Annotated in this window: 40 protein-coding genes (2 of these 40 cut by a window edge); 16 read left to right on the plus strand and 24 right to left on the minus strand. The window is 58.2% G+C overall.

The features are described from left to right. Window positions 1–291: the 3' portion of an SRPBCC domain-containing protein gene (locus HDF12_RS08040; RefSeq protein WP_179582002.1), read on the plus strand. It extends 219 nt beyond the left edge of the window; the window shows 291 of its 510 coding nt (coding positions 220–510); its start codon lies beyond the left edge, outside the window; its stop codon occupies window positions 289–291. Further along, a complete protein-coding gene (locus HDF12_RS08045) occupies window positions 281–754 on the plus strand; it encodes an SRPBCC family protein (protein ID WP_179582003.1) in 474 nt (157 codons plus the stop codon). Before HDF12_RS08040 ends, HDF12_RS08045 begins: the two co-directional genes overlap by 11 nt. 119 nt (window positions 755–873) lie before the next feature. On the opposite strand, the gene HDF12_RS08050 is transcribed toward HDF12_RS08045, so the two are convergent. Together HDF12_RS08050 and HDF12_RS08055 are read right to left on the minus strand one after the other, a co-directional pair. Continuing rightward, a complete protein-coding gene (locus HDF12_RS08050; RefSeq protein WP_179582004.1) occupies window positions 874–1,215 on the minus strand; it encodes an STAS domain-containing protein in 342 nt (113 codons plus the stop codon). Between the two features lie 102 nt (window positions 1,216–1,317). Further along, window positions 1,318–1,773 carry a GNAT family N-acetyltransferase gene (locus HDF12_RS08055; RefSeq protein ID WP_179582005.1) on the minus strand — a complete coding sequence of 152 codons (456 nt, stop codon included), beginning with the start codon at window positions 1,771–1,773 and terminating at the stop codon, window positions 1,318–1,320. A gap of 238 nt (window positions 1,774–2,011) precedes the next feature. Between HDF12_RS08055 and ftsZ the strand changes: the two genes are divergently transcribed. The 3 genes from ftsZ to HDF12_RS08070 all read left to right on the plus strand — a co-directional run bounded on the left by ftsZ (window position 2,012) and on the right by HDF12_RS08070 (window position 6,928). Continuing rightward, window positions 2,012–3,508: a cell division protein FtsZ gene (gene ftsZ, locus HDF12_RS08060; protein ID WP_179582006.1), complete on the plus strand. Its 1,497-nt coding sequence runs from the start codon at window positions 2,012–2,014 to the stop codon at window positions 3,506–3,508. A 151-nt stretch (window positions 3,509–3,659) separates the two neighbouring features. Continuing rightward, window positions 3,660–4,895: a penicillin-binding transpeptidase domain-containing protein gene (locus HDF12_RS08065; protein ID WP_179582007.1), complete on the plus strand. Its 1,236-nt coding sequence runs from the start codon at window positions 3,660–3,662 to the stop codon at window positions 4,893–4,895. A gap of 419 nt (window positions 4,896–5,314) precedes the next feature. Further along, a complete protein-coding gene (locus HDF12_RS08070; protein WP_179582008.1) occupies window positions 5,315–6,928 on the plus strand; it encodes an NAD(P)H-hydrate dehydratase in 1,614 nt (537 codons plus the stop codon). 157 nt (window positions 6,929–7,085) lie between these two features. Here the strand turns inward: HDF12_RS08070 and HDF12_RS08075 are convergent, their stop codons facing one another. After that, entirely contained in the window at window positions 7,086–8,678 is a 1,593-nt protein-coding gene (locus HDF12_RS08075; RefSeq protein ID WP_179582009.1) for a DHA2 family efflux MFS transporter permease subunit, read from the minus strand. Window positions 8,679–8,784: 106 nt separating this feature from the next. Between HDF12_RS08075 and HDF12_RS08080 the strand changes: the two genes are divergently transcribed. Further along, the gene (locus HDF12_RS08080) at window positions 8,785–9,495 is read left to right on the plus strand and encodes a TetR/AcrR family transcriptional regulator (protein WP_179582010.1); all 711 of its coding nucleotides are present in this window, start codon (window positions 8,785–8,787) and stop codon (window positions 9,493–9,495) included. Window positions 9,496–9,540: 45 nt separating this feature from the next. Here HDF12_RS08080 and HDF12_RS08085 read toward each other — a convergent pair whose 3' ends face one another. The 6 genes from HDF12_RS08085 to HDF12_RS08110 all read right to left on the minus strand — a co-directional run bounded on the left by HDF12_RS08085 (window position 9,541) and on the right by HDF12_RS08110 (window position 20,309). After that, on the minus strand, window positions 9,541–11,004 hold the full coding sequence (locus HDF12_RS08085) for an efflux transporter outer membrane subunit (protein ID WP_179582011.1): 1,464 nt from the start codon (window positions 11,002–11,004) through the stop codon (window positions 9,541–9,543). 9 nt (window positions 11,005–11,013) lie between these two features. Further along, entirely contained in the window at window positions 11,014–12,198 is a 1,185-nt protein-coding gene (locus HDF12_RS08090; protein ID WP_179582012.1) for an efflux RND transporter periplasmic adaptor subunit, read from the minus strand. A 7-nt stretch (window positions 12,199–12,205) separates the two neighbouring features. Then, window positions 12,206–15,385: an efflux RND transporter permease subunit gene (locus HDF12_RS08095; protein ID WP_179582013.1), complete on the minus strand. Its 3,180-nt coding sequence runs from the start codon at window positions 15,383–15,385 to the stop codon at window positions 12,206–12,208. A gap of 145 nt (window positions 15,386–15,530) precedes the next feature. Further along, window positions 15,531–16,163, minus strand: coding sequence for a response regulator (locus HDF12_RS08100; RefSeq protein ID WP_179582014.1), 633 nt, complete (start codon window positions 16,161–16,163; stop codon window positions 15,531–15,533). 12 nt (window positions 16,164–16,175) lie between these two features. Continuing rightward, a complete protein-coding gene (locus tag HDF12_RS08105; protein WP_179582015.1) occupies window positions 16,176–19,031 on the minus strand; it encodes a ligand-binding sensor domain-containing protein in 2,856 nt (951 codons plus the stop codon). A 96-nt stretch (window positions 19,032–19,127) separates the two neighbouring features. Continuing rightward, entirely contained in the window at window positions 19,128–20,309 is a 1,182-nt protein-coding gene (locus HDF12_RS08110; protein WP_179582016.1) for an L-rhamnose/proton symporter RhaT, read from the minus strand. 132 nt (window positions 20,310–20,441) lie between these two features. Here HDF12_RS08110 and HDF12_RS08115 point away from each other — a divergent pair, with 132 nt between their 5' ends. The 4 genes from HDF12_RS08115 (at window position 20,442) to HDF12_RS08130 (ending at window position 24,615) form a co-directional block, all read left to right on the plus strand. Continuing rightward, entirely contained in the window at window positions 20,442–21,182 is a 741-nt protein-coding gene (locus HDF12_RS08115) for a (Fe-S)-binding protein (RefSeq protein WP_179583518.1), read from the plus strand. After that, window positions 21,179–22,636, plus strand: coding sequence for a LutB/LldF family L-lactate oxidation iron-sulfur protein (locus HDF12_RS08120; RefSeq protein WP_179582017.1), 1,458 nt, complete (start codon window positions 21,179–21,181; stop codon window positions 22,634–22,636). The genes HDF12_RS08115 and HDF12_RS08120 overlap by 4 nt, the downstream gene beginning before the upstream one ends. Continuing rightward, a complete protein-coding gene (locus HDF12_RS08125; RefSeq protein ID WP_179583520.1) occupies window positions 22,626–23,297 on the plus strand; it encodes a LutC/YkgG family protein in 672 nt (223 codons plus the stop codon). The genes HDF12_RS08120 and HDF12_RS08125 overlap by 11 nt, the downstream gene beginning before the upstream one ends. A gap of 112 nt (window positions 23,298–23,409) precedes the next feature. After that, window positions 23,410–24,615 carry a sugar isomerase gene (locus tag HDF12_RS08130; RefSeq protein ID WP_179582018.1) on the plus strand — a complete coding sequence of 402 codons (1,206 nt, stop codon included), beginning with the start codon at window positions 23,410–23,412 and terminating at the stop codon, window positions 24,613–24,615. Window positions 24,616–24,649: 34 nt separating this feature from the next. On the opposite strand, the gene HDF12_RS08135 is transcribed toward HDF12_RS08130, so the two are convergent. Continuing rightward, window positions 24,650–27,643, minus strand: a complete 2,994-nt coding sequence (locus HDF12_RS08135) for a ligand-binding sensor domain-containing diguanylate cyclase (protein ID WP_179582019.1) — start codon at window positions 27,641–27,643, stop codon at window positions 24,650–24,652. 193 nt (window positions 27,644–27,836) lie between these two features. Between HDF12_RS08135 and HDF12_RS08140 the strand changes: the two genes are divergently transcribed. The 4 genes from HDF12_RS08140 (at window position 27,837) to HDF12_RS08155 (ending at window position 34,226) form a co-directional block, all read left to right on the plus strand. Beyond that, window positions 27,837–28,937 carry a substrate-binding domain-containing protein gene (locus HDF12_RS08140; RefSeq protein WP_179582020.1) on the plus strand — a complete coding sequence of 367 codons (1,101 nt, stop codon included), beginning with the start codon at window positions 27,837–27,839 and terminating at the stop codon, window positions 28,935–28,937. Window positions 28,938–29,032: 95 nt separating this feature from the next. After that, the gene (locus tag HDF12_RS08145) at window positions 29,033–31,243 is read left to right on the plus strand and encodes a bifunctional rhamnulose-1-phosphate aldolase/short-chain dehydrogenase (RefSeq protein ID WP_179582021.1); all 2,211 of its coding nucleotides are present in this window, start codon (window positions 29,033–29,035) and stop codon (window positions 31,241–31,243) included. A 12-nt stretch (window positions 31,244–31,255) separates the two neighbouring features. Next, on the plus strand, window positions 31,256–32,740 hold the full coding sequence (locus tag HDF12_RS08150) for a rhamnulokinase (protein ID WP_179582022.1): 1,485 nt from the start codon (window positions 31,256–31,258) through the stop codon (window positions 32,738–32,740). A gap of 25 nt (window positions 32,741–32,765) precedes the next feature. Continuing rightward, on the plus strand, window positions 32,766–34,226 hold the full coding sequence (locus HDF12_RS08155; protein ID WP_179582023.1) for an RNB domain-containing ribonuclease: 1,461 nt from the start codon (window positions 32,766–32,768) through the stop codon (window positions 34,224–34,226). 24 nt (window positions 34,227–34,250) lie between these two features. Here HDF12_RS08155 and HDF12_RS08160 read toward each other — a convergent pair whose 3' ends face one another. From HDF12_RS08160 to HDF12_RS08215, 12 genes are all read right to left on the minus strand, one after another. Continuing rightward, window positions 34,251–34,919, minus strand: coding sequence for a class II aldolase/adducin family protein (locus HDF12_RS08160; protein WP_179582024.1), 669 nt, complete (start codon window positions 34,917–34,919; stop codon window positions 34,251–34,253). Window positions 34,920–35,413: 494 nt separating this feature from the next. Beyond that, window positions 35,414–36,937: a GH39 family glycosyl hydrolase gene (locus HDF12_RS08165; RefSeq protein ID WP_179582025.1), complete on the minus strand. Its 1,524-nt coding sequence runs from the start codon at window positions 36,935–36,937 to the stop codon at window positions 35,414–35,416. Window positions 36,938–37,098: 161 nt separating this feature from the next. Next, window positions 37,099–38,676 (minus strand): GH39 family glycosyl hydrolase, encoded by a 1,578-nt coding sequence (locus HDF12_RS08170; protein ID WP_179582026.1) that lies wholly within the window; start codon window positions 38,674–38,676, stop codon window positions 37,099–37,101. A gap of 421 nt (window positions 38,677–39,097) precedes the next feature. Continuing rightward, complete coding sequence (locus HDF12_RS08175; RefSeq protein WP_179582027.1) at window positions 39,098–42,631, minus strand: TonB-dependent receptor; 3,534 nt, start codon at window positions 42,629–42,631, stop codon at window positions 39,098–39,100. A 537-nt stretch (window positions 42,632–43,168) separates the two neighbouring features. Further along, window positions 43,169–43,522: an STAS domain-containing protein gene (locus HDF12_RS08180; protein WP_179582028.1), complete on the minus strand. Its 354-nt coding sequence runs from the start codon at window positions 43,520–43,522 to the stop codon at window positions 43,169–43,171. A 208-nt stretch (window positions 43,523–43,730) separates the two neighbouring features. Further along, window positions 43,731–44,609, minus strand: a complete 879-nt coding sequence (locus HDF12_RS08185) for a sugar phosphate isomerase/epimerase family protein (RefSeq protein WP_179582029.1) — start codon at window positions 44,607–44,609, stop codon at window positions 43,731–43,733. Window positions 44,610–44,764: 155 nt separating this feature from the next. After that, complete coding sequence (locus HDF12_RS08190) at window positions 44,765–46,084, minus strand: Gfo/Idh/MocA family protein (RefSeq protein WP_179582030.1); 1,320 nt, start codon at window positions 46,082–46,084, stop codon at window positions 44,765–44,767. Between the two features lie 68 nt (window positions 46,085–46,152). Continuing rightward, window positions 46,153–47,085 carry a sugar phosphate isomerase/epimerase family protein gene (locus HDF12_RS08195; RefSeq protein ID WP_246373513.1) on the minus strand — a complete coding sequence of 311 codons (933 nt, stop codon included), beginning with the start codon at window positions 47,083–47,085 and terminating at the stop codon, window positions 46,153–46,155. 146 nt (window positions 47,086–47,231) lie between these two features. After that, a complete protein-coding gene (locus HDF12_RS08200) occupies window positions 47,232–50,753 on the minus strand; it encodes an outer membrane beta-barrel protein (RefSeq protein WP_348641567.1) in 3,522 nt (1,173 codons plus the stop codon). A gap of 187 nt (window positions 50,754–50,940) precedes the next feature. Beyond that, a complete protein-coding gene (locus HDF12_RS08205) occupies window positions 50,941–51,408 on the minus strand; it encodes a DoxX family membrane protein (RefSeq protein WP_179582032.1) in 468 nt (155 codons plus the stop codon). Then, entirely contained in the window at window positions 51,405–52,079 is a 675-nt protein-coding gene (locus HDF12_RS08210; RefSeq protein ID WP_179582033.1) for an orotate phosphoribosyltransferase, read from the minus strand. Before HDF12_RS08210 ends, HDF12_RS08205 begins: the two co-directional genes overlap by 4 nt. A gap of 346 nt (window positions 52,080–52,425) precedes the next feature. After that, on the minus strand, window positions 52,426–53,091 hold the full coding sequence (locus HDF12_RS08215) for a TetR/AcrR family transcriptional regulator (RefSeq protein WP_373563873.1): 666 nt from the start codon (window positions 53,089–53,091) through the stop codon (window positions 52,426–52,428). Between the two features lie 58 nt (window positions 53,092–53,149). Here HDF12_RS08215 and HDF12_RS08220 point away from each other — a divergent pair, with 58 nt between their 5' ends. Together HDF12_RS08220 and HDF12_RS08225 are read left to right on the plus strand one after the other, a co-directional pair. Further along, entirely contained in the window at window positions 53,150–53,719 is a 570-nt protein-coding gene (locus HDF12_RS08220) for an ester cyclase (protein ID WP_373563874.1), read from the plus strand. A gap of 55 nt (window positions 53,720–53,774) precedes the next feature. Beyond that, a complete protein-coding gene (locus tag HDF12_RS08225) occupies window positions 53,775–54,389 on the plus strand; it encodes an NAD(P)-dependent oxidoreductase (protein ID WP_179582036.1) in 615 nt (204 codons plus the stop codon). 166 nt (window positions 54,390–54,555) lie between these two features. Here HDF12_RS08225 and HDF12_RS08230 read toward each other — a convergent pair whose 3' ends face one another. Further along, on the minus strand, window positions 54,556–55,599 hold the full coding sequence (locus HDF12_RS08230) for a CPBP family intramembrane glutamic endopeptidase (RefSeq protein WP_179582037.1): 1,044 nt from the start codon (window positions 55,597–55,599) through the stop codon (window positions 54,556–54,558). Next, window positions 55,596–57,671: the 3' portion of an excinuclease ABC subunit UvrA gene (uvrA, locus tag HDF12_RS08235; protein ID WP_246373512.1), read on the minus strand. It continues 1,065 nt past the right edge of the window; only the last 2,076 of its 3,141 coding nucleotides appear in the window; its start codon lies off the right edge, out of view; it ends in the stop codon at window positions 55,596–55,598. Before uvrA ends, HDF12_RS08230 begins: the two co-directional genes overlap by 4 nt.

Consider the following 57,671-nt stretch of genomic DNA (forward strand, 5'->3'; position numbering starts at 1 on the left):
GACAGCAGTGGCGAGTGGCGGACGGCCGACGTGTGGCAGGGTGGCGAATACCTCGAACTGGTTGAGCCGGAACGGCTTGTCTTCACCTTTCACTGGGAAGAGGGCAGCGGGCTTCCGGAGCACGACACTGTGATTACGATCACTTTTGAAGAGCATGCAGGCAAAACGACGATGAACTTTCACCAGGCCTTCTTCGTAACTGAAGAAGATCGAGATGGGCATATGAAGGGCTGGAACAGCAGCTTCGAGAAACTGGACGAGTTTTTGCGCGAGGTGAAGCATGGCCATTGAAGGAGGCGTGATGGAGGCGGGGCTGCTTGAGGTCTGTCTGACGCGGAGAGTCGCAGCCTCGCCAGAGGTGGTGTTTGCGGCGTGGATCGATCGGGAGCAGCTGGCGAAGTGGTGGGGACCGAAGGGCTTCACCACTCGGGTGTACCAAGTGGATGCGCGTGTGGGCGGCGCAATTTTAGTCGATATGCGATCGCCGGATGGTGTGGTGTATCCGATGTCGGGACGGTTTGTGACGATCGATCGGCCGCACAGACTGGTGTTTGTGACGGCTTCGATCGATGAGCACGGCAAGCCTATGTTCGAAGTTATGAATACGGTGATCTTCAACGAAGCGCGTGGCGGAACGGAGATCTCGCTGGTCGCTCGGGTGATCAAGACAACGACTGCTGCGCCGCAATACTTTGCGGGGATGTCGCAGGGTTGGTGCCAGAGCCTAGATCGGCTGACGGAGCTGGTCGCTTAGGTTTAGTTCGGTTTGGTGCGGCTGATGAGCTTCAGGTTTCCCTGGGAACGAGTGTGTTGTTGGTCACGTTCGAAGGGAGGGCTGAGGCTCTCTTTGTTTCTGGTTCAGGGTTCGTGTTTTCAGGCCGCGAGTGCGGCGTCCAGAGTTGGGTCGATGGGAAGGATGGCGTCGGTGCAGGTCATCTTGAGGACCTCGAGGACGCGGTCGGTGGGGGCGACGAGGCGTAGTTCGCCGCTGTGAGTCTTCATCTTGCCGTAGAGGATCATGAGGAGACCGAGACCTGCGCTGTCAAGGAACTCGACGCCGGAGAGCTCGAGGATGAGTTTGGGGACGCCTTTGTCGGTGACGGCGGTGATCCTGGATTCGACCTCGCGCAGGCGCAGGCCGAGGGTCATGCGTCCGGTGAGGCGGAAGATGGCGGTGGTTGCGTTGGCGTGGTCCAGCTCAGCTTCGAGGATCATGAGGTGGGGCTCTCCTAAGTGTTTGCAAGCATACCGCAGGTACGGTTGCAGACTTTTGCGTAGGGATTTCGTTCGTGAATTTTAGATGCGGGGCTATCTGCTTCAGGCGCGATCTTCGTGATCTTCGAAGAACAGAGCGTGGGTTGCGCCTGGGTCGTCGATGGGAGTGAAGCCCATTCTTTCGTAGAGGCGTGCTGCGCCGGCGTTTTCGGCGCGGAGACGCACGCAGCGGAAGCTCTTTCGGGCTTCTTGTACGAGGGTTGAGACCAGAGCCCGGCCGACTCCCTGGTTGCGCCATGCGGAGCGAACGTAGACGCGGCGGATACGGCCTGTTCCCGGTTCGGAAGTGAAGGGGTCGATGGTGAGTCCGCCGACTGCGACGAGTTGGCCGTGGTCGAGGTGGCCGCAGAGAACTTCGCCTGGGGCTTCGAAGCGATTGACTCCGCTGGCCCACTCGTCAACGAGCGTGTCGATGAAGTCGTAGCCGTCTCTCTTTGCCTCGGCGTGGAGTTCTTCTAGTCCTGTGGTCGGCAACTTGATTTGTTGAATCGGGATCATTTGTGATTGTAAGAGCGATGGGTTGGATGCGTGATTGTGCGACTTAGTTCTTGCCCCAATCGAGACGACAGACGCTGACGCGGAATGGTGATGGCACTCTCTGCGTGCCGCACCATATCAAAAGCGGTGCAAATTTGCAGGGTTTGGAACCATGCGTGGTACGGGCGGTGGAAAACGGGGGTCGTGTGTTTGGCAAGGAGGTGGGAGAATTAAACAACTTTCAAGGAGTCCTGCTGCTATGTCGAATCTGCCCAATGATCCTAACGATCCGAACGATCTCCGCATTCACTATCACGATGAGATACCGCATGGAGCGAGGATCAAGGTTATTGGGGTAGGCGGCGGCGGGAACAATGCCGTGAATCGCATGATCGCGGCGAATGTGGTTGGGGTTGAGTTTATTGCGGCGAATACGGATGTGCAGGCGCTGCAGGTTTCGAATGCACCGGTGAAGCTGCAGCTTGGCGTGAAGCTGACGAGTGGACTAGGCGCGGGTGCAAACCCTGATGTGGGTCGGCGTGCGGCGCTGGAGGATTCGGACAAGATCATCGAGGCGCTTGAGGGCGCGGATATGGTGTTTGTGACTGCGGGGCTGGGCGGTGGTACCGGGACTGGAGCTGCTCCCGTGATTGCGAGCCTGGCGAGTGAGATGGGCGCGCTGACGGTGGCGGTGGTGACGAGGCCGTTCGCATTTGAAGGCAAGCGGCGGATGCAGCAGGCTGAGCGTGGAATGCAGGAGCTGCTGGAGTCGGTCGATACCGTGATTGTGATTCCGAATGAGAAGCTGCTGGCGGTGGCGAAGGATGCTGGATTCTTTGAGAGCTTCCGGATTGCGGACGATGTGCTGCGGCAGGGCGTGCAGGGAATCTCGGACATCATCACGATTCCTGGTGTGATCAATCGCGACTTTGCCGATGTGAAGACGACGATGGCGGGGATGGGCTATGCGGTGATGGGAACGGGCGTTCGGTCGGGCGCGAATCGTGCGGTGGAGGCTGCGATGGCCGCGATGGCTTCGCCGCTGCTGGAGGCGGGAGCGATCGATGGGGCGCGTGGGATACTGATCAACATCACGGGCTCGAGCAGCTTGAAGCTGAGTGAGGTGAATGAGGCTTCGAGCATTATTCAGAATGCGGCGCATGAGGATGCGAACATCATCTTCGGTGCGGTGCAGGATGAGTCGATGGGCGATGAGGTGAAGATCACCGTGATTGCCACGGGGTTCAAGCAGCAGGAGATGCCGCAGCGGCGGGAGCGCATGCTGGCGGAGGCGACGCTGCCAACGATGCGGTATGACGTGCCGATTCAGCCGCGTGTGGTGACTCCTCGGCCTGCGTCGACACGGTTTGCGAGTGAGATGGAACCGGCCAGACCGGTGCACGAGGCGAACGAAGTGAAAGAGCCGGTCGGGAAGATGGAGATGAGTGGCCCGGTTGAGCTGGTTCCGGTGCCCGCGTCGGTGTTTGATGACGACTTTTTCCGTGCGCCTGCGGCGCGGGGGGAGAGGGCTGGTGAGGTGAATCGGTCGGAGGGTGGACAGGTAGACCGGGCGAGAGAGGCGACTCACTTTTCTGCGCCGGTGCGCGTCCAACAGGAGAACGTTCGCGGTGGGACGGACGAGGTGGGGGACTCCCAGGTTCGTGTTCCCGCATTTGGGACTGTATCGGTGGCGCCTGCGGATCAAGCGGAGCCGGACGAGCTCGATATTCCTGCGTTTTTGCGACGCGGGAACTGATGGTACAACTGATTTCTGTACGAGTAGCACGGATGGGGAAGGGTGCTGCTCGAGAGATTGTGTTGAATTAGTATTTTATTAGATGAATTGTGGATCGATGGCAGTTCGATTGCAGTCAAATCAATAAGAGGGATCGCCTGTGTCGAGATCAATGAAGGTTTTTGGCGCGCTCCTCTTCGGCCTTGTCCTTGGTGCTGGAGTGGGTGCTAACGCAACGACGAGTACCACTGGGAAGGCCAGGCGGCACTCTGCTGGGACGGCTCGGGTTGCGACTACGGTGAAACCTCATTCGGGGGCTTCGCGCTCAGCCGCGAGGGGTACGACGCACGTCGTTGCAACGCATGGGTTTGTGGGGCATCATCGAGGAGCCCGGCCGACTCTGGCTGTGCGGCGGACACGATATCAGGAACACTTTTCTGCAAGTTCGTTTGCTGACAATCTCACATTGGGCGACATCGTCGATGGAGAAGACCCGTTGGTTCGGGCGGCGGCGATTGAGGCGTTGGGCAATATGAACGGCACTGCGATCGCGATTGATCCTTCTACGGGACGGATTCTGGCGATGGTAAACCAGAAGCTGGCGCTGTCGAGAGGGGCTGAGCCCTGCTCGACGATCAAGCTGACGGTGGCTCTGGCTGCGCTGGAGGAAGGTATCGTTCGCAAAGATACACCGGTGAATCTGGGCGGGCACTATCACCTAACGATGACCGAGGCTTTGGCTCACTCGAATAACCTTTATTTTGAGACTCTTGGGCGGCAGCTCGGATTTGAGCGCGTCAAGCACTACGCCAATGAATTTGGACTTGGCGAGTTGGCTGGATACCACATTCAGGGCGAGCAGCTCGGGACTTATCCGGATGAGGTATTGCCGGCGTCGCTGGGTGGAGTGGGGAGAATGTGCTCGTTTGGCGAGAGCGTTTCGATGACTCCGCTGCAGCTTGGAGCGCTGGTTTCGGCGATTGCGAATGGCGGGACGCTTTATTATCTGCAACATCCCGAAACTGCAGCAGACATGGCCACGTTTGAGCCTAAAGTAAAGCGGGTGCTGGACATAGCCCCGTTGATTCCAGAGATTTCGGTGGGTATGTCGGGAGCGGTGCAGTATGGAACGGCGCGTTCTCTGCGGGCTAACTTCAGCCAATTTCCAGTGATGGGCAAGACGGGTACCTGCTCCAATAATGGCACTCGATTCGGGTGGTTTGGGTCTTTTGCGGATACGCCGAAGGGGCAGATTGTGACCGTATTTTTCCTGGAGGGCGGACGGCCCACCTTTGGTCCAAAAGCGGCTGAGTTGACCGGGGAGTTTTACCGGGCGCTGTGGGATAAGGATTATTTTTTACAGAAGCCAACGGTCGAAACCAGTGGAGTTATGGGCGGTTCTGAGTAGAGTTGTGGCTTGGAGTGGTGAAAAACGCTGGTAAGAGCGTGGTGTTTTGGTGGTGAAGACGTGGTGACTGGCGGCGTCTTTTTGAGTTGCTAAAAAAGTGCCACTTTTTTTGAATTAATTTGCTCTTCATCCCTCCTGAGATTTGAATTTCGACTGGCTCGGCCTCGCGGTGAGGTTGAGCCTTTTCCTTTTGATCGCTTTGTGGCTGCGATGTAGTAGTCGATGTTCCAGCATTCGCGGCACGGTGGCAGCCGGGTGATCATGGAGCCGCCATTCGCTGGGGCGACCGGTGGAGACGGGGCCGGTGTGCCCCACGTACATCTTCTTTGTTGGGGGCGGAATAAACTTCTATTTGGACTCGGTGAAGGTGCGGTGGTCGTCGTCTTGGCTTCGGCGGGGGAATCGCGTAGAAGGGAAAGATGAAGATTCTTACGGCGACAGAGATGCAGGCGGTGGATCGGTGGACTGCGGAGGAGTTTGGGGTATCCCTGGATAAGTTGATGGAGGCGGCTGGCGAGGCGGTGGCTCAGTTCTGTCTGCGGCAGTATCCGGTGGCGATGCGGGTGGTGGTGTTGTGTGGGAAGGGCAACAACGGCGGGGATGGTTTTGTTGCGGCGCGGGTGCTGGCGCAGGCGGGGCGATTGGTGCGGGTAGTTTTGCTGGGACGGGTGGATGAGGTCAGGGGAGAGGCGGCTACGGCGCTGAAGCGGCTGATGAAGGAGTTTTCGTCTGTTGAGGTGGATGAGGTGGGGGATGAGGCCGGGCTGACGGCCTGCGCAAATGCTGTGGGGGAGGCGGAGTTGTTGCTGGATGCGTTGGTTGGGACTGGATTCAAGCCGCCGCTGCGTGGGCTTGCGGTTTTGTTGCGGGAGATGGTGGAGAAGCTGGAGACTCCGGTGGTGGCCGTGGATCTGCCTTCGGGGTGGGATGCGAATTCGGTGGAGCAGACCGCAGAGGGCTCGTTTCGGGCCGACGCTGTGGTGACCTTTACGGCGCCGAAGATAGCGCATGTGTTTGGGCACCTGACGCGGAGTGAAAAGAGCGGCGGGGCGTTTGGGCCGGTAGTGGTTGCGGCGATCGGGTCTCCTGAGGATGCCGTGGTTTCGGCGAGTGGGTTGACGTGGGCGGGTGCTTCGAAGGCGCTGGCAGAGAGGCCGCGGGATGTGAATTCGAATAAAGGCAAGTTCGGGCACGTGTTGGTGGTGGGGGGAAGCTATGGGAAGGCGGGGGCTCCGGCGATGGCGTCGTTGGCGTGTTTGCGGGCGGGGGCAGGGCTGGTGACGGCTGCGGTGCCGAAGAGCATCCTGGATTCTGTGACGCGGATTGCGCCGGAGTTGATGATGGTGCCGCTGGCGGAGGGGACCAAGGGCGCGGTTTCGTTCAAGAATCTGGATGGGGCGAAGCTGGATGCGCTGGTGAAGAGGATTTCGGTTGTGGCAGTGGGTCCTGGGCTGTCGACCGAGGGGGATGCTCCTGCATTTGCGCGACAGATCGTGGAGAAGACCACGGTACCGGTGGTGATCGATGCGGATGCGCTGAATGCTTTTGAGGGAAAGACGGATTTGCTGAATGGGGAGGGACGGGTGATGGTTCTGACGCCGCATCCAGGGGAGATGGCGCGGTTGGCTGGGATGACGGTGAAAGAGGTGGAGGCGGATCGCGTGGGGCTGGCACGGAGGTTTGCGACGAAGCACAAGCTGACGCTGGTGCTGAAGGGGTGGCGAACCCTTATTGCGCATCCGGATGGTTCGATTGCCGTGAACACGAGTGGCAATCCGGCGATGGCGAAGGGCGGGAGTGGGGATATTCTGACGGGGATTGTGGCCGCGATGCTTGCTCAGTTTCCGAATGATGTGGCTCGCGCCGTCGAGACAGCGGTGTACCTGCATGGTCTGGCTGCGGACTATGCAGCGCATGCGATGGATGAGCATACTGTACTTGCAACTGATACTGTTACACATCTGTCGGATGCTTTTCGATATCGAGTGAGGGATGAGGATGGGCTGGTTTGGATTTGCGGGTTGCGAGGATAGAGCTAGAAGTGGATGCGGTTTGCGTCGCTTTTAGATTGTGTGGAACCAGAGTCTGTTTAGCCCGCAACGCACGAGATGCGCCATATCAACTGCCCGTTTGCTATTTGCTCCGCGATTATGTCGTTCCTCTCGCGCAGCAATGCCGACATGTATAGAGCTAGTGAGCGGACGCCTGCATTCCTTTGGGAGGTTTCTGCATCAGCAGTGCCATCGGGATCATGCATGCGCAGAAGACGGCCAACATACTAAGAACATCGATATAGGAGAGCACGCTCGCTTGTGCCTCCAGACTTTGATAGATGCGCAGACAGGCGCCTCTCTGCGCATCGGAGAGCGCGGCCGAGCCATGTTGCAGGCTGGACGTGAGTGCGTGTACGGAACTCATCCATTGCTGGCTGCTGCCGACGACATTCTGTACCAGGTACGTCTGGTGGACCTGCTGATGACGAGCGAGCACGGTGGTGAAGAATGATGTTCCGGCTGAGCCGCCGATATTGCGCGCGAGATTTGATAGCCCGGAGACATCGTTGTTCTTACGAGGATCTATTCCCAGATAGATCATTGAATTGATGGGCACGAATAGAAACGCTAAGCCAATGGATTGATAGAAGCGCAGGACGGCGGCGTAACTAAAGCTCATCTGCAGATCGAGACTGGTCATGTGAAAGAGCGCAACGGCGATGCTGGCGAATCCAAACATAATCAGGTAGCGGCCATCGATGCGAGAGATCAGGATGCCGACGATTGGCATGCAGATGATCGTCGCCAGACCACCCGAGGACATTGCCATCCCAGCGCTCTCGGCGGTGTATCCCATCAACGATTGGAGCAGTTGCGGCAGCAGGACCGTAGTGGCGTAGAGAGTAAAGCCGAGAACGAACATCATCAGGAATGAGACGGAGAAGTTTCTTCGGGTGAAGAGCCGGAGATCGAGAATCGGCTTGCTCTCAACTCGTTCCTGTCGAAGCTCCCAGATCACCAGACAGGCGAGGCCGATTACGGTGACCGCGAGGAAGGAGACGATGAAATGCGATGAGAACCAATCGTCCTGCTGGCCTTTGTCGAGCACGACCTCCAGCGAGCCGAATGTCAGGGCGATCAGACCGAAGCCGACGTAGTCGAGCTTGAATCCTCCTCTGCGCGCCGCCTTTACTTCTTCTTTGATCGCGGGAGGATCTTCAATGAGGCGATGGGTGAGAAAGAGAGACAAGATGGCGACGGGGATGTTGATGAAGAAGATCCAACGCCAGTCATAGTTGTCGGTTATCCAACCTCCCAAGGTCGGGCCGACGATGGGTGCTGTGATGACGGCGAGTCCGTAGACGGCGAAGGCCTGTCCCCGTTTCTCTGGCGGAAACGTGTCGGCAAGGATTGACTGCTCCGACGGCTGCAGACCTCCGCCACCTAGACCCTGGATGACTCGGAAGAACAAGAGGAGAGGAAGCGACGGAGCCAGCCCGCACAGGAATGAGCTAATACCGAAGACGGCGACGCAGGTCATGTAGAAGCGTTTGCGCCCGATGATGGTGCCCAGGTAGGCCCCTACAGGAAGTACGACTGCATTCGCCACAAGGTAGGAAGTAATCACCCAGGTTGACTCGTCCTGGGATGCTCCGAGTGATCCAGCGATATGGGGCAAGGCCACGTTGGCGATGGAGGTATCCAGAACCTCCATGATGGTCGCCAATGTCACGGTCACGGCGATGATCCAGGGGTTGTGTTTTACCTTGTACCCAGCTGTTGCGTTCATATTCAATATTTCCAGCTATCCAAATATTGTACAAGACCGTATGGTATCGTCCAATATTTGGATCGCCTCTCGGCAATAAAGATTCAGGAAAAACTAAAATGGAAGCATGAAGAAGACAGTGGCAAAGGACCCAGCAAACAGCAGGGTGCCGCCCCCAAGATCCCGATCCGATTTGCGTCTTGAAGAGAGCCGTGTCGCAGAACTTCTGGACATTGCGTCCCAGGTCTTTCTCGAGAACGGCTTTGCCGGCGCCAGCATGAACGAAATCGCGAGACTCTCGAACTCTTCAAAGACGACCTTTTACTCTCGTTTCCCCACGAAAGAGAAGCTCTTCATCGCTGTGATGGAACGACGAATGGAGACTGTGCTGGGAGAAGTGACAGCTCCTCTTCCGGCCGAATCGCCGATCGATGTCGCTTTGAAAGAATATGGCACCCGGTTTCTCCGGTTCGCTCTTTCAGACGAGCAGATCACCCTGTTGCGGATCATCTCCATGGAGTCCGTACGCTTCCCTGAGTTGGGTGAGCGCTTTTATGAACTGGGCCCAAAGCGAGGGCAGACATTTCTGGCGGGCTATTTTCAGGAGCAGATCAAGTTGGGACATCTGGTGAGAGATGATCCATGGACCATGGCAGAACATTTGATTAGTCTGCTCTCTGGTGGCCTTGTCCGTTGGCGTATTCTGGGCCTTCAGACTGGAACCCGAACCAAAGACAAACAACAGGAGCATATCGCTGGAGTTTTAAGGGTCTTTCTACGAGCCTATGGAACTCCCACTCTGATGAAGGGCCACCAGGTGACGCGATCGAGAAAATAGGGGAGGCGAGCACTGCCGAATTTGGACTCTTTCCCTGGTACACCGTTAGGGTGTCCTGGATCCGGTCCATCCTCCGCCAAGAGATTTGATGAGGACCACGGAGGCAGTCATTCGCTGCCCGGCAATCTGAGACGAAGTTCGCTCATTCGACAAAACGCTCTGCTGCGCGATGACAACATCAAGATAGCTGACGAGTCCGGCCTTGTAGCGTTGCATCGCAATCTGTTCTGTGCGCTCGGAATCGGCCACTGCCAGCGCCTGCGAACGGGATTGGTTAGAGAGGTACTGGAGCGCCGATAGCTGGTCCTCGACCTCCTGATAAGAGACAAGGACTGTTTTCTCGTATTGGGCGAGTGACTCGCGATAGGCTGCCTGTGCTTGATCGACTCCCGCTCGCAGCCTACCTCCCGTAAATATGGGAGCAGTCGCAGAGGCGGCGAGAGATGCGATGGTGTTTTGCCAATTCAGCAGACTGACGGCGTTGGTGCTTTCGTAGCCGACCAGACCTGTAAGCGAGATCTGGGGAAAGTATGCAGCCTTTGCAACGCCGATGCGGGCAGTCGCAGCAGCAACATTGCGATCCGACTCCGCGATGTCGGGTCGTCTCGTAAGTAGATCAGCCGGCAATCCAACTGGAGTCTCTGGCGGCGTAGGGTTGTCGGGCAGGATCGGAACAGACAGGCTCTCCACTGTGCGCCCCAGCAAGACGGCAAGTGCATGTTCCAGCTGCGCGCGCTGAATCTCGAGCGCTTGCTTCTCGGCGGCTGTCTGATCGAGAAGCGTCTTTGCCTGCGCTACCTCCAGGTCACTGCTCAGACCATGTTGAAAGCGGCTCGTGGTGAGATCGAATCCTTGCTGAAGGTCAGCCAGCGTCCGATCGAGAATCCGGAGCTCCTGATCGCTCTCACGAAGACTGTAGTAATCGATGGCTATGGTTGTCTCGGTCTCCAGGCGAACGAATCTTAGGTCGGCCTCCGATGCCTGTTGTGTCGCACGCGCGGCCTGAAGCGATCGTCTTAAGCGCCCCCACGCGTCGACTTCATAACTTGCAACCAAAGGCAGCACAATATCGTTATAGGTTGCGGCATGACCGTTGGTATTTCCGTTATTCGGACGATTCTGTGCCTCGCGTGTACGAGAGACTCCAGGCGCAGCGCCCACAGTTGGGAACAAATAAGAACGTGCGGAACTGGTGAGGGCTGTCGCTTCATCTACATGCGCGATGGCAATTTTTATGTCTCGATTTGCTGAGTCGCCCTGGATCTCGAAATCATCGAGCACCGGGTCGTGAAAGACCTTCCACCAATCGCTATATGAGATGGCAGCCGGTGGGACGGTCTCAGAGGATGTTCCAGTAGTACTCCCATTGAATGCTGGTGGGACCGGCGCGGACGGCACGTGATAGTTAGGCCCAACCATACATCCGGAGATCATTACGGTCAGCGCTGCTGTCAACGCGAATGAGGTTAAGCGGCTGACATCCATGTGTCGGTGTCTTAGTTTTCGCATGGTCTCCCCTTAGCTCTTCTCGCCGCCAGAGGCTGGTTGGATAGTGACATGCATTCCGTTCACCAGATAATCGGGTGGGCTGGCGACGATCCGATCGCTCTCGGTGATGCCATTGGTGATTTCGATCGTATTGCCGAAGTCGCGTCCCAAAGCGACCTTGCGCAACTCAATCTGATTGCTCCCGTTGGCGACAGCGATCTGCGGTCCTGCGGACTGAAAGAGAATGGCTCCCACTGGCACAACCAAGTGCTTCACGGGGGCACTAAGGTGGATGTGCACCTCTGCGTATGCGCCTGGCAGCAGCTTGCCGGACGGATTGGGCACGTCGATCTCGGTGAGCAGCGTGTGAGAGTCCAGAGCAATGGAGTGGCTGCTCCGGGTGACAGTTCCCTCAAACTGCTGGCCTGGCAGGGCTATCAGCTCCAAAGTCGCTTTCAGACCGTCCGAGATCTGGTCGCTGTAGCTCTCTGGAACAGGCACAAAGACACGCACGATGTTGATCTTGGAGATGCGGAACAGCTCAGCACCCATGCCGCTATTGCCGGCGTTGATCAGGTCACCGACGTCGGTGCGACGCTGGGTGATGACGCCATCGAACGGGGCGACAACCTTTTCGAAGCCCTGCAGCTGCTCCAGGCGATTGACATTGGAGGTCGCTGCCTGAACGCCGGCCTTCTGAGCATCGAGATTTTGATTGTTCTGGTCGACCTCTTGTTGAGCGACGGCGTTTGTGGGGATCAGTTCCTGATACCGCTTGGCGGTGATGCCAGCCAGTACGAGGTTTGCCTGGGTTTGGCTCAGGGCGGCTCGAGCCTGGTTCAGCTCCTGATCGACCTCGGGCGATTCGATTTGTGCCAGCAGTTCGCCCTGGTGAACATGGGTTCCGATATCCGCATACCAGTGGGCGATGTAACCACTGGTGCGAGCGTAGACGGGAGAGTCAGAGTATCCCTGAAGCGTAGAAGGCAGGCTGATCTCACTGTCTGGCGCACCTTGTTGTGCGTGGGTGAGGGTTACCGGTTCGGTATCGAGAGCGTTGGTACCCGCGGTCAGTTTTTTGGCATCCTGAGCGCGCAGGAAGAAGGTGACCGCCCCGAAGAGGCAGAGGACTACAGGGATGAGGAGGAACCACTTGATGCTGTCTCGGCTGGTTTCAGTTGTGGGTGGTGGTGTTGCCTGCGTTTGATTTGTCATAGTTCCCTCATGCCTCATGACTCACCTCGGAGATAGGCAAGCGTGGTTTGGTGTTTCGCCGGAGGACGGCGAAGACGATTGGAACGAAGAAGAGCGTGGCGACGGTGGCGAAGAGCAGGCCGCCGATGACCGCGCGGCCTAGAGGAGCGTTCTGCTCTCCGCCGTCGCCGAGACCGAGGGCCATGGGAATCATGCCGATGATCATGGCCATCGCCGTCATCAAGACTGGACGCAGACGCGTGGCACCTGCCTCAAGCGCGGCGCGGAAGGAATCCCGGTTCTCGGCGAAGTGTTCGTTCGCGAAGGTGATGACAAGCACGCTGTTCGAGGTCGCGACACCGATGCTCATGATCGTTCCCATCAACGCTGGAACACTGAGCGAAGTATGGGTCAGGAAGAGCACCCAACAGATTCCGGCCAGCGCCCCGGGCAAAGCGGTGATGATGATGAAGGCCTCTGACCACGATTGGAAGTTGACGACCAAGAGGAAGTAGACCAAGGCTATGGCGAAGGCAAGGCCGGCGAAGAGGCCCACGAACGACGAGTGCATGGTGGCCACCTGCCCGCGAGTGACGAGGTGACTGCCTCTGGGCAGGTGCTTCTCGGCCTCCGCGGTAATTCGCTGTACGTCCTTTGCGACGCCCCCAAGGTCACGCCCCTGTGTGCTCGCATAGATATCGATGACGGGCTGAACGTCATAGTGGCTCACGACTGCCGGTTCGCTCTTCCGGGTCATGCCAGCCAGATTTTCGAAGAGCTGCGGCGAGGTGACCGTCGGCGAATTCACCGGGATCGTGCGGAGGGTGTCAAGAGAGTTGATCCTGTATTGCGGTGTCTGGACGGCAATATTGTAGGAGACGCCGTTCGCGGTATTGAGCCAGAAGTTAGGCTGCGTTTGAAAGCTTGAACTCAGGGATACGAGTACGTTGCTGGCAACGTCCCGCTCGGTGAGTCCGAGCTGTTGGATCCGTACGCGGTCCACGTCGAATTGCAACCTTGGTTGGTCCAGCAGTTGTTGGATATGGACGTCCACTGCGCCCGGTACGGCACGCATCTGCTCGGCAATCTGCGATGCGATTGCGAAGTTAGCGTTTACGTCATGTCCGACGATTTGAATGTCGAGGGGAGCGGGTATGCCAAAGTTCAATGTCTGCGCGACGATGTCTGCAGGTTCGAAGAAGAACGATGTCCCTGGAAAGCGCTTAGGGAGTTCCTCTCTTAGATGTGCAACGTAGTCGGCGGTAGGGTGATGATTTGGCTGGAGAGAGCCGAGTATCTCCGCGTCCGCGTTTCCGATCGTTCCGCTATTGCTGTAGGAGAGATTGATGCCGCTGGTCGGCAGGCCGATATTGTCGAGGATTCCACCGACTTCATTCGCAGGTATCTGGGTGCGGATGTAACGATCTACCTCATCTACCAGCCGGGCGGTTTCCTCAATGCGTGTGCCGGTCTTGGCCCGAAGGTGCAGGCGAAATTGTCCGGCATCGACAGCGGGAAAGAAGTCCTGACCGAGAAAAGGTATCAACACGAGACTGGACAGGCAGAAAACCAAGAAGAGACTGAGGAAGATTCTGCGGTGGTCGAGGCACTGCTGCAGTAAGCCTGTGTATCGGACCGTGAAGGCCTCAAACGCATGTTCGAAGCGTTGATGGATGCGCGCAAAGCGGCTTGTTCGCTCGCCTGTAATAGGGTGCCGATGCTGTTCGAGTTCCTTAGGCAAAAGAAACATGACGAGCGTGGGAATGATGGTGCGGGAGAAGAAGTAGGAGGCGAATAGAGCGAAGACCACTGCTTCGGCAAGTGGTACGAACAGGTAACGCGCCACGCCGGAGAGGAAGAACATGGGGACGAAGACGATGCTAATGCAGACGGTGGAGACGAACGCGGGGACTGCGATCTCCTGGGCGCCATCGAGGATGGCCTGCCGCAGATCCTTCCCCATGGCGACGTTGCGCTGCATGTTCTCGATCTCTACGGTTGCGTCGTCGACCAGAACGCCGACCGCCAGCGCCAGCCCACCTAGCGTCATAATGTTGATGCTTTCGCCCAGTGCACTCAGTAACAGCAACGACGTGAGGATCGAGAGTGGAATGGAGATGCAGATGATCAGAGTGCTTCTCCAGCTTCCGAGAAACACGAGGATCATGATCGACGTGAGTGAAGCGGCGATGGTTCCTTCACGTACGACTCCATTCAGGGATGCACGCACGAATACCGATTGATCAGAGAGCGGATGCATCTGCAACTCGGGTGGCAGCGTGGACGCGATGCGGGGTAGCGCTGCGCGAATTCCGGCGACAATGGCCAGCGTCGAGGCGCTGCCGGTTTTTTCGATTGTGAGCAGAGCTCCACGCTGCCCGTCCTGGCGGACGATGTTCTGCTGCACGGCGAAGCCGTCTCGCACATGCGCGACGTCGTGCATAAATATGGTGCCGCCATTGATCGTCTTCACGGGGAGGTTATTGAGCTCTTGAACTGTGACCGGTGTGCCGTTGAGACCGACGTTGTATTCCGTCTTGTCGATCTTCGCTGTTCCCGAGGGCAGGATGACATTTTGGTCATTGATCGCGTTGACGATGTCCATCGGGGAGAGTCCCTTGGATTGCAACTGGGACGAGTCGATGTCCACCATGATCTGGCGAACCTTGCCGCCATAGGGAAGCGGAACTGCAGCGCCTGGAATGGTCGACAGTTGAGGGCGGATGAAGTTCGTCCCGAAGTCGTTGAGCTGCTGCTCTGAGAGTCCTCGTCCACTGAGACCGAGTTGAAGAATCGGTACGGTAGATGCGCTGTAACGAATGACAAGAGGTGGAGTAATTCCGGCTGGAAGTTGTTTGAGTGTCGCCTCTGCTTCCGCATTCACCTCGGCGATGGTTCCATCGACGTTGGCCTGCGGTTGTAGAAACACTTTGATGACGGCGACACCGTTGAGAGATTGCGACTCGATGTGGTCGATGTTGCCAACGGTCGTTGTGAGAGCGCGTTCGTAGATGGAGGTAATCCGGGACTCCATCTCGGAGGGCACGAGACCTGTAAATGTCCAGATGATGCTGACCACCGGTATGTTGATCTCGGGAAAGATGTCGACGGGCGTGCGCATCAACATCACGGGTCCGGCGAGAAACAGCAGGAGCGCGAGTACTACGAAGGTGTACGGCCGGTTGAGTGCGAGTCTAACGATCCACATGGCAGTCCTCTAAGAAGCATCTGAGCGGTTGCGCAGATGATTGCGAACCACGCTTTGCTTGAGAACCACTCTATGGATTCTTCGTGTGCCTTCGATACCCCAAACCGGGCGTAGAAAAGGTAACTCTTTCGGGTGTATCGGTGGGCTAGTTCAGGTGGATGATGCCACGGCGCAGAGCGTTCGTAACCGCCTCGGTGCGGTCATTCACGCCGAGCTTCATCAGGATGTTTTTTACGTGCATCTTGACCGTGTCTTCCGCGATGGAGAGCGTTGCGCCGATCTCTTTGTTTCGCTTGCCCCGTGCGACTTCCTTCAGCACATCGAGCTCACGCTGGGTGAGTTTCTCTGAGGCGAGGTGATCGACGAGCTTCGCCGCGACGGCGGAGGGCACGTGCTGCTTGCCGGCATGAACGGCCCTGATCGCATGAAGGAGTTCCTCGCGGACCATGCCCTTCACCACATAGCCTCTTGCGCCCGCAGCGAGGGCGCGCTCAATGTCCACGTCACCTTCGAAAGAGGTGAGAACAATGGTGCGAGCAGAGGGAGAGAGCTCCAGGATGTTGCGAATCAGGTCGAATCCGGTGGTATCACGAAGACGAAGGTCGACCAAGGTTATGTCCGGGTTGATGTCTCGAAACATGCTAAGGCCCTCCGCACCAGAACCTGCCGCGCCGACGATCTCCATGTCCGGCTGCAGGTTCACGATGCTGATCAACCCGTCGCGGACGATAGGATGATCGTCTATGCAGAGGATTCGGATTCGTGGAGTTTTTATCATCTCTGGTGAATTCTATGGTTGACGGTGTGTGCCCGACCAACGTGCCTGGAGTCTGCCCCAGATGCTCGGACTCGCGTTGTGGTCGGGATAAGCCATGCGTCCGGGAACCGTGAGCCGGATCTGTGTGCCGTTGCCGCGCTTTGATTCAATGGTAAGGGTAGCCGCAATCCTGGAGGCACGCTCCCGCATGCCCGTCAGGCCGAAGTGTCCGGGCACGCCCGATTCAAGGATCGGCTGGCTGATGCCTGGCCCTTCATCATGGATATGTAGGGTGAAGACGTTGGGGGTATAGCTGAGTCGCACATCAACGCGGCCGCGCGTGTGCTGCAGGGCATTTCGCAGGGCCTCGCACGCAATCTGGATGATCTCATCGCCGACGCCGGCCCGGAGCGGGAGTTCTGTTCCCTCGGTGATGTAGCGGATCGCCTGGTGCCGGTCTTCCGTGAAGTGCGTCGCGGTAAGTTTGAGGGTCTGGAGCACGTCCTGTGCCGAGACCATAGTTGCTCGCAGAGTTGTGAGTGCGCCACGCCCTTGCGCCAAGGCTGATTCAGAGAGCTGAAGGGCCCGACTGAGTATTGGCTTGCCTGCCGCTCCAGGAGGAGTCAACTCATCGGCGATCTCAAGTTGGAGGCTGATTCCCATGACATCCTGCAGCAGATTGTCATGCAGATCCTGGGCCACGCGTGCGCGTTCGTCCAGCCGCTCTTCGAAACGCAGCCGAAGCCCATCGGCTACGGAACGAATTCTGAACCGGACCAGGAGGAGGATAGCCAGCAATAGCGCTAAGAGGCATAGCGCGATGAACCATTTCGTCTGATAGAAGGCTGGTAACAGGGTGAAGTCCAGGACTGCGGGCTCGGTACTCCACACGCCATCGTCGTTCGCAGCCAGCACTTCAAAGCGGTACTTGCCTGGAGAGAGATTCGTGTATGTCGCGAAGCGGCGAGTGGACTCAATATTCCACTGGGAATCGAAACCGAGGAGCCGATAACGAAACGTTACCTTGCGCGGGTTGGTGAAGCTGAGGCCTGTGTAGTTGATCTCGATGCGGCGGGTTCGCGGAGGGAGAGTGATTGCTTTTGCGACGTCTACGTTCGCATCGTCCACTGTGATCTGGACGATATGTACGGGCGGAGGGACAGGGTTCTTGCGGATGTGCGCAGGATCGATGGTGGCGAGGCCTTCCGATGCCGTAAGCCAGATGCGGCCATCGGGGAGAACCGCAACGGGAGTACTGCCGTGCAGGTCTGGGTTGCTGTGAAGACCATCGCCGTCGTCATAAAAATCATACGGAACAAGGAACTTTGGATCAGTTGCGGCATGCAGAAGATCACTGACAGTCACCGAGGCGACACCAATGTTGTAGCCGAGCCAGAGCCGGCCGCCTGGGCCTGGCACTGCCCAGAGAACTCGGCTGCCAGGCAGCCCGTTCTTTCTGGACCAAGAGGTAAATCTACCTCCGCTGTAGCGCGCTAGGCCGCGTTCTGAAGCGATCCAGACACCGCCGTCGCTGTCGGCGGAGATGGCGTGGGGTGATCCGCCGGGCAGGTGATCCGCGGCGGTGAACTGGTGGAAGGTGACACCGTTATAGAGGACGATCTCGCCGGTACTGAGTCCGAACCACACTTCTCCGTGCGTGCCTGCTGCAATGACCGAAACGGCCTTGCTTTGGAGCGCAGGCGTGGTGACTGCGATGGCAACTTGCCCCGGCTCCCAGCGAAAGAGACCTCCGTGCTGGTCGTAGAACCAGAGTTCGCCAGTGGAAGATTGCGCTATGGATGTGATCTGTGTGACCTGAACGCCGGGCTGGACGACGTGACTGCGGCCATCCTTTACTACGCTTAGCCCGTGGGGCGTACCTGCGAACAAGGTGCCGTCGATGCCCCCCGTAAGGGAGAGGATGCTTTCGCGCAGCACGCTCTTCGCGCCTGTGGCCGTTATCTCGTTGAGGCCGACTGCTGATCCGGCAAAGACCTTGCTCCCGACTACCGCCAGCGAGGTCATGTTGTCGCTCAGAAGGCCTGAGCGGCGGGTCATGGTGGCGAACTTGTCATAGCGAAGTCGATTGAGTCCGTTCTGCGTCCCGATCCAGAGATTGTGTTCGCGGTCCTGAAAGAGGGTCCATACGGAGTCACTCGACAGGCCATCGACGACGGAGAACTGTTCCTTTTCAGCGCGAGCTTCACCCACGGTAGTACTCACGCGGATGACACCGCTCTCTCGGGTTGCCAACCACAGGTTGCCATCGGTATCGGGCAAGATGCTGCGGATCTGATCGGAGGCGAGATGCGTCCTGTCGAGGATGGACGGTGCAATATTGTGGGCGGACTGGAGACCGCATTCCGTTGGGTCGACTTTTGCCAGTGGCATCGACTGAGGTGGATGGGGCGCAGAAACGAGAGCCGAGGCCGACCGTACCTGACATGTTGTTGTAACCTGCATGGTCGCGGGAGAGACGCGGAAGACCTGATTCGAGGCCTCTACCTCGATCAGGGAATCGGGGCGCTCCCGGATCGACGAGATAGGCAGGTTGAGTGTCAGGCTTTTCATCGCGGGGCCATCGATCCGGACGAGTATCCCGGTCTCCGTGCCGACCCACAACGCACCATCTGCGCTTGCTGCAAGCGCTTTCACTTTACCGAAGGCTGTGTCTCCCTTGCCCATGAGCGGGACCTGGAAGAAACGAATGCCGTCAAAACGAATGAGACCGTCGGCTGTTCCCAGCCAGAGGAAGCCGTCGGGGGTCTGGGCGATGGCATAGATGGCGGCGGAGGGCAGGCCATCGCGGTGGCCCCATTGAGTGAGCGAATACTGGCTAATTCCTTGTTTGGCAGCTGGTCCGGCAGCCGTGCATTCGATCGGGCACAAGAAGGCGCAAACACAAACGAATACATGAAGTGACCGGCACGTCGGCATGCCGTCATTTTAGCGATGCCTATTGATTGGTGGTTGAGGTAGTGGCGGCTAACGGGCGGTGATGGTGGTGGGGGCTTCGTTGGCTTTGAGGTAGTTGCCGTAGCCGACGACGATGGTGGAGCTGATGAGAAGGAAGAGGCCTGCGGCTACCAGGGTTTTGGTGCGGCGACTGGTGCCTCGCCACTCTTTGAGGAAGAGACCCCAGAGGGTGGCGAAGATGATGATGCTGGCCATGTGGAGGGTCCAGCTGGAGAAGTCGTACTTGCCCATCTTGGTCTGGCCCATGGAGTAGAAGAAGAACTGGAAGTACCAGATGACGCCGGCGAGCGAGGCGAAGATGTAGTTCAGGACGAGGGTTTTTGGGGCGAGATGGTCGTAGGTGGAGGGGTCGAGTGGGTCGAAGTCGACCAGGGTCTGGCCGGAGGCGTGGGTGGCGCGCATGGGGTTGAGGCCGGGTTGGCCTGTGAACTGTTTGATCGAGCCGTTTTTTAGGATGAGAATGGCCGACCAGACGAAGTTGGTAAGGAACCCTCCCCAGAGGACAACGATTAGGATGGGCAAGTTCTGCCAGAGGTCGAGGCGGTTGTGGGCGAGAAGTTCGGTTTTGGCGAGTGCTCCGATGGGGGCTCCGGCTTTGAGGCCGAAGGCGAAGAAGGAGCTCATGACGCCGGCGAAGATGGCGACGGCGAGGCCTTTGCCGAAGTTGTAGTCGGTCTCACCGGCTTCGGCTTTCTCTTCGAGGGTGACTTCACGCTCTTTTGAGAGGCCGGCGGCGCCGTTGACGGCTACGGCGATGAGACAGAGGAGCACGCCGGCGAGGATGATCTGGCCGGAGGTCTCGTGCAGGATGACGTGGATGGAGCCGTCGTAGATTGGCGGGATGAGGGTGCCGAAGGCGGTGCAGAGGCCGAGGGCGATGGCGTACCCGAGGGCGATGCCGAGGTAGCGGATGGCGAGGCCGAAGGTGAGGCCGCCGGCTCCCCAGAGGATTCCCCAGAAGATGGCGTAGTGGATACTGGATGGGGGCGCGGCGTGGAGGATGCCGAAGAGATTAGGGACGAGGAGGGTAGCGAGGACGACTGGCGCGACGATCCAGGCGGCGAATCCCTGGATGAGCCAGTAGATCTCCCAGGACCAGCGCTTGATGCCGCGGAAGGGGATGAAGTTGGTGGCGGAGGCGAAACCGCCGATCCAGTGATAGATGACGCCGATGAAAGGATTGGGTCCCACGAGGCCTCGTTCTGGTGAATGATGGTGATGCTAGGGTTGAGCGGGTACTATCGTACCTGACGCGAGTTGCGTTAGGGAAATATACTCTCTATTGAATCTAATTCCTGGATCGCTGCTTCGTTGGAGGTTCGTCTGCGAGTTTCACTGTTTATCACCTGTTATAACGACACTCTGTTTCCTGAGACCGGTAAGGCTGTGGTGAGGGTGCTGGAGCGTCTGGGGCATACTGTGGAGTTTCCACGAGGGCAAACATGCTGCGGGCAGATGCACTATAACACTGGCTACCAGGCGGAGGCGATGCCCCTGCTGGAGCGGTTTGTTGCGCAGTTTCGTGGGGCGGAGGCTGTGGTGGTTCCTTCGTCCTCGTGTGTGGCGATGATGCGAGATCACTATCCGAAGATGGCTTTGGCGATCGGCCGGCGGGAGTTGATTGTGGAGGTTGAGGAACTGCTGCCAAAGGTGTTTGAGTTTTCAGAGTTTCTGACGAAGCGGCTGGGGCTGGAGGATGTGGGGGCTTATTATCCGCATCGGGTGACGTATCACGCGAGCTGCCATGGGTTGAGAAATCTGTTGCTGGGTGATGGACCGATGCGGCTGCTGAAGGCGGTGAGAGGGATTGATCTGGTGGAGTTGGAGGGGCTGGAACAGTGCTGCGGATTCGGCGGGACGTTTGCCGTGAAGAACGCTGATGTTTCGAGCGCGATGCTGGCGGAGAAGACGACGGCGGTCTTGAATACAAAGGCGGAGGCTTGTACGGCTTGCGATAACTCTTGCCTGATGCATCTTCAGGGAGCGTTACATCGGCAGAAGACGGGAGTCAGGACAGTGCATCTGGCGGAGATTCTGGCAGGGGAAGACGGGGATAGGCAATGAGTGGGGTTGGGTTGGATCCGAAGACCGCTCCGACGTTTCCGATGGCGGCGAAGGCGATGCTGGGAGATACGCAGCTGCGGAAGAATGTGCGGCATGCTACGGATGTGATCCAGGGCAAGCGGGCTCGTGTTGTCGGCGAGATGCCTGATTGGCAGGAGTTGCGTGAGGCGGGCAGGCAGATTCGCCAGCACACGATGGAGTATCTGGATTTTTATCTCGAGGAGTTTGAGGCCAACTGCACGCGCGCTGGTGGAGTGGTGCATTGGGCTCGGGATGCGGAGGAGGCGCGAGGGATTGTTGTCGGACTGGTGAAGGCCTCGGGATCGGATGAAGTGATCAAGATCAAGTCGATGACGACGGAGGAGATTGAACTGAACACGGCGCTGGAGGCGGCGGGGATTCATGCGTTTGAGACCGATCTGGCGGAGTTGATCATTCAGTTAGGGGAGGATCGGCCTTCGCATATTGTTGTGCCTGCTCTGCATAAGAACAGGCAACAGATTCGTGAGATCTTTCAGCGCAAGATGAATCTGCCGGAGTTGGGCGAGAGGCCGGAGGATCTGGCGGATGCGGCGCGAATGTTTTTGCGGGAGAAGTTTCTGCGGGTGAAGACGGCGGTGAGTGGGGCGAATTTTTTGATTGCGGAGACGGGCGGTGTTTGTGTGGTGGAGAGCGAAGGCAACGGACGGATGTGTCTGACGCTGCCGGAGACGCTGATTACGATTGCGGGGATTGATAAGGTGCTGCCTAGGTTTCAGGACCTTGAGGTGATGCTGCAGTTGCTGCCTCGGTCTGCTACCGGAGAGCGGATGAATCCTTATAACTCGATCTGGACTGGGGTGGATGCTGCGGATGGCCCGCGAGTGTTTCATGTGGTGTTGATGGATAATGCGCGGACGGAGATTCTGGCGGATGAGGAGGCGCGGCAGACGTTGAACTGCATCCGATGCGGGGCGTGCCAGAATGCCTGCCCGGTGTATCGGCAGACGGGTGGGCATGCGTATGGGAGCGTGTATGCGGGGCCGATTGGTGCGATTTTGACGCCGCAGTTGCAGGAGATGCAGCATGCACAGTCGCTGCCCTATGCGTCTTCGCTGTGCGGAGCGTGCTACGAGGTTTGCCCGGTGAAGATCAACATCCCGGAGGTACTGATTCATTTGCGGAATAGGGTGGTGAGGCAGAATACGGCTGGGGTCGCGGGATTCTTTGACGTGGAGGCCGGCGCGATGAAGGCGATGGCGATGATCTTTCGGAGTGAGAGGAGATTCAGGGCGGCGCAGCGGCTGGGGCGGGTGGCGGAGAGGCCGTTGGTTCATAAGGATGTACAGGGTGAGGGATGGATTGGATGGCTGCCGGGCCTGCTGGGTGGTTGGACGCAGGTTAGAGATCTGCGGGAGATGCCGAAGGAGACGTTTCGGGAGTGGTGGGAGAGGCGGGGTGGCAATGGCAACTGATACGGTTACAAATTCGGCGCGGGACGAAGTGTTGCGGCGAATCAGGGCGGCTACAGGTGGAGCGTCGGATGGAACTGCGGCGAAGATTGGGTGGGATCGGATTGTGCGGGAGTATAGGCGGAAGGGAACGGGGGAGCGCGAGGGGGTTCTGAAGCTGCTGGAGGATCGACTGCGGGACTATGATGCGCGGGTGGTTCGTGCTGGGAGTGGGAGAGTAGAGCAGAGTGTGGCGGAGATGCTGGCTGAGCGCGGAGTTCGGCGGATGGTGGTGCCGGTAGGAATGCCTGTTGCGTGGCTGCCGGCTTCAGCGGGTGGGGTGGAGTTTGTGGTGGATGAGGGTTTGTCCTCGGAGGAGTTGGATGGTGTCGATGGGGTGATGACGGGGGCGACGCTGGCGATTGCAGAGACGGGGACGTTCGTGCTGCAGAGTGCCGCGGGGCAAGGGAGACGGGCGGCGACGCTGGTGCCGGATTACCACCTCTGTGTTGTGAGGGCGGAGGATGTGGTGGAGACGGTGCCGGAGTCTATGGCGCAGCTACAACGGACCGCGGGGCTGGCGACTACGTTTGTTTCGGGGCCGTCTGCGACGGCAGATATCGAGATGACGCGGATCAAAGGGGTGCATGGGCCGCGATTTCTGGATGTGATCCTGATTGTTTGAAGCGTGGAAAAAATCTTTTGACAAATGGGAGTAAAAAGGCGCAGTCTGCTGATGTTTCAATAGAGAGTATATTTCTATATCGTAATATATTGGATCTGTGAGGGATTGAGTGATGGGAAACAACGGTGCAGGGATTGCAGAGCGGGATGCACAAAGAGTGTTCAGTGCACTGGATAGTTTTCGAATCGAAGTTCCATCATGGGGATTTGCGAATACTGGTACGCGTTTCGGGAAGTTCGTCCAGAGTGGGGCTGCGACGACGATTGAAGAGAAGTTCAGCGATGCCGCGCAGGTGAATGCATTGACTGGGGCAAGCCCTACGGTGGCGCTGCACGTGCTGTGGGATCTACCAAATGGGACGGCCGATATTCCTGCGATTCAGGCGCTCGAGAACAAGTACGGAATGAAGGCAGGATCGATCAATCCGAATCTGTTTCAGAGCGCTGAGTATAAGTATGGATCGATTGCGAATCCCAGCGCAGAGATTCGTGGGATGGCGTTGAAGCATCTGCTGGACTCTGCGGAGATTGGGCGGGAGCTTGGGTCGAAAGATTTGTCGTTGTGGATTGCGGATGGGTCGAACTATCCCGGGACGCAGAGCATCCGTAAGCGGATTGGATGGATGGAAGAGGTGCTGGGTGCGGTTCATGCTGCGCTGGGTGAAGACCAGCGGATGCTGATTGAGTACAAGCCGTTTGAACCGGCTTTTTATCACACTGACATCGCGGACTGGGGGATGGCGCTGGAGTTGGTGCGACGGTGCGGGCCGAAGGCGAAGGTGCTGGTGGATACGGGGCATCATCCGCCAGGGACAAATATTGAACAGATCGTGACGTGGTTGCTGCATGTGAAGGAGCTTGGTGGATTCCATTTCAACGACCGGAAGTACGCGGACGATGACCTGACGCTGGGCTCGATCGATCCTTACCAGGTGTTTCGCATCTTCCATGAAATTTTGAGTGCGGACGAGAAGGATCGTGCGGATGTCGCGTTTATGATCGACCAGAGCCATAACCTTAAGGGCAAGGTGGAGGCGATGGTGCAGACAGTGGTGACGGCGCAGGAGCTATATGCGAAGGCGGCGCTGATCAATCAGGCGAGGCTTGCGGAGTTGCAGCAGGAGTGTCGGCTGGTGGAGGCGGAGGAGTGCTTTAGAGACACCTTCTGGCACGATGTGCGGCCGGTTGTGAGGGAGTGGCGTGTGGCACGTGGACTACCGGTGGAACCGCTGAAGGCGTTGGCGGAGAGTGGGTATGTGGAGAAGATTACGCGTGAGCGAGCGAGCAGGAATGCACGTAGCGTTTCGAGCTACGTCTGAGAGATGTTGTCGTCATCATGGCGGTCGCGAGTGGTTACGGGTCGCTAGGTTGTCTCGTAGAGAGCGCCTGGCTGTGGGGGCTGGGGTGGAAGACGATGCGGTTGCGGCCAGAGGCCTTGGCGGCGTAGAGAGCTTCGTCGGAGTGGCGGATCATGTCTTCCACGCTGATGGTTTCGAGGTTGATCCAGGCTGCTCCGAAGCTTGAGGTCACGTGGATGGACTCGGCGAGATAGAAAAATGGCGCCTGGGAGATGGCGTGCTGGATCTGGCTGAGGCGCGCAGGGGGATCGCCTTCAGGAAGTCCTGGCAGAACGATGAGGAACTCTTCTCCGCCGTAGCGCCCGATGAAGTCCGAGGGGCGGATGTTTTGTGCCATGCGATGAGCTGCGTCGCGCAGGATGAGATCGCCGGCGAGGTGGCCGAGGGTGTCATTGATTTTTTTGAAGTAGTCGATGTCTGCCAGAACGACGGCTAATTGAGTGCCGTCGCGGCGGGCGTGGTCCAACTCGCGCTGAAGGATGTCGAGGATTGCGGACCGGTTCCACAGGCCTGTCAGTGCATCGTGAGTGGCCTGGTGGTGGAGGGCTTCGCGGGTTGTGAGGAGCTCCCTCTTTTCGGCTTCGAGTTCGCTGGTGCGCTGTGCGACGAGTTTTTCCAATAGCAGCTGTCGCTTGATGAGCCGTCGCTCGCGCAGATGCCAGAAGAGAAGAGAGCAGAGGAAGGAGAAGACCGCGAGGCAGAGATAGAAGGTGCGGGTGCGCCACCAGGGAGGCCGGATGGAGACTGCGAAGGAGACGATGGCGGAGTGTCTTTGCTGATCAGGGTCAATTGCTTCGACTTCGAAGCGGAAGCTGCCGGGTGGCATGGCGGCGTAGTGCAGATGGTGCGAGGCGGTCTGATTCCATGCGGGCTCGAGGCCGAGGAGGCGATATCGAAAGAGCGTGGAGCCCTGACGGTCGTAGTTGAGTGAGGTGAATGCGACGTCGAGTGGAGCGTCGCGCCAACGCCATACATCTTTGTTGGCAGCGAGATTGAGAGGGCGGGTGCCGAGGGTCGCGGACTCGATCATCACCTTGAGAGGCACGTTGGAGAAGAGGTGTTCGGGATGGAGGAGATGAATGGCTCCGCCGTTGACGCCGACCCAGACGGAGCCGTCGGCGTCGGCGAGGAAGGCTCCTTCATTGGTGTCGTTGGAGATGAGACCGTCGCGTTGGGTGAGGAGCTTCCAGACTGTTCCGTTGAAGACGTTGACGCCGAGGTCGGTTCCGACCCAGAGCCAGCCGCGGCGGTCGAAGCGGACGAACTGAACGTCGGTAGAGACAATCTCGGGGCTGGCAAAAGACGCAACGAGATGGCCTTGATTGCTGTCGATGCGGAGATGGAGCAGGGAAGGAAGGCCGCCGCCGATCCAGAGGGTGCCGTCAGCTGCGGCGGCGATGCCACGCATCTGTCCCTGGATGAGGGATTTGTCGAGGGTGATCTCGGTCCATTGATCGGGCTCGTTGAATTGGTTGCGCGAGAGACGGTAGAGATGATGGTCGGAGATGAACCAGAGTGTGCCATTGGCGGCTTCGGTTGCGTTTGCGAAGGCATCGGTGGCGGTGAGGGCGTTGTCGACCTTTTCGGGGTGAGGATCTGAGACCGGATCCTTGATGACGTATAGGCCTTCGCGAGAGAGTAGCCAGATGCGATGGGAGGAGTCGGTGAAGAGCCTGGCGATGGTTGGCAGCTTTGCGATCTGGGTGAATCGCCGGGTGGCGGGATTGGAGTGCAAGAGCTGGCCGTAGATGTTGACGATCCAGAGGGAGCCGTCGGGAGATTGGGTGATGCCGTCTGTCTTTTCGAAGGGAGCTGGCGGAAGAGCCTTTGACGGGAGGATGTGGTTTTGAGCTTCGTCGAGCTGGCTTACCTGAGATTCGTCCCCGAACCAGATGTGTCTTTGACGATCGCGGAAGATGGTCCAGACGATGTCGTTGCTGAGGCCCTGAGAGACTGTCCAGTTTTCTACGTCGTCGTAGCCGAGCCAGCGGCGGAGACCATGTCCGCGGCTGCTGAACCAGAGGGAGCCGTTCTGGTCGGAGAAGATGGTGCTGATGTCGGGGAAATCGAGGCCGTTGGCGCGGTCGAAGAACTGCCAACGATCGCCGCTCCAACGGGCTATGCCGGAGGCGGTCTGCGTCAGGACGCATCCGTTGCGATCTTCGGCGATGGTGAGGATACCTGATCCGCTGAAGGTCCCGAGGGTGTCCGGAGCTATGCTGCGGTCAATGAAGGCGCTGCTTCCGGGGGTGAGAGCGCGGATGTGCTGGCTGTCTCTTATCCAGAGCGCATTCTGGCGATCACGAAAGATAACTCGCCACGGCTCGGCGGAAACTCCTTGTTGAGCGCCCAGTATTTCGATCTGACTTCCGTTGATGTGACAGAGCTGTTGTGCGCAGCCCAGCCAGAGGGTGCCGTCGCGATCTGCGAAGACGTTGTGCAGCTGGGAGAGCGCGGGATGTGTGGCGATCTGCTGAGGATTGAAGTAGGGCGTGACGATCCAGTGTTGCGGCGTGCCGGCGGGCTGAGCGAGCATCAACGCGCCCTTGTTGAGGAAGAGGATGTGGCGGGAGTCGATGGAAGTGAGATGCTGGCCGGGGGTGAACTGTGCGCCGGGTGTGAAGGGAATGGCTTCGAAGCGAGAGCCCGAGAGATAGTAGAGGTGATCGTTGGTCGCTACCCAGATGCGGCCGGAGTCGTCCTGATAGACGTCGATGACCAGGCTTTCGAGGATTCCGTCAGCCGCACCAAAGCGATGAAACTCTGCGCCGTCGTAGCGAAAGAGGCCGTTTTCGGTGGCGGCCCAGAGATATCCTGTCTTGTCCTGTATGAGTTTGAAGACGTCGTGATTTTTGAGGCCTTCGTCCTGATCGAAGCGTTGAAAGGTAAATTGCTGGGCGTTGAGATGGAGCGTTATGGCTAAGAGGATCGCTATGATCGACGGGAGCGGGAAGGTAAAGGGAAAGGCGGGTGTGTTGGGACGGGGCAAGGTATTTCTCTTGTAGCACACCGCAGATTGGAAAACACAGAGGGTTACATTACCGTCTTTCTAGGAACTGTAGGGAGCGAAAGTCGACGGTGCGTACTGTTTGCTTCCGGGCCAGACGGGGAATTCCATTAGCGAAACTAACGCATGTGCCGCATAATGGATCGGCTGAGTGGTTGCTCCTCAGCGGGAGACTATGGCGGTACGAAAGACCTCGAAAAGACTTTATCTGATTCCTGTGTTGTCGAAGGCGCTGGATATTCTGGAGCTGCTGCAGTCGGAAAATCAGCCGATGACGCTGGAATCGATCCATCGACAGACGCGGATCTCGAAGACGACCGTCTACCGGGTGTTGAAGACGTTTGTTCATCGCGGATATCTTTCGCAGTCCCCCGATGGGATGTACCGGCAGGTGACGCGGCCGAAGAAGATGCGTTTCGGGTTTGGCGGGCAGAGCGCGGATATGCCGTTTTCGGTGGAGGTGACCGAGAGTTTGAAGGATGCGGCTGCGGCGGTGGGCGTCGATCTGCTGATTCTGGATAACCGTTATGACTCTGCAACTGCTTTGAGGAACGCAGAAGAGTTTGTCTCAAGCAAAGTGGATCTGGTGATCGAGTTCCAGGTGGAGCAAGAGGTTGCGCCGATGATCGGTGACAAGATTGCGGGAGCGAAGATTCCGCTGATTGCGATCGATATTCCGCATCCTCACGCGACTTATTTTGGAGTGGATAACTACCGGGTTGGAATTGAGGCGGGAGAGACGCTGGGGGCGCATGCGACGACGAGTTGGGAGGGGAAGGTTGATTGGGTGATCGGGCTGGATCTGGCTGAGGCGGGGCAGCTGGTGCAGAGCCGGATTACGGGTGCGTTTGAAGGAGTGAGGAGTGGACATCCGGAGTTACCGGTGGAGGTCTTTGTTCGGATCGACGGGCGGGGGATGCGCGACCGGAGTAAGAAGCTGATCTCGGATTTTCTGCAGCGACATCCCAAGGACAGACACATTCTGATTGCTGCGGCTACGGACTCGAGTGCGCTGGGTGCGGTGGATGCGGTGCGAGAGCAGAAACGCGAGAAGCATGTGGCGATTGTGGGGCAGGATTGCATTGCAGAGGCCATGCAGGAGATGCGGAAGGACAAATCACCGCTGATCGGATCGGTTTCGCATGAGGCGAGCTCGTATGGGCCGAGTTTGATTCATCTTGGACTGTCGCTGCTGCGGGGACAGACGGTTCCTCCTTACAACTATGTGGCCCATAAGATGGTGACCCGGGAGTCACTTAGTGTAGTGCGAGTTTGAGGGTTATTTTCTCATTGGAAATAGTTGCCGTATTGGTGTTGTGTGTGGAATGATAGTCGGGGCCTGGAATTGGCCGAGACGATAGAGGTTGACACATGACGACGGCACAGAGTGGGCTGCGGTTTTTGGAAGATCGTTGGGACGAGGCGGTCGCGGCAAAACTGGATGCACCGGAGCTGCTGAGATATAGATCGAACCTGTTGGGTTCGGATCTGCGGATTACCAACTTCGGCGGTGGAAATACCAGTTCGAAGCTGGAGCAGGTCGATCCGCTGGATGGAGGGACGAAGCAGATTCTTTGGGTGAAGGGGAGCGGAGGAGATCTGGGCAGCATCAAGCGTGCGGGGTTTGCGACGCTTTACATGGAGAAGCTGCTGGCGCTGGAGAAGGCGTATCGCGGGGTCGATCTCGAAGACGAGATGGTGGAGATGTACCCGCTGTGTACGTTCGGGAATAATCCTGTTGCGGCTTCGATTGATACTCCGCTGCATGGCTTTTTGCCGTTTGCCCATGTGGACCATCTGCACCCGGACTGGGGGATCGCGCTGGCGGCCTCGGCGAATGGGAAGATCAAGATGGAGGAGTTCAATAAGGAGTTTGGACACAAGCTGGTGTGGCTGCCTTGGCAGAGGCCCGGGTTTGAGCTGGGCATGATGTTGAAGAAGATCGTGGAGGAGATGCCGGGGTGCGATGGCGTGGTGCTTGGCGGCCATGGGCTGTTTACGTGGGGAGATACGCAGCGCGAGAGCTACCTGAATACGATTACGATCATCGATCAGCTGGGGCAGTTTATTGAACGGCATGGTTCCGTTGCGGGGCATGTGCACTTTGGCGGGCGCGAGGTAAAGATTCGCGAGGACAGGGCGGACGTGGCCTTGCGGGTGATGCCCTATCTGCGTGGGGTTGTGTCGCGTAAGCAGAGGTGGATTGGGAGTTTTAGTGATCTGCCGCAGGTGATGGAGTTTGTGAACTCGGCGCAGGCGGAGAGGCTAGCACATTTGGGGACGAGCTGCCCGGACCACTTTATTCGTACGAAGATTCGGCCGATGTTTATCAAGTGGAACCCGGCGGGTGAGCCAGCGGAGTTGAAGGAGCTGATCGAGACGTCGCTTGAGACGTATCGTGTGGAGTATGCGGAGTACTACAAAAAACACGCGGTGAAGGATTCGCCTGCTGTGCGCGATGCAAGCCCCACGGTGGTTCTGGTGCCGGGTGTGGGAATGTTCAGCTTTGGAAAGAACAAGACGGAGTCGCGGATTACCGGCGAGTTCTATATCAATGCGATTGGCGTGATGCAGGGCGCGGGGGCTCTGGGCGGGGGTGTGGTCTGCAACGATATTCCACAGGCTGGACCGGCGGCTTCCGCGGATCAGTTTACGGTGCATGCGAACTATGTTGCGCTACCGCCGAGTGAGGCGTTTCGGATTGAATACTGGAAGCTGGAAGAGGCGAAGATTCGGAGACAGCCGCCAGAGAAGGAGCTGAGCCGTCGAATCGCTCTGGTGGTTGGCGGAGGTAGTGGGATTGGGCGTGAAGTTGCGCTAATGGCGGCTGCGAGGGGGGCGCATGTTGTGGTTGCTGACCGCGATGTGAAGGGTGCCGAGGCGGTTGCTGAAGAGGTGAAGGCGATTGCCGGGAAAGAGGCTGTCAGCTGGACGAGCATTGATATTCGTGACCGGAAGACGATCAAGGCTGCTCTCGAGTCGACGGTGAAGCAGTTTGGTGGAATCGATATCTTGATCAATACAGCTGCCTTGTTTCCTTCCTCGCCGGATGGTGTGATCAGTGATGCGCAGTGGGCTTTGACGCTCGAAGTTAATGTCACGGCGAACTACCTGCTGACGGATGAGGCGGCGAAGATCTTCGCGGAGCAGGGACTGGACGCGAGCGTGGTGCTGACGAGTTCGGCGAATGCGGTTGTGGCGAAACGTGGCAGCGAGGCGTACGACGTGAGTAAGGCGGCGTTGAGTCACCTGGTTCGGGAGCTGGCGGTTTCGCTTTCGCCTAAGGTGCGGGTGAATGGGATTAGTCCGGCTACGGTAGTGAAGGGCTCGACGATGTTTCCGCGGGATCGCGTGATTGCTTCGTTGAAGAAGTACAAGCTGCCGTTTGAAGAGACCGATACGGATGATGGATTGCGAAATGAGCTGGCGCAGTTTTATGCGACGCGGACTTTGACGCATCAGCCTATTGATCCGAAGGATTGTGCAGAGGCGATTATGTTCCTTGCGGGGCCTCTGGCTCGCTGCACAACGGGGCATTTGATTCCGGTGGACGGCGGTTTGACGGAAGCGTATCTGCGATAGGAGAGGCACGCGATGAGACGGACGCCAGATAGGGCGCTGGTTCCGCACGATACGCGGGCTTTGGTAGCGGTGGACCTGGGAGCGGAGAGTTGCCGGGTTTCGCTGCTGCGCTGGGTGGCGGGACGGCCGGTGATGACGGTGGTGAATCGGTTTGCCAACGCTCCTCGTGAGGCGGATGGTGGACTGCGCTGGGATTTAGGGATGATCGAAGCCGGGTTGAAGCATGGGCTTCGACTCTGCGCGGAGATTGCAGTGGAGGGCGTGCGCTCGATTGCGGTGGATGGTTGGGCAGTGGACTATGTGCGCGTGGATGCAGATGGAAGGGCGCTCGCTGATCCATTTTGTTATCGCGATGAGAGGACGATTGAGGCGGAGCAGAGTCTGCACCTCGAGATTGCGCCTGAGCGACTGCGCGAGTGCACGGGGGTGCAGTTGCTTCGTATTAACACTCTGTATCAGCTGTATGCGGATCGGTTGCAGGGACTGCCTGCGGGTAGTCAGTGGATGAATCTGCCGGAGTATATTTTGTCGCGTTGGGGTGGGGCGCCGGTGGCGGAGTTTACGAACGCGACTCACTCGCAGATGGTGGATCTGAAGACCCGGAGGTGGTGCGAGGAGATCTTTCAGGCGGCGGAGCTGAATGTTGAGCTTGCGCCGAAGCTGGTTCCTTCGGGGACTGAGGTTGGCAGGTTGAGTGGCGAGTTGGCGGAGCTGGCGGCGTTTCGCGATACGGTGCTGATCGCTCCGGCTTGCCATGACACTGCTTCGGCGATTGCGGGAATTCCTGCGGTGGGGGACGACTGGGCTTACATCAGCTCTGGAACGTGGTCGCTTGTGGGGACTGTGCTGGAGGAGCCGAGGAATGATGCGGCTGCGGCGGCGGAGAACTTCACGAACCTCGGCGCGGTGGGAGGAAGAGTCTGCTTTCACAAGAATGTGAACGGCATGTGGCTGATCCGGCAGTGTCTACATCAGTGGGCGGCGGAGGGCCGGGAGTGGAGTGTGCCGGATTTGGTGGCTGCGGCGGAGAAAGTGGCGAAACCCGTTGGGCTGTTGGATGTGGATGACTCTGATCTGCTGCTGGCCGGAGGGATGCCACAGAGGATTAATGCGCAACGGGTGAGGATGGGGTTAGTGGCTTTGGGGGAAGGACCGGAGAATGCTCCGGCTTTTGCGAGTTTGATCTTTCATAGCCTGGCGGCTCGGTATGCGGAGGTGCTGGAGCGCGTGGCGTACCACAGTGGCAAGAGGTTGAAGCGACTGTTTGTGGTGGGTGGTGGGAGTCAAAATGATTTTTTGAATCGGCTGACGCAGGAGGCTACGGGGTTGGAGTTGTTTCGTGGCTCGGCGGAGAGCTCGACGGTTGGGAACTTTGCGGTGCAGCTGGCGGTGCTGGAGGGTAGCCGGGATGATGTGACCGGTGCGGATGCAGAGCAGGTTTCGCGTTGGGCGGGGCGATTGGCATTGGCGCTGGAAGAGGCGGTTACGAAGAGTTAGCACTCGCGTGGTAGGCTTCCCTTGCATGTCTGCTCATCCTTTTGATCTTGTTGCTTCTGCCTCCGCTGAGATGGTTCGCGAAGGTTTTCGTACCGATTTTCCTGACGGCAGCGACGCGCAGGTGGCGGCGATTCGTGCGGCTGAGGGAGCGAAGGCCGATGCGGATGTTCGCGATCTGCGTGGGCTGTCGTGGTCTTCGATCGACAATGACACTTCGCGGGATCTGGACCAGATTGAGGTAGCCGAACGCGTGGAAGGTGGGGTGCGCGTTAGGGTCGGGGTTGCCGATGTTTCGGCTTCGGTGCTGAAGGATACGCCGCTGGATCGTCATGCGGCGGAGCAGACGCAGACGGTGTACACGGCGGTGCGGAACTTTTCCATGCTGCCGACGGAGCTTTCCACGGATCTGACTTCGTTGAATGAAGACGAGGATCGGATGGCGGTGGTTGTCGAGTTTGTGGTGGACGGTCGAGGGAAGGTGCAGGACACTGCCATCTACAGGGCGCAGGTTCGGAACACGGCGCAGCTAGCGTACAGCCACGTCGGGCCGTGGCTTGAAGGGAAAGCGGGGCCGGATGCGAAGGTGGCTGCTTCGGCGGAGTTGCAGGAGCAGTTGCGATTGCAGGATGAGGCGGCGGTGGCGCTGCGGGCTGAGCGAGTGAAGATGGGAGCGCTGGAGTTCAACCGGGCGGAGGCCGATCCGGTGGTTGTGGATGGCAAGGTGGAGTCGATTGGCACGGCGTTTCATAACCGGGCGAGCGATTTGATTGAAGAGTTGATGATTGCTACGAACGAGACGATGGCGCGGACGCTGCGGGCTGCGAAGCGATCTTCAATTCGTAGGGTGGTGAGGTCGCCAGAGCGATGGGCGCGGATTGTGGAGCTTGTGGGGAGGTATGGGACGGTGTTGCCGGGGAATCCAGACTCGGGCGCGCTGAACGCGTTTCTGCAGGCACAGAGGCAGTCAGATGCGGTGCATTATCCGGATCTGTCGCTGGCGATCATCAAGCTGATGGGGCCGGGGGAGTATGTTCTGGCTAAGGGAGATGAGCCGGAGCAACAGGGGCACTTCGGGTTGGCGGCGCAGGATTATTCCCACTCGACGGCGCCGAACCGACGCTTCGTGGACCTGGTGACGCAGCGGGTGGTGAAGGCAATGCTGGCGGGGGAGGCTGCTCCTTATACCGACGATGAGCTTGAGGCGATTGCGAAGCACTGCAATGAGAGGGAGTCGGCTGCGCGTAAGGTGGAACGGGCGATGCTGAAGCGAGTCGCAGCGGTGGCTCTGGCCGGTAGCCTGGGGAAGAGCTTTCATGGAGTGATTACCGGCGCGAACGATAAGGGGACCTATGTTCGGGTATTCGATCCTCCGGTGGAGGGTAAGGTGGTGCGAGGCGCGCAGGGGCTGGACGTGGGGGACATGGTAGATGTGACGCTGCTGCATACTGATCCGCAAAATGCGTTCATCGACTTCGCACATGGGTGAGGCTGGAGGACGTCTATGGGGTTGCTAAGTTGCGTTGCGGAGGTATTTTTGTTTTGCGCGGCGCAGATCGTCCAGTTGATCGTCGCTCAGGGTCTGCGAGGAGCCTAGCTGGTGGGCGACGAGGCGGATGTGGGCGAGGTGCTCGACGGTCTCCATCTTGAGGAAGGCGTCGAGGAGCGTGGGACCATACGCTACGGCACCGTGATTGGCCATGAGGATGGCGGTGTGATGGGGGATAAAGGGTCTGAGGCTGGCCGCGACCTCGTCGGTACCGGTGGTGGCATATTGTGCCAGTGGGACTGAACCGAGGGTCATGACGGCCTCCTGGCAGAGCATCTCGTCGAGGGCGCGGCCGGCGCAGGCGAAGGCGGTTGCGATGGGGGGATGGGAGTGGACGACGGCTTCGATGTCCGTTCTCATCTGGTAGACGGCGAGGTGCATGCTGAGTTCGCTGGTGACCTTTCGTGAGCCCGTGAGCTGACGTCCTTCGAGGTCGACGATGACCATGTCGGAGGGGCGCATGAGGTACTTGCTCATGCCGGTGGGAGTGACCAGCAGGCGCTCCTGATCGAGCCGGACGGAGAGGTTTCCTGAGGTTCCCGGCATAAAGCCGAGCCGCGAGAGCCATCTGCCGAACTGGACGAGTTCGCGCCTCAATTCAACTTCTGGTCGGCCGATACATTCTTCGATCATCGTTCCTCTTTCGTTGCCATGAAGTGTAATCCCATTCCGGTTTTCAAAGTGCATGTTTCCTCACAGGATTTCGAATGGAGATGGTTTTATTTGGATGATCGGTTTTGGCGAAGAGGAGCTTTGCCGGTTTCGCCTATTTTGGCGGAGGCCATGAAGAGGTGAGCGGCGGGAGCGGGCCGATGACGGACGGCGCACGGCTGCCAGTCCGATGGAAGCGATGTAGTCATACTGTCCGCAGTCGGGGTTGCTCCCAAACTGGCGGGGAAATGATTTGGTTGAGAGGTCCGCATAGACGGTCATAGTTGTTCAGCGAAGATACACTCTTCGGGGGTCTTTGGTAGAGGAGAGATTTCTTTTATGACAATATTCGCCAGGTCGAGGGTTCTTGAATCTCTTCCAGTCGGTCGAATGATGCGGAAGACAATGTTGACGCTCTGGGTATGGATGCCCCGAGCCTCGCTCTGAGCAAGTGTGATGGCTTGGGCTGAGCCGATTCAATGTCGTGAGTTTTCGACGTGGATCAGTAGCAGCGCGTTCGGACTGAGACTAAGGTGTAAAGTTCCATTGCTAAGTGCCATCTCTTCTGGGGCGGGGAGTGCGGTCTCGCGGTTTAGCTGCTCGGCCTGTTCCGGTGTCGGGTTTTTGGGCTTACCCATGGCGGCCCACTGCGGCAGAACATTTCCATGGGTCAGGTCGACTCGTTGAATCGCGGCCTTTGCGTTTTGTGGGACGCCGAGCAGATGGAGGGTTAGTTCGCGGGAAGTTCCCTGTTGGCCGGGGTCAACCATATTCCATGCCGCGATCGCCAAATCTCCGTTCGCCGTTCGCGTGACGATAACGTTGTTGGAGACGTTGGCAAGGCGTTGATCGCCGAGTTGGTGTAAGAGCCCGTAGGCGTAGTAGCTGGGCTTGTTGATTCCGTCGAAGGCGCGTAGGCCGAAGTCTCCGCGAAATGGGGTGCTGGTGGGACCGCCTTCTTCGAAGACGTCGGAGAAGGTCCAGAAGGAGAGCATGTCGACGTTGCCGTCGCACTCGCGTACTGTGTTGGCCAGGGCGGGGCCGACGTAGATCGTGTCGCGAGCCTCCATCATGCCCGGAACGTTCCATTCTGTCCAAAACAGCGGCAGGTGAGGTGTGGCGGAGCGGTTGATCTCTCCACGAACCTTTGCGATGGCGCGACCGACTCGGTCGTCCATGGGGATGTCTTCGTTGGTGCCAAACATGTTGTGGACGGTGTCGTCGGCGTATCCATGGGTGGAGACGAAGTCGACGGGGATGTGATTTTCCGCGGTGTGCTGGAGAAACTCGGGGATCCATTGAGCCGCGGCCGTTGCTGGTCCGCCTACACGCAGACGAGGGCTGACGGATTTTAGAGTGCGTGCGGTGTGGTCGTAGAGTTCGAAGTACGATTCTTGCCGGGGGATGCCGTTCCAGAAGTCGATGTTAGGTTCGTTCCATACTTCGAAGTACCACTGGGCGACTTCGTCGATGCCGTATCGCTCGACCAAGTGCTGGGCGAAGTGTTGGATGAGGTCGTCCCAACGCTCCATGCTCTTTGGTGGCGAGACGTTTTGTTTGTACCAGAAGGGGTGGAGAGCGTCGGGGTTGAAGGCAAGCTTCTTGGGCATGAAGCTGATCTCTACGACCGGACGAACACCGTTCTTCAGGAGGCCGTCGTAGATGGAATCGACGTAGGCGAAGTTGTAGACGGGGTTGCCATGCTCGTCCTCGTTGTAGACGCCGACTTCGTCGTGAAGGATCGCGTGAAAGCGTACGTAGCGGAAGTCCGCTACTTTTTTAACAGCGCGCAGGTCTTCTCGGTAGGCTTCGCGCAGGGTGAGGATGGCGCGACCGGAGCCGAACATCTGCTCCCAAAAGTGCGGAAATGGAGTCGTCGTCGCGTGGGGGTCGATGGTGACGACTTCGTCGCCGGACGCCTGAGATTGAGCGAAGGTCGGCCACGCAATGCACAGAAGAATCAGAGAGAGCGGTAGGAACTTGCTTCTGCGGCTAGTCATTGTTACCTCGTTCTGGACGGAGGGAGGCGTTTGGAGAAAATTTTACTTGTGACGCAAAGCATTGTGACGAGTCGTTAGTCTGCGTTTCACTTCACGTCGAGGAGGCACAGGCTTAACTCAAGAGTTCAGGACCGGGCCCGGGTCGCTCAAACAGCGGCTGTTTATTTGACTACAAGAAGAACGAGGCCGTGTGGCGGCACAGTGATCTGCAGATGACCGCCCGAGAGCCGCAGTTGTTCTGCAGGTGCCATTGAACCGGCTGCTTTCAATTGTTTGATCTGGCCCTGCGTGAGGCTGCCACGCGGTCTTCCCATTGTGTCAAATGCTTTTACTGCATTTCCGTGGTCGTCATCCAGTCGCAAGAGCTCAACTTTAGCGTTTGATGGAACGCCGGCGACAGTCACCTGGAAGTTTTTGTCTGTGCCCTTGCTGGTGGGGGGTGGGGTATAGGCGGCGCCCGTTCCGAAGGGTGGGGCATAGTTCCAAAAAGCGACTTCTACGGCGCCATCGTCCGATCTGGTTGCCAATGCATCCTCATTCTCGAGTTTGATTCTGTGGTCTCCAAGGCGATGCAGCATCGCGAAAGCATTGAGGGATGGCTTTGGAATGCTGTCGGCGGCGATGAGGCCAAAGCCACCGTAGAATGGCGTTCGAACGACCCCCTGTTCCTCGAAGACGTCGGAGAACGACCAGTAACTCATCGACTCTGTGAGGCCGTCGCATTGGCGGATGTTATTCGCTAACCAGGGTCCCATGTAGGTGGTGTCCGTTACGTCGGGCTCGTTCGAATAGCTGGCGTTGTACTCACTGAAGAGTAGCGGCATCGTGGGGTAGGGAGAGGAGGCGATCTCGTCGTGCACCTTTTTTACTGCGCGATAGACCATGACGTCTCGCGGAATCTGTTCGTCGGTGTGGAAGACATCTTTGGCGGTGTCGTTTGCGTAGACGTGCGTTGAGGCGAAGTCGACGGGAATGTTGTGGTCTTTGCAGTGCTGGAGGAAGTCCGCGACGTATGCGGCCTGGGCCGTCGATGGTCCGCCTACGCGAATCCTTTGACTCACTTTCTTGAGTGCGAGCGCGGTGTGATCGTAGAGTTCGAAGTAAGTGGGCATGTTGGGTCGGCCGCCCCAGAAGTCGAGGTTCGGCTCATTCCAAACCTCGAAGTTCCAGGTGGCGACTTCGTCGATGCCGTAGCGGTCGATCAAGTGCTGGGCGAAGGCGGCGATCATTGCATCCCAAAGAGCGTAATCCTTTGGTGGAGATACGACTGGTTTATAGAAGAAGGACTGCGTCTGGTTTGGGTCGGCTGCCATCTTGCGGGGCATGAAGCTGAGTTCTACGAAGGGGCGAACGCCGTTTGCGAGAAGGCCGTCGTAGATCTGGTCGATGTAGGAGAAGTTGTAGATGCCGGCGCCCTGGACCTTTTCGGGAGGCAGTCCGGGATTCTGCGTCGTTGCGTCGGGGTCGTAGAGGCCGACCTCGTCGAGAAAGATGCCGTGGAATCGCACTGATTTGAAGTCGGTTACGTTCTTGACGGTGCGGAGATCGTCGCGGTAGCTCTGGCGGAGAGAGAGGATGGCGCGGCCGGAGCCGAAGGTCTGCTCCCAGAAGTGGGGGAAGGGGGTGGTGGGGGCGCCGGCGTCGATGCGGATCTGCTCGGGCTGCTGGGCGGCGAGGGGGAACGAGCTGAAAAGGGAGAGGCTAAGCGCGGCAAGGGCGAGAGTGCGGGATCGAATCATGAGGGATCTCTCCAAGGGTGTGCAGCTTGTGGTGAATTCATGGTGACAACGTGATGTTTCGGTGGTGCGACGTGGTGAACTAACACCATGTTCGCGTGGTGCGGGAGCAGGAATGACGCGGGTTTCGTGGTTTTTGTGTGTAGAAAAATACCTGGATAAAAATGCACTATAAATGAGGCAGCCACTTTTCTTGGGACCTTGCCCTTTGAGTTCAGGGAAGGCAAAGGTAAAGACGAAATACAGGATCCTTCGGCTTCGCTCAGGATGACGACCGAAAGGATCTTGGGTGACGATTCAAAGTGACGACGAAGGGCTCTGGTTGTCCACAAACAACTTAGGTTACGACGAATAACTTTGCAATGACGGTGAAGAACTCCCCGTCTGCACCTGGGTGGATTTGGTGCAGACGGGAAGAGGTTGGCTAGAAGCTGAAACGGGCCTGGATGTTGACGGTTCGTGCACCGAGAGCGGCTTGTGCCTGGCCAAAGTTTTTGGAGGTGATGACGTTGGAGATGCTGGAGGTTTGAAAGTTGAGGTTGTTGAAGAGATTGAAGGCATCGGCGCGGATCTCGAACTGCGCGTTTTCTCCGAGGATGGGCATTTTGGGAAGGCCGAAGGCTTTTGTGATGGTGCCATCGACATCTTTATAGCCGGGGCCGTCGAGGGAGTTACGAGCTACTCCCGGGAGTTGTGGCAGGGCTGCCATTGCGAGTGGACCCGATCCGGTCGGGACGGGTGCGGTCGGTGGGACGTAGTACGCGGTCCCGCTCTCAGTCTTGGCGAGTGGGAAGTTCTGGTTCAGGCCGTTGCCTACACCGGGTCCTGATTTGAAGGCGTCGTTGCTGGTGCTGTGACCTGCTCCGCCGAGATAGGTGGCTGGACGCAACTGGCTGTAGCCGCTGCTGGCGTAGTAGAGGCTTCCGGGTGCATTGAAGACGGGGGTCCATGGGAATCCAGTGTGAATGTTGAAGATGCCGCTGACCGACCATCCGCCGAGAACCTTCTCCATCCAGGCGCTAGAGCCGTGGAAGAAGACGGGCTGCCAGAGGCCGTAGATCTTGAACGCTTTGCCTACGTTGTAGTCTGAGCGGCCGCGAGCTAAGTATGGCGCATAGGGGTAGGGGTCCTGATAGTAAGGGCCGGAGCCGTCATCCATACTCTTGGCCCATTGGAACTGAGCGTCGATTTGGACGTGATGCGACATTTGATGTTTGAGGCCTGCGAGGAAGGCGTTGTTGTTGGACGCTCCATTGTTTCCGAAGAGCTGGAGGCTGTTGACGAGTGGGTTGAGGGGAAGACCCTGAGCGACAGCGGTGACGTATTGGTTGGAGTTGACGATGACGTGGCGGGTGGTGCTGCCCTGATATCCGACCGTTGCGACGAGTTGGTAGGGAAGCTGGAACTGAGTATCGAGCGAGTAGTGCTGGGTATAAATGGTGGGTAGATTGTGAGGGAGAGATACGAGTCCGACGCCGCCGGCGACAGGCAGGTTAGCACTGTTGAAGGTGGTGATGGTGTGCGGGTTTGGGGGATAGCCGAAGAGTGAGTGAGGATCGGACGCTATCCCGTAGACGATGCTCGAGTTGATGTTGGCGGGGCTGGCGCTGGAGAAGTTCGGACTGACGACCGTCGGCGGGTTGCTCGCAACGTTGCCTGCAATGGCAATCTCCTCCTGATTGTAGTTGAGGCCGTAACCGCCGCGTACGACGAACTTCCCATTGAAATGAGGCGGGCTGAAGTTGAAGCCAAACTGCGGTCCGAAGTTACCTTTCTGTGAGTTGTAGAGTGTGCTGCTTGGCCTGATGCTAAGACCGCTGAAGGTGCTGGTGCCGGAGCCCAGGATGACAGCGTTAATGTTATTTTCCTTCGAACCGAAGGGCCCAAAATAGGAGTAACGAAGGCCGAAGTTGAGAGTCAGATTGGGAAGAACCTTCCAATCGTCCTGAGCGAAGAAGCCCCAGAGGTCTTCGCGGGTGTCCTGACGGTTGGTGGCTGGAGTGCCGGTAAACGGATTGAAGCTGCCACTTTCGGAGCTCGGTGCATCGTTCAGGAAGTCCCAGTAGTTATAGAAAACATAGCTGGGACGCGCGGAGTAAGTTGGGTTGTTGAGGTAGTAGAGGCGTGTCAGTTCGCCGCCAAATTTGATGGTGTGGTTCCCTAAGATTTTGGTTGCGATGTCTCGGTAACTATAAGTCCACTGGTTGTAATCGCCGGGGCCGGGTGCGCCGAAGCTGCCGATGGAGGTTGTGGCGATACTGCCGAGTGCTCCGATTGAGTCGGTGGGTAGGCCGAAGGGCGCCTGCGGGTTGGAGCCGATCTCGTTGTAGCGATATCCTGCCGCGTTGGCACGAGCTTCATTCAGGAAGGAAGGCGTGAAGATATGGTTCCAGATGACGGAGAAAGCGTCATTGATCTGTTCGTGATGGAAGAGATTGTAGGCGCGGATGGAGCCGTTGTATTGAGTGACAGTCTGCGGCACCCAGTAAATGGCAAACGCTATGTGATCTTTTTTGGTGACGTCGGAGTCGAGGCGACCGTTGTACTGGCTCTCAGTGATGGAGCTGGGATTTGACAAGGTGTAGTTGGCGATATCGGCTACATTGGAGAGTCCACCGCCGACTCCAGGATTCGCGGTGCTCTGCCATGTGAGGTCCTGGGTGCCGAGACCTGTGGTGATCGGCGAACCGATGTTGAGGCCCTGGCCCGGGATGGTGCGGCAGTTGACGTTTTCGGTTAGTCCTACGTTCGCGCAGGTCTGGTTGATGAGGCCGGCGGAGCTGACGCCAGCCCCCGGGAATGTGAGGAAGGTCTTCGAGATACTGTTAGCGGGTGCAAGGGCCGCGAAGGCTGAGGTTTCATACCAACCTGTGCTGGTGACGGAGGAGCTGTTTCGCTGGGTTTCGTAGGCAAAGAAGGCGAAGAGGCGGTTCTTTAAGATGGGACCGCCGATGCTGCCCCCGTACTGGTTGAATCGTTGAGTGTCTCTAAGGAGACCGCGTTCCGAGGCCGTGCCCGGAGTGAGCGAACCGGGGCCGTTGTACTTCTGGTAGGCGTTCAAGCCGGGACGGCTGGCGCGAAAGAACAGACTGCCATGGAAGTCGTTGGTGCCGGCCTTGGATGTGACCTGGATCTGGGCTCCGCTGAAACGGCCGTTCTCTGCATCGTAGGTGTTGGAGACGATCTTGACGTTACCTACGGAGTCTTCAGTTGGGGTGATGACGGAGGTGCCGCCCCACACTGCGCTAACGGTACTGATTCCGTCGATCGAGATGCCATTGGTTTCGTATTGACCGCCGTTGGAGACGGCCTGGGGCCCGTTTTCGGTAGCGAAGATACCGGCACTGGCGTTGGTGCCGCCTGGACCCTGAGTACCGGGTAGATTGTTCGTGCCACCGGCGCCCCCCTGCGAGCCGTCGCCGAAGACTCCGGGCGCGAGTTGGACAAGTTGGAAGACGTCGCGGCCGGCGGATGGGAGATGCTCGATCTGGTTGCTGTCGACGGTTCCGCTGGTTGAGGCGGTCTCGGTTTCAAGAGCGGAGATCTGATCACCATTGACGGTGACCGAGAGAGAGGTATCGCCGAGCGCCATGGTTATGTTGATGGCGTTTGACTGCTCGGGAATGATATGCACGTCTTTGATGATTTGCTGCTTGAATCCCTTCGCGTCTGCGGTGAGGGTGAAGTGGTCCGAGGGAAGAGCGTTGAAGTTATAAACGCCGCTGTCGTTGGAGGTTGCGGTGAGTGCGCGGCCGGTGTCATTGTCGGTGAGGGTGAGGGTTGCACTTGGAATGACGGCGCCTTCGGGGTCGGCTACGGTTCCCTGGATGGACGCGCGGAATTGAGCGTGAGCGGTGACGGCGCACAGGCTGAATATGATCGCGACAACGGCCGGGCCCAGCACAGAATGCAGGAACCTCGTGAGATGAGTGGTGTTGCTGGAATGAAAGTGTTGCATTATGCCTCCTGATTGGAAACGTTTGAGGAAATCTTCGCCATGGCTGAACTCTCTTTGGAGACAGGGTGTGATTTAGGCAAACGTTTGACCGGTAGAGACTATGCACGTCCCGACAAATGACTGTCAAGGTTGGGCTTTGAGGCTTACAGGCTCATGAAAAGATCTGGAACCTCTCCTCGCGAATATTGGTCATAGTGCCCGGAACGGCCCTGCGGAGGGCCCAGTACATATGATTGCTCTTCTATGCGTCCCAACGTGGATTTCGAATGGCAGCGTCTCCCTCCACGGGACTAAGCGGCGAGGGTCTATGACCATTGGCTCGCTGTCTCACAGACGCGACGGTTGGAATTTGGACCTGAGTTGGAATTTGGACTCGAGAGGATTAGTGCAAGGATCTCTGCAGGCGGGTTATGCTTCTTCCGCAACAATCTCTATCGCGACAGGGGGGAAGGAACGATACAGAACACTGTTGCCTAAGGCGATCGTGTGCGTGGACCCTGGAGCCAGCGTTTGAGAGGCGCGGTGTTGTGTGGTCACTCAGGATTTAGAGAAAGAGGATATAGCTTCCTGTTCCTCGGAAAACACCTCAAAGAGCGGTAAAAGGTTGCACATCTTCAAGGTCTGCGTTACTTGCTTCGATGGATTTACGAGTTTCAAGGCCCCGCCCGCCTCTTTCGTTGAACTCATGATCATCACCAGGAGTCCGATGCCGCTCGAGTCCATGCGGCTGATGCCGGTGAGATTGAAGACGAACCGGGTCGCTCCATGAGCAGTCAGACTGTCTATTTTTTGTCGCAGGTTATTGACCGGAACGCCGAGGACGAGTGCACCGCTCAGTTCAACGGCTTCTATTCCCTCGTGGTTCCTGATGTTTATCTCAAGTGTGTTCAATGCTGCTCCTTCATCTCGACGACCGCCCCTCTGGATTAGCCCATCGTCATTGCTTGTGTCGACTGTCAAATCCGTCGGCAGCAGAGAACTCAGCCGCGCCAGCCAGCGGCAGGATAACATTCTCGCGCTAACAATGACATCGGACGACGAGATTCATATCGGGGCGTGACTCGGATTTAGGGTTGCTTGTAGTGGAGATCTGGCGGGATCAGCCGTGGGTTAGATATCCCATTCCGGCCAGGACGCCTCGCATGTAGGAGAAGCTGGCGATGACACCTGGCATTGGGTCGTCGGCGTGGACCTCGTATTCCAGGTCGACGAAACCTTTGTATTTGGTTTTGATAAGAGCCTCGAAGATTCCTCTCACCGGCATAATTCCGTCTCCCACGGCAACTTGGCTTTCTTTGCTTTCGAAGTTGGTGAGGTCCTTCATGTGGACGTTGAACAGGCGTGGACCGACCTCGTGAATGGCTTGAACTACATCTGTGCCCGCACGGACGGTGTGGCCGACGTCGATGCAGCAGCCGATGCGTGGGTCCATGTTTTTGACGGCCTTGAGGATATCGAGCGGGGAGTGCCAGAGTTTGTCTTCGGGGCCGTGATTGTGGATGGCGATGCGGATGTCGTATTCCTTGACGAATTTTTCTACGCGGGGAAGGGTGTCGGGCGCTGGGTCGCCGGCGACGATGACGGAGATTCCGGCGCGTTTGCAATACTCGAACTTGCTGCGGATGTCAGCATCCTCGTCTTTGGCGAAGTAGATCGCTCCGGCGGCGTGGAGCTTGATGCCGGCGGCGGTGTAGTCTGCGAGTGCCTTGCTCTCCTCCGCTGGATCCATGGGAAGATGATCCTTGGTGTCCTTCACGTTGAGTTCCGTGACGTTGAGCTGCTTCATGAAGCCGATCATCTGTGCGCGGGTGAAGTTGCGGAAGGTGTAGCTGGCCAGTCCGAGTTGAATGGGAGACGGCGCTCCGGCGGCGTGCGAGGGTTGCAGGGCCAGGGAGGGAAGGGCGTTGGAGGTGATTCCTGCCGCCGCGAGGAGAGCGCCGGATTGGACGAAGCTGCGACGTGAGAGCGTATTGGTCATGAGTGGTTGGGACTCGCGCTTTCTTTGAGTGTGTGGCAATGGTCTTGGCGTCAGGCGCTCGAATTGTGCCTGCAAATACAACGACGACGGAGTTGATACACGCTGACCTGCGGACCGCTTATAGAAGTCCGCAGGTCGCGCTAAAGAGCTAAAGACTAGACGTGTGGCGCCCAACCTTTTTCGTAGTCGCGGCCCCACATCTTCATGGCTTCGGAGTCGTGCAGCACCTTCCCGTCGGTGTTATCGAGTTGAAGCTCGCGGTTGACCTCCCAGGCGACATTGGAGAGTTGAAGCATGGTAACGGCGACGTTTCCAATGGAGACGGGAGCCTTGAGTTTTTCACCCTTGCGAACTCCGGCGATGAAGTTCGCGAAGTGAGCGTCGGTCATGGAGTCGCGGCCGGTGAGATCGGAGGAGGATGTTTCTTTTCCAGTTGCAAACTCGCTGGTTTTGTTTCCTTTGAGATCGTAGATCTCGTATCCGTCGCGATCGACGAGCACGGTGCCGGTGGTTCCCATGATGGCTGATCCGCGGTCGCGGTTGTAGTACTTCATCCCCTGGCAGCTCTTGCCCTCCCAGGTGATCATCTTGTCGGGGTAGTAGAAGCTGGTGACGAGGGTGTCGTAGAACTGCCAGTCGTCCTTGAACTGATAGCGTCCACCGGATGAGGTCACCCGGTCGGGGAAGTCGACACCGAGTGCCCAACGGCAGACGTCGATCTCATGAGTGCCGTTGTTGAGGGTTTCGCCGGTGCCATAGGTTCGGAACCAGTGCCAATTGTAGGGTTGAATGTTGTCGGTGTAGGCACGTCGCGGCGCGGGACCCTGCCAGAGATCCCAGTCGAGCTGCGGCGGTACGGGCGCTTCCTTGCCTGTGCCGATCGACTTTCTTACGTTGCTGTACCATGCCTTGGCGAAGTAAGCACGGCCAATCAGGCCGTTGTGAATCTTGTCGACGATCTCAATGGTGTGGGGTGAGGAGCGCTGCTGGGTGCCCATCTGGACGAGCTTTCCGTACTTCTGCTGGGCTTGTACGAGGAGCGCGCCCTCGGCCGGGTTGTGGCTGCAGGGCTTTTCGACGTAGACGTGCTTACCTGCCTGTAATCCAGCGATGGCCATTGGGGTGTGCCAGTGGTCGGGCGCAGCGATAGTGATCGCGTCGACGTCTTTCTGCTGAAGGATGTGGCGAAAGTCTTTTTCGGCTGCAGGTGCTTCGCCCATCTCTTTTTGCGTGTCGTCGGCGAACTTCTTTAGCGTGTTGCTGTCCACGTCGCAGACATAGGCGATGCGCGCATCTTTCTTGTTCGCCTTGAGCGCGGAGAGGTGAGCGTAGGCTCGGCTTCGAACACCGATGACGGCAAAGTTGAGGCGGTCGTTGGAGCCGAGGATCTGCGCGTAACTCTTTGCGGTTGATGCGACAGCGAGGCTCGCTGCTCCTACTGCTAGTGTGTCGAGAAACTCTCGTCTGGTAATCATTGTTTTTCTCCCATGGTCTGAAACGGCACAGAATATCTTTCGAAGTGATGGCTGTCGCTCGAGACGGTCTAAAAGGTTCCCGAGTTCATCAGGCACTGCTTCATGCCAGCCCAGCTGATTCGCGTGGAGGCTTCCGGGGTGCCCGCTCCGCGCCAGTGCGTTTCGAGGCTGACGGCGTCGCGGTAGCCGGCTTGTTTTAGGGCACGGAACTGTGCGGTCCAGTCGACGTAACCTTTATCCACGGGCGACCAGACGATCTTTCCTGTGTCGTCCTTGACGGCGTTTTTGCAGTGGCAGTGGTGGATGCGGTTTTTGGGCAGAGCGTCCCAGCCACCGGGGAAGGCGTCGAGTTCGCCGCGCATGACGGCGTTTCCGGCGTCCCAGTTGAGGACGAAGTGCGGGGATTGAATGGCTTCGAGGGTCTTTGCTGCCTCGCGGCCGGTGGCAGTGTTGCATGCGAATTCGTTTTCGATGACTAAGAGAATGCCTTGTTGGCCGGTGATCTCAGCGGTGGCTCGAAGCTTCTCGTTGATGGCTGCACGGTAGGGAGCGACGTCATCCAGGCGCCAGAAGTCGAAGCAGCGAATCTTGTCGGTCTTGAACTGTTTTGCGAGAGAGATGGAACGAGCGAGGACTTCGTCCTGCTGCTTGTAGGCGGACTCGGCGGCGCCGTGGAGGTCTTCCTTGGAGCTGTATTGGGACTTGGGGGCGCCGGGCCAGTCGACTTTGAAGAGGGGGCTCGCGATGTCAGTGACCTGGAGGCTGTATTTCGCGAGGATTTTCTGAGCTTCGGCAATCTCGGCGTCGGAGACGGTTTGGAGATTCTTGCCCCACATCTCGCGCAGCTCCACATAGTGCAGGCCGAAGTCGTTCGCGATGACGGAGCAGGCATGATCAAAGTCTTGCGAGATCTCGTCCGAGATGACTGCGATTTTGAAGGGGGATTGCGCCGCGGTAGGGAGGCCAAACAATGGTCGGGCTGCGGTGGCTGCAACGGCCATTCCGGCTCCTGCTAGAAAATTTCGTCTGGAAACGCCTGGCATGTTTCTCCTGTTTGTTCGTGGTTGAAAGGAATCGATAGTGGTACGACGGGTTGAGTAAAGGCCGGTCAACTAATGGACGCGCTGACCGGCCAATAAGTTGATTCTCAGAACAGGAAATGCACCGACGCCTGCAGGGTGCGGCCTCCTCCGACCCCGTTTACGCTGCCCTGGCCGCTGCCGAGGGTGTTTGTGATCTGACCGAAGCTAGAAGCCGTGCAGCAGTTGTTGGTGTTGCTGAAGTTTGGATTGAAGACGAATTGCGGGGTATTGCTCAACTGGAAGGCTTCAATGCGAGTCTCCATGGTGGCTTCTCGGAAGATATTGAAGCTCTTGAACAAGGAGAAGTTGTCCTGAATATAACCAGGGCCGCGGAACTGATTTCTTCCGGTGTTGCCGGCGCCGACATTCTCAGGTGTGCAGGTGGTATTTGTAGGGCATCCGCTGGGGACAGAGAAGGCTGTCGGGTCGAACCAGTGCGCGTTCGCACCGACCTGATGCGTGACATGGTATGTGCCTGTGAGGTTCGCCGTCTGAGAGGTTCCGGGAGTGTTGAGGTTTGCACCGTTTGTGAGGACGCTGAAGGGAAGGCCGGAGAGGACAGAGATTATTCCGGAGATCTTCCAGCCTCCGAGAGCGACGTTCGCGAAGCCGGAGTTGAAAGTGCTATGGCCACGACCAAAGGGAAGCTCGTAGGTAAAGCTCTGCTCGAAGTTCAGGGTGCGGTCGAAGTCGAGTGGAGCGTAGTTTTTGCGAGGGTTCGCATAGAACAATAGGCCGCCATCGTCAGGGCTGTTCGCTGGCGAGACGTTATTGCTGATGTAGCCCATTGCTTTGCCCCAGGTGAAGGCCGAGGTAAATGCCAGGCTGTTTGAGAATCGTTTTGTCAGTTGCGCCTGAAGGGATTGGTAGTTGGAAGAGAAGGGGAGGAAGTATTGATTGGTCGCCGCAGTACGTCCGAACAGGATATTTTCAGGATCAGACTTTGCGCCCCCGCCGTAGGTCGTCGGTTGGTTGATGTTCTGAGCGCCGGAGATATCGACGCCGTGGTTTGCGACGTATGCGAGTTGAAGCGAGAGATTTCCACGGAATGCCTGCTGCACTGCGACGTTCCAGGATTCGGCGTATGCATTCTTGAAGGTTTTAGGGATGTAAAAATAGGCTTGATTTTTCAAGAAGCTGGTGTTCGCGGGAATGATGCCGCTGGAGGGGATAGTGACCTTTACCGGGGCGGGGAAGCCGGCCTGGAAGGTAGCTGGCGTTACCCCATCACCAAGTACTGCAGGAGTGAAGGGCGATGCTCCCGCCGGCTGATAGCTGTTGTTGGCGCGGATCGGGTAGTTATAGGCGTAGACGTTGTCCGGGAACGGCATGTAGCTGATGCCGAAGCCTCCGCGGATGACGGTATCGTCTGTCGCGCGGTAAGCGAATCCTGTACGCGGTGCGAAGTACCTGTATCGAGTCTCTAAACCGAGATTGTCCGGGTTGCCGCCGGTGCCCGCGATGACGATGTTGTTGGTCGTGGGATCGTAGTTGGAAAAACCACCGGAGTGCCTTGGCGTTGCAGGCGGATAGAACTCCCAGCGAATGCCGAGGTCGACGGTCAGCTTTGAGGTTGCCTGCCACTTGTCGCTGGCGAAGGCGAAGAACCACCATTGACGGTAGGCCGGAAAGAAGGTGTTGAGGTCGCGTCCCGTCTGACTGGGAAGGTCGAAGAGGAAGCTGGCGATGTCGTTGGAGATGTTTGTTTTTGCCGCGACACAGCTGGCTGGTCCGGACGGGCAGACGTTGCTTGAAGTCTGAACGTCGGAGAAGGTGAATGCACCGCGTGGGCTGAAGGTTTGATCCTGGAGCAGGTCGTCGCGGACACGGCGAAGGTCGCCACCAAATTTGATGGTGTGGTTGCGGATGACCTTAGTCCAGTTGTTAACGAAGTCGATGTTCGATTCGCCGCGAATCCATGGGACCGAGGCTGAGTATCCGATGAGAGTTCCGGAGAAGCCGCCGTTGATGGTGAGGCCAACCTGTCCGGAGGTAAAGGGCTGTCCCGCGATGTTTACGCCTGGGACACCCAGAGCGTCCGCGTCGTTGGAGCCGTAGTCGCTTGGCTGTGAGTTGTTTCGCAGGTGGGCAACGCCGAATCGGACTTCCGTGAAGAGGGTCGGAGAGAAGATGTGATCGTAGTTGCCGCCAGTGCTGTAAGAGGTCTGGAGGCCGGTACCTTCAAAGCCGCCGCCAGCAGGGCCACCCAGGAAAGAGCCAAATGCGGGAGCCTGGAAGGTGTTGACACGCTGATAGCTGTATCGGCCACTGAGGTGGTTCCGCTCGTTGATGGTCCAATCGACCTTTGTATCGAAGCTGTTTGTGCCCTTGGTGAAGGGAAGGTTGGTCGTGTAGTTGTTGGCAGGGTTGATGAGAGGCGCGCTATGGTTCAGGGTTCCATTGGTAAGGGCTGCAGCGTTCACCATCTGCAGAATCTTTAGCGAAACGGGATTGACCGCACTGATCGGTATCTGATTGTTCGCGAAAGGTGTGCGCGGTGTCGTCTTACCATCTCCACTGGCGGGATCGAAGACCTGGCCTATCTTGGTTTGGCTTGCCGGGTCGACTGCTCCGAGGGCGGCGCTGAGATCGATGTTGCCCTGAGCGTTCGGAGTGTAATAACGCGAATCTGGAATGGTGAGAGTGCTGCTAACGCGCTCATGATCTGAGGTTCCGAGATAGTCCGCGAAGAAGAAAAGTTTGTCTTTGATGATGGGACCGCCGATGCTGCCGCCGTAGTAGTTGTACGACAGATGACCGAGGGGGCCACCGAAGTAGGAGCGAGCGTTTACGGCGCTGTTCTGAATAAATTCGAAGGCCGAACCGTGGAAGGCGTTCGACCCAGATTTCAGGATGACATTGGTGACGGCGCCGGTGGCACGGCCAAGCTCTGCTTCGAAGTTATTGGTTGAGATATCTACAGTTTGAATGGACTCCGCCGGCGGGATGATGATCTGGAGAAGTCCGGTGCGCTCATCGTCATCGATGCCTTCGATCTGGTAGAGATTGCCCATGCGTGGCAGGCCGTTCGCTTCAGTTTGCAGGGTGCTTGCGGCATTGAAGAATTGGGAGTGTTGAAAGGTCGCAGGCGCCATACCGGGAACGAGATTAAGCAGTGTTTGAAAGTTGCGGTTGGTTCCGAGGGGTAGATCAGCGACCTGTTTGGACTCGATCTTGGTGCTGATGTCGGCACGGTCGGTCTGAAGGAGAGGGGGAGCGGTCGTCACAAGAACGGTCTCCGAGACGCTGCCAGTCACCATGGAGATGTCGATGCGTGTGGAGGAGTTTGTGAGGAGATCGATGTTCTGATGCGTGTCCTTCTTGAATCCCGGAGCCTCTGCGGTGATGTTGTAGGTTCCGGGCGGAAGATCGGGAATGGTGTAGTTGCCGCTCTCGTTGGTCACAGTTTGATGAACGGCGCCGGTCGCGGCTTCTATCACGGTGACTTTGACCCCGGGAACAGTTGCCCCAGTTGGGTCATTGATCGTGCCGAGCAGTGTTGCGTTGACCGCCTGCCCGAAGACACAGGGTGATAGAGCGAGGACGAGAAGGGGAATGATGAGTCTTAGTTTCTTTAGCGTGATCACGTGAAAACCTCCGAAAGGTGTTACAACTTTTCAGGCCCGGAATAGTTATTGTTTGAAGAGCGAACGAACCCTACCAGCGGCGATGGGAGACAGTCAAGAAAATAAACAGGAACTTCCCTTGGCAACGCGTTTATACAGCGGAAAACGGCGAATGCGCGAGGCTTGTTTGGAGAGGTGGGAGATTGCCTTATTGCTTGGGCCGGCGAGGAATCCAGCGCTGCGGGGGAGGGCTGATCAGGAAAGCAATGAAGCAGAGGGCGAGGACGGAGTTCTCGAGAGAGGCACCGAAGAACAGCCAGAAGGGGGAGTTGGGGCCGGGATAGTTCGAAGAGAAGAGGAAGAGCAGCACCATGGTCAGACCGCCGAGGCTAGCCCAGCGGACCAGAACTCCTGCGAGCAAGCTCAGTGCAATCAATAGTTCGGAGATGGCGACGACGGCGCCGAAGAAGACGGCGTGCGGGAGGATGATGTTTTTGAGCAGGGGGCGGATGAAGGCGTAGGAGCCCTCTTTGAGGAACCCTCCGATGTCCTGGGCCATTCCTCCCCAGATGAATTTGGTGCTGGTGAGTTTGTACTCGGCCAAGATGAGGAAGAGAAGGCCGATGGAGATGCGCAGGAAGGCGAGCGCTCTGGATTGTTGTTCGGCTGCGCTCATCTCGATTTTTGCTGAGCGATGTGAGCGGCGCGGACGTCGGAGGCGGTGAAGACCGAGTGGAAGGGGACGCCGGGGATCGCGGCTTCGATGTTGGTGCGGCCGCCCTGTTCGCGGTCTACCAGGCAGAGGACTCCGGCGACGTGCATGCCGGCTTCACGGGTGGATTCGATGGCGGTGATGGTGGAACCGCCGGTGGTGCAGACGTCGTCGACGATGACGACGTAGGCGCCGGGTTTGAGAAAGCCTTCGATGCGGCGGCCGGTGCCGTGGGTTTTCTCGGCTTTGCGGACGAGGAAGCCGTGGATGAGGGTGGGTGCGGGGCCTTCGTTGCTACGTTCGTCGGCGTCGAGTTCCAGGGCGTCGGAGAGTTCGGCGATCTCGTTGTAGTCGGCGAGTGCCCAGGCGCTTGCGCTGGCGGTGTTGGAGACCAGGGGGTCGGCACCCATGGTCAGGCCGCCTACGGCTTCGATCCTTTCGGGATTGGGGAGGATTTCGCGGATGAGGTCGTAGAGGACGAGGCCGGAGAGGCGGCCGCCTTCGGCGTGAAGGGTGGTGATGCGGCAGTCAATGTAGTAGTCCGACTTCTGGCCGCTGGCGAGGGTGAAGTCACCAAGCTTAAAGGAGTGGGTGGCGATGAGGTTGAGGAGGGTGGTGCGGCTGTCGGTTGACATGGTCAGGGTCGATTGTAGAGCAGGTTGTGGCCAATTCCGTCTGAGGGGGTACCCCCCCGGGTGATATCCAGGAGTAAGTCTATTGTTTGCAGCGGTATACGTTTTTATGGATCGCTAAATTATTCCATCGAAAGTGGTTGTAGCTAAATTCTTCTCTTGACTAGGGTTAGCGGGGTGAATGGAGAAAGCCCGGTTTTGTCCGGGGCTTTTTCTGATTTAAATCAAGTATAGCGAATTGGTTGAAACTAATACGCCACGTGGAAGTTGTTTGTTTGCAATTAGTTGAAAAGGTGGGGAGCTTGACAGGCAAAATTGACTGGAGCGGCTGATAGAGCGATGGCGAGGCTTAGATCGCTTTTATCAGTTCGCGGCGGAGGGCTTCGTTAAGCCAGGTTTCGTACTGCTGGGGAGTCCAGTTTCGGTCTCGGACGAGCATGCGATAGAGGTCGCGGCTGGTGAGGCACCAGAGGATGTCGCGCGCGGTGTCGCGGGTGAGACCGGGGCGGAATAGTTTTGCCTTGTGGAGGGCGTCGATGACGAGGAGCTGGCGATCGTAGCGCTGGCAGTCGCGCTCCTCTTCGACGGACGCGAGTTCGGGAGCTAGCATGCCGGCTCCGCGGAGAAGATCTTCGACGGGAACTTCGGACTCGTAGACGCGGCGGGCGATGCGCGAGACGAAGGTGAGGCGCTCGAGGGGGGCGGTGACTTGCTGAACCTCGTTGACGAGAGCGTGGTAGTCGTCGCCAAAGCGGGCCTGATCGAGCAGCTCTGCAACGATGCCTTTTTTGGAGCCGAAGATGGCGTAGACGGTGGGGACGGCTACTCCGGCGGCCGCTGCTACGGCGGGGATGGTCATGCCGGCGTAACCGTTGCGAGTAAGGAGCAGGCGCGCGGCTGCGGCGATGCGGCTGCGAGTTTCGTCGGCCTGACGCTGGCGGGCGGGGGACTCGTAGGTTCGCTTCTGCCTGGGCTTCTTTTTTGCGGTTGAGCCGGGGGTGGACTTTTTCTTCACATTCGCAGTATAGTCAATTATTCGATATAGACATATATATCGAATATGAGGTGCTGTTGTGAAAATCGATGCGTTTCGCTTGAAGTCTCTTCCGATTGCGTTTTCGGTGGCAATCGGCGCGTTGGCTCTCAACTCCGCGGCGCAGCAGCCTGCGGCCCATTCCATGCAAGGAGGAGGACAGATGTCGAACGTTGATGCCCATGCTGCTACGATCCATCGTCTTTATGAGGAGTGCCTGAATCAAGGGCGGACGGATTTGTTGCCTGAGCTGGTGACGGCGAATGTGGTGAATCATACGGGGTCGAACGAACAGAGGGGACTGGCTGCGTTCGAGCAAGGCATGCAGCAGGTTCGGGCGATGTATCCGGATCGTCACTTCACGGTGGACGATGTTTTGACCAATGGGGACAAGGGCGCGGCGCGTTGGACGATGGTCGCGACGAATACTGTTCCTATTCTTGGTGTGGCTCCGACGGGGCGACAGCTGACCAATCATGGCGTGGTGTTCTACCGGTTTGAGGGAGCGAAGATTGCCGAGGTTTGGATTCAGGTGGACCAGCTTGGTGTGCTGCGTCAGATTGGCGTGCAGATTCCTGGTCTTCCGGCGAAGGCTGGAGCGGAGCGCTAGATGCGAAGGCGCTAAACAAGAGGGTGCTGGACAGAGTGAGTGAGAGGAGAATGCAATGCGATTAATGATTCTTGGTGCGACGGGCGGGATCGGACGGCTGCTTGTTTCCGGTGCGCTCGAAGCAGGGCATGAGGTGACGGCGTTTGTGCGTTCTCCAGAGAAGGTAAGCCAGAAGAGCCCGCGGTTGCGTGTGATTGGCGGCGATCTTTTTGATGTGCAGCAGATGGCTGTTGCTGTCCGCGAGAGTGAGGTGGTTATCTCCGGATTTGGTCCGTCTACCCTGCGCAAGACGACGCTGCGGCGTGATTTTGGGCATGCAGTGGTGCAAGCGATGCGGGTGGCCGGAGTGAGGCGTTTGATCCACGTCACGTCGGCGTTTTTGTTTTCGGACGCAGGAGCGATGGTTGCGTTATTTGGCGGCACGCTGTTTCACAATGTGGTGAAAGACCATGTGAGGTCGGAGGCTGAGATGATGCAGCCTGATCTGGAGTGGACGATGGTGCGGCCTCCGCGGCTGGTGAACCAGACTGCAAAGGGTCGGATACGAGAGGTGGCAGGGCACCTGCCGAAGGGCGGCACCGTGATCTCGAGAGGCGATGTGGCGAGCTTCATGCTGAAGGAGGCGGCTGCGCCGCGCTACGTGAGGCAGATTGTCGGGATCAGTGATTGAGTGAAACGACGGGCCAGGTGTTCGAGCTAGAGCAAATTTCGAGTTGATGTAGAGGATGCCGAACGGAGGGCAAAAGCAGATTCCTCCCCCTTCGACTTCGCTCAGGGTGCGGAATGACAACAAAAATGAGCGGTAGAACACCTCTATAGCAACAAGAAATTTGCTTTTAGCGCGTCATGCGATCGAGGTGGCGGTAGCCGCCGGTGGCGATGAAGGCGGTGAGGAAGATGGTGAAGTTGTAGCTGGCGTGGATGAGGGTTGAGGCCAGAACAGAACGAAGGCGGATGCGTATGGCGCTGAGGATGAGCGAGACGCAGAAGAGCAGCAGCAGTACGGGCCAGGTGAAGGCTGTCTGCTGGCCGTGGAGCGCGGCGAAGAGGATGCTGGTGAAGACGGCGGAGAAGACCAGGGCGGGCGTGGAGATCTTGTTGTTGGAGTACCAGAACTCGCGGGCGGCGGGGGTGCGGGGGAGCGAGAGCCAGTCGTAGGCGATGGCGACGGCGGGCAGGAGGAAGCCGCGGAAGAGGATCTCTTCGAAGAGGGGGGCGAGGAGGATGCCGAAGAAGGTGACCAGCCAGACGTCCGATGGCGTGCGGAAGAAGTCGTCCATGGGGATGTCTTTGGGGATGGCGATGACGGACGAGATGGCCTGCACGGCGAAGGAGAGGGTGAGGCCGATGGGGATGAGGCGGAAGGCGTTGCGGCGGGCGGCGTCGGGGTTCGCGTCGATGCCGTTGGCGAAGGGACGCTTCCAGAGGAGGGGGAAGACGAACCAGGAGATGGCGAGGGTCGCGAGGTAGGTGAAAGCCTCTGAGGCTATGAGCAGCTTGGGCGGAAAGGAGGCGGCTGATAGTTTGCCGCCGATCGCGGGACCGTGAGTGAAGCCGAGGAGAAGTAGCTGGGTGAGGAAGAGGAAGAGGCCGGCGATGGCGAGGAAGAGGAGGGCGTGGCCGAGGTTGGGGATGCGGTGAGGAGCGTCCTCGGGCGCGTCATTGGGCGTGTTGTCCATGGGAGGCTGAAGGATGGCCTCGCCTTCGGGGAGTATGGGGTGCACGACGGGAGCGTCTGATTGGCTTCGGGTCTGGGGTGGGGCGGGAACCGGGTTTGGAGAAAGAAAAGCGGCCGTGTGTTGGGCGATGTCCGAGCTAGCGGATCGGGACACGGGGGACCCGGAGGCTTGGGTTGCGGGGTTCGGGGTTAGTTCGCTCATGCTTTTTTCGTGCTTGGGGCCGGCTTTGAGGCGGGTGGTTTGTTCTTCGATCCTGAATCTTTTCGAGTCCCTGCATTGCTTATTGTGGACTTCTTTGCGGCTTTTGGCTTGATGCTTTTGGGGGATCTTTCGGCGGGTTTGGTGGTGCTGGCTTTGGCGAGACCGGTTTTCTTCTCTGGTGCGATGAATTTGGCTTTTGGCTGTTTGATCGCGTCGGGGGCGGCGGCGATGGTTCGGGGCTGGGGGCCGGCGTGGCTGGTGCCGTTGCGGCTGGCGAAGTTGGATTTGTGGGAGGTGTAGTAGCGGGCGAGGAAGCCTCCGGTGTGGGAGGCGGCGACGGTGGCGATCTGCTCGGGCGTGCCGTGGGCGATGACGCGGCCGCCGCCTTCGCCGCCCTCGGGACCCATGTCGAGGATGTAGTCGGCGTTGCGGATGATGTCGAGATTGTGCTCGATGATGACGACGGTGTTGCCTAGGTCGGTTAACCGGTGGAGGACCTCAAGCAGTTTTCTGACATCGTCGAAGTGGAGGCCGGTGGTGGGCTCGTCGAGGAGGTAGAGGGTGCGGCCAGTCTGGCGCTTGCTGAGCTCGCGGGCGAGCTTCATGCGCTGGGCTTCGCCGCCGGAGAGGGTGGTGGCGGACTGGCCGAGATGGATGTAGCCGAGGCCTACGTCGACGAGGGTTTGCAGCTTGATGTTGACGGTGGGGATGTCTTTTAAGATTGGGACGGCGTCGGCGATGGGGAGGTCGAGGAGGTCGGCGATGGAGTAGCCGTTGAACTTGACGGACAGGGTCTCCTGATTGTAACGACGTCCGTTACATACTTCGCAGAGGACATAGACGTCGGGGAGGAAGTTCATCTCGATGCGGCGCTGGCCTTCACCCTGGCAGGCTTCGCAGCGTCCGCCCTGGACGTTGAAGGAGAAGCGACCGGGCTTGTAGCCGCGCTCGCGCGATTCGGGGAGCATGGCGAAGAGGTCGCGGATGGCGGTGAAGACGCCGGTATAGGTGGCGGGATTTGAACGAGGAGTCCGCCCAATCGGGGACTGGTCGATCTGGATTACTTTGTCTAGCTGATCGATGCCGATGACCTTGCCGTGCTGGCCGGGCTCTTCGCGAGAGCCGTAGAGTTCTTTGGCGAGGGAGCGGTAGAGGATGTCGTTGACGAGGGTGGATTTGCCGCTGCCGCTGACGCCGGTGATGACCGTCATGACGCCGAGGGGGAAGTGGGCGGTGACGTTTTGCAGGTTGTGGGAGTGGGCGTCTTCGACGGTGACCCAGTTGTTGGTGAGTTCGCGGGGTTGGGTCCGGGCAAGGATCTCGATCTTGCCGGCGAGGTACTGGCCGGTGATGGACGCTGGATTGTCCATGATTTGTTGGGGGGTGCCGTCGGCGATGAGGAGGCCGCCGTTTTTTCCGGCGCCGGGGCCGAGGTCGAGGACGTAGTCAGCCTTGCGGATGGTGTCTTCGTCGTGCTCGACGACGAGGACCGTGTTGCCTAGGTCGCGGAGGTTTTCGAGGGCGTTGATCAGGCGCTGGTTATCGCGCTGATGGAGACCGATGGAGGGCTCGTCGAGGACGTAGAGGACGCCGCGGAGGCGCGAGCCGATCTGGGTGGCGAGGCGAATGCGTTGGCCTTCGCCGCCGGATAAGGTGGCGGCGGAGCGGTCGAGGGCGAGGTAGCCGAGGCCGACGGCGTTGAGGAACTCGAGGCGCTCGATGATCTCGCGCTGGAGGCGGTCGGCGATGATGCGGTCGCGACCTACGAAGTTTATGTTGCGGGCGGAGGTAAGAGCGCGCTCGAGAGGTAGGGCGGTGAAGTCGGCGATCGATGCGCCGTTTACCGTCACGGCAAGGGATTCGGGGCGGAGGCGGCGGCCTTTGCAGACGGGGCAGATGGTCGCGGACATGTACTGCATCATGTACTCGCGATAGCCCTCGGATTTGGTGTCTTCGAGGTTGGAGCGGAGGTATTCGAAGATGCCATGGAAGCCCGTGCGGCCGGCTTCGGCGCGCGGGGGGCCGTAGAGGAAGAGGTTTTGCTGCTCGGTGGTGAGGTCTTCGAAGGGGAG

Source organism: Tunturiibacter gelidiferens, assembly GCF_013410115.1.
GTDB classification, from domain to species: Bacteria; Acidobacteriota; Terriglobia; order Terriglobales; family Acidobacteriaceae; genus Edaphobacter; species Edaphobacter gelidiferens.

Bases quoted from the DNA above. Each gene is read 5' to 3' on its own strand.
- HDF12_RS08050 (WP_179582004.1), bottom strand. From the start codon at position 1,215: ATGATCCTCGAAGCTGAGCTGGACCACGCCAACGCAACCACCGCCATC.
- HDF12_RS08065 (WP_179582007.1), top strand. From the start codon at position 3,660: ATGAAGGTTTTTGGCGCGCTCCTCTTCGGCCTTGTCCTTGGTGCTGGA.
- HDF12_RS08125 (WP_179583520.1), top strand. From the start codon at position 22,626: ATGGCAACTGATACGGTTACAAATTCGGCGCGGGACGAAGTGTTGCGG.
- HDF12_RS08100 (WP_179582014.1), bottom strand. From the start codon at position 16,163: ATGATAAAAACTCCACGAATCCGAATCCTCTGCATAGACGATCATCCT.
- HDF12_RS08085 (WP_179582011.1), bottom strand. From the start codon at position 11,004: ATGCGAAAACTAAGACACCGACACATGGATGTCAGCCGCTTAACCTCA.
- HDF12_RS08170 (WP_179582026.1), bottom strand. From the start codon at position 38,676: ATGATTCGATCCCGCACTCTCGCCCTTGCCGCGCTTAGCCTCTCCCTT.
- HDF12_RS08070 (WP_179582008.1), top strand. From the start codon at position 5,315: ATGAAGATTCTTACGGCGACAGAGATGCAGGCGGTGGATCGGTGGACT.
- HDF12_RS08195 (WP_246373513.1), bottom strand. From the start codon at position 47,085: ATGGCCGTTGCAGCCACCGCAGCCCGACCATTGTTTGGCCTCCCTACC.
- HDF12_RS08090 (WP_179582012.1), bottom strand. From the start codon at position 12,198: ATGACAAATCAAACGCAGGCAACACCACCACCCACAACTGAAACCAGC.
- HDF12_RS08160 (WP_179582024.1), bottom strand. From the start codon at position 34,919: ATGATCGAAGAATGTATCGGCCGACCAGAAGTTGAATTGAGGCGCGAA.
- HDF12_RS08055 (WP_179582005.1), bottom strand. From the start codon at position 1,773: ATGATCCCGATTCAACAAATCAAGTTGCCGACCACAGGACTAGAAGAA.
- HDF12_RS08210 (WP_179582033.1), bottom strand. From the start codon at position 52,079: ATGTCAACCGACAGCCGCACCACCCTCCTCAACCTCATCGCCACCCAC.
- HDF12_RS08230 (WP_179582037.1), bottom strand. From the start codon at position 55,599: ATGAGCGAACTAACCCCGAACCCCGCAACCCAAGCCTCCGGGTCCCCC.
- HDF12_RS08140 (WP_179582020.1), top strand. From the start codon at position 27,837: ATGGCGGTACGAAAGACCTCGAAAAGACTTTATCTGATTCCTGTGTTG.
- HDF12_RS08205 (WP_179582032.1), bottom strand. From the start codon at position 51,408: ATGAGCGCAGCCGAACAACAATCCAGAGCGCTCGCCTTCCTGCGCATC.
- HDF12_RS08155 (WP_179582023.1), top strand. From the start codon at position 32,766: ATGTCTGCTCATCCTTTTGATCTTGTTGCTTCTGCCTCCGCTGAGATG.
- HDF12_RS08150 (WP_179582022.1), top strand. From the start codon at position 31,256: ATGAGACGGACGCCAGATAGGGCGCTGGTTCCGCACGATACGCGGGCT.
- ftsZ (WP_179582006.1), top strand. From the start codon at position 2,012: ATGTCGAATCTGCCCAATGATCCTAACGATCCGAACGATCTCCGCATT.
- HDF12_RS08165 (WP_179582025.1), bottom strand. From the start codon at position 36,937: ATGACTAGCCGCAGAAGCAAGTTCCTACCGCTCTCTCTGATTCTTCTG.
- HDF12_RS08130 (WP_179582018.1), top strand. From the start codon at position 23,410: ATGGGAAACAACGGTGCAGGGATTGCAGAGCGGGATGCACAAAGAGTG.
- HDF12_RS08145 (WP_179582021.1), top strand. From the start codon at position 29,033: ATGACGACGGCACAGAGTGGGCTGCGGTTTTTGGAAGATCGTTGGGAC.
- HDF12_RS08075 (WP_179582009.1), bottom strand. From the start codon at position 8,678: ATGAACGCAACAGCTGGGTACAAGGTAAAACACAACCCCTGGATCATC.
- HDF12_RS08120 (WP_179582017.1), top strand. From the start codon at position 21,179: ATGAGTGGGGTTGGGTTGGATCCGAAGACCGCTCCGACGTTTCCGATG.
- HDF12_RS08095 (WP_179582013.1), bottom strand. From the start codon at position 15,385: ATGTGGATCGTTAGACTCGCACTCAACCGGCCGTACACCTTCGTAGTA.
- HDF12_RS08185 (WP_179582029.1), bottom strand. From the start codon at position 44,609: ATGACCAATACGCTCTCACGTCGCAGCTTCGTCCAATCCGGCGCTCTC.
- HDF12_RS08190 (WP_179582030.1), bottom strand. From the start codon at position 46,084: ATGATTACCAGACGAGAGTTTCTCGACACACTAGCAGTAGGAGCAGCG.
- HDF12_RS08225 (WP_179582036.1), top strand. From the start codon at position 53,775: ATGCGATTAATGATTCTTGGTGCGACGGGCGGGATCGGACGGCTGCTT.
- HDF12_RS08045 (WP_179582003.1), top strand. From the start codon at position 281: ATGGCCATTGAAGGAGGCGTGATGGAGGCGGGGCTGCTTGAGGTCTGT.
- HDF12_RS08175 (WP_179582027.1), bottom strand. From the start codon at position 42,631: ATGCAACACTTTCATTCCAGCAACACCACTCATCTCACGAGGTTCCTG.
- HDF12_RS08080 (WP_179582010.1), top strand. From the start codon at position 8,785: ATGAAGAAGACAGTGGCAAAGGACCCAGCAAACAGCAGGGTGCCGCCC.